The organism is Kitasatospora aureofaciens (assembly GCF_001188955.3).
GTDB classification, from domain to species: Bacteria; Actinomycetota; Actinomycetes; order Streptomycetales; family Streptomycetaceae; genus Kitasatospora; species Kitasatospora aureofaciens.
The window spans coordinates 1-57,382 of the sequence record NZ_JPRF03000044.1; the positions used below are offsets into that span (position 1 = coordinate 1).

The following is a 57,382-nucleotide window of genomic DNA, read 5'->3' on the forward strand; positions in this document are numbered from 1 at the left end:
GACAATGGCTGCCGCTGGACGTCCGGGCCCCGGCCGCCCGCGGCGCGGCACTGGTCGAGGCCGCGGGCGCCGCCGTCCTGCTGCACGGCGAGGACCAGCAGCCGTACGTCGACACCCTGCTCGGCGCACTGTCCGAGGGCCACCCCGCCGTCCTGGTCCTCGACGACGCCCGGGACGAGGAACTGCTGCCGGCCGCCGGGGGCCCCGCCGAGCTGGCGTACGTCATCTACACCTCGGGCTCCACCGGCCGGCCCAAGGGCGCCATGGTGCACCGCGACGGCATGGTCAACCACCTGCTCGCCAAGCACGCCGACCTGGAGCTGTCCGAGGCCGACACCGTGGTGCACAACGCCCCGGTGACCTTCGACATCTCGGTCTGGCAGATGCTGAGCCCGCTGGTCGCGGGCGGGCGGCTGCGGGTGGTCTCCCGCGAGCTCGCGGCCGACCCCGGCGCGCTGTTCGCGCTCGCCGACACCGAGGGCGTCACCGTGCTGGAGGTCGTCCCCTCGCTGCTGCGCGCCGCCCTGGACTCCTGGGAGGCCGGCGCGCCGGTGCCCCCGCTGTCCGCGCTGCGCAAGCTGGTGGTCACCGGCGAGGCGATGCCCGCCGACCTGGCCCGCCGCTGGTTCGCACTGCGGCCCGGCATCCCGCTGGTCAACGCCTTCGGGCCGACCGAGTGCTCGGACGACGTCGCCCACGCCCTGATCGGCTCCCCGGCGGAGCTGGACTCGGTGCGCGCCCCGATCGGCCGCCCGGTCCGCGACACCCGGCTGTACGTCCTCGGGGACTCGCTGCAGCCCGTACCGGCCGGGCAGCCCGGCGAGCTGTACGTCGGCGGGCGCGGCGTCGGCCGCGGCTACCTGAACGACCCGCGGCGCACCGCCGGAGCGTTCGTCGCCGACCCGTACTCGGACGAGCCCGGCGCCCGGATGTACCGCACCGGCGACCGGGTGGTGCACCGGACGGACGGGCAGCTGGAGTTCCTCGAGCGGGTCGACCACCAGGTCAAGATCCGCGGCCACCGGATCGAGCCCGGCGAGGTCGAGGCCGCGCTGCGCGCCGTCCCCGGCGTGGCCGACGCGGTGGTCACCGTCGCCCGGGACCCTTCCGGCGGCGCCCGGCTGGTCGCCCACCTCGCCGGCGGCGCCGACCCGGCCGCCGTCCGCGCCGAACTGGCCCGGACGCTGCCCGACTACATGGTCCCGGCCGTGCTGGTACCGATGGCGGCGCTGCCGCTGACCCCCAACGGCAAGGTGGACCGCAAGGCCCTGCCGGTGCCGGACTTCGGCGCGCTGCGCCGCGAGCGGCGGGCCCCGGCCACCGAGCGCGAGGCGCTGCTGTGCGCGCTGTTCGCCGAGGTGCTGGAACTCGACGAGGTCGGCGCCGACGAGGACTTCTTCGCGCTCGGCGGGCACTCGCTGCTGGCCGGCCGGGTGGTCACCGCGCTGCGCGCCCGGCTCGGCGTCGAGCTGCCGATCCGCACCCTGTTCGAGGCGCCCACCCCGTTCGCCCTGGCGCTCGCCCTGGACGGCGCCGAACCGGCCCGGGAGGAGCTGGTGGCCGGCCCGCGGCCGGAGCGGATCCCGCTCTCCCCCGGGCAGCAACGACTGTGGTTCCTCTCCCAGTTGGACGCTGCCGGCGCCACCTACCACCTCTCCCACGCGGTCCGGCTGACCGGCGCCCTGGAACGGGCGGCGCTCGCCGAGGCGCTGGCCGACGTGGTCGCCCGGCACGAGAGCCTGCGCACCGTCTTCCCCGCCGAGGACGGACGCCCGCACCAGCGGGTGCTGCCGGTCGGCGAGGCCGGCCCGGAGCTGCCGGTCGTCCCGTTCACCGGCCGCACGGCCGAGGAGCTGGACGCCGAACTGGCCGCCCGGGCCGGCACGCCCTTCGACCTGGCCGCCGAACCGCCGCTGCGCGCGGTGCTGTTCGAGACCGGCGTCGAGGAGCACGTGCTGCTGCTGGTGCAGCACCACATCGCGGCCGACGGCTGGTCGGTGCGCCCGCTGGTCGACGACCTCCAGGCCGCCTACCGCGCCCGGCTGGCCGGCGGCGCCCCGGAGTGGGCCGAGCTGCCCGTCCAGTACGCCGACTACACCCTCTGGCACCGTCGACTGCTCGGCGATCAGGACGACCCGGGTTCGCTGATGTCCCGCCAGCTCGACTACTGGGCCGGACAGTTGTCGGACCTCCCGGAGGAGCTGTCGCTGCCCGTCGACTTCCCGCGCCCGGCGGTGCCCAGCTACCGGGGCGCCACCGTGCCGCTGCGGCTGGACGCGCAGGCGCACCGCGCCCTGGCCGAGCTGGCCCGGGAGTCCGGCGCCAGCCCGTTCATGGTGGTGCAGGCGGCACTCGCCGTGCTGCTCGGCAAGCTCGGCGCCGGTACGGACATCCCGGTCGGCACCCCGGTGGCCGGGCGCACCGCCGAGGCCCTGGACAGCCTGGTCGGCTTCTTCGTCAACACCCTGGTGCTGCGCACCGACCTCTCCGGCGACCCGACCTTCCGCACCCTGGTCGGCCGGGCCCGGGAGACCGTCCTGGCCGCCCTGGCCCACCAGGACGTGCCCTTCGAGAAGCTGGTCGACCGGCTCGGCGCCGGCCGCTCGCTGGCCCGCCAGCCGCTCTTCCAGGTGATGCTGGCCTTCCAGAACAACGCCGGGGCCCGCCCCGAGCTGCCCGGCCTGACCGCCGAGGTCAGCCCGGTCGGCACCGGGACGGCCAAGTTCGACCTGGCCTTCGAACTCGTCGAGCAGTACGACGGGTCGGGCGAGCCGGACGGCCTCACCGGCACCCTGGAGTACAGCACCGACCTGTTCACCGAGCGGACCGCCCGCGGCCTAGCCGACCGGCTGGCCCACCTGATCGGCCTGCTCACCGGCGAGCCCGACCGGCCGCTCAGCGGACTGGACGCCCTACTGCCCGAGGAGCGCGAGCTGCTGCTCGGCTCCTGGAGCGGGGCCTCGATCCCGACCACCGTCGGTGCCGTCCACCTGCCCGCGCTGTTCCAGGCGCAGGCGCACCGCGCGCCCGAGCGGCCCGCGCTGCGCTGGTTCGAGGACGGCGCGGTGCGCGCCGAGGTCGGCTACGGCGAGCTGAACGAGCGCGCCAACCGGCTCGCCCACCACCTGATCGCCCTGGGCGCGGGCCCCGGACGGATCGTCGCCCTGGCGCTGCCGCGCACGGTCGACGCGGTCGTCGCGGTGCTCGCGGTCCTCAAGACGGGCGCGGCCTACCTGCCCGTCGACCCGGCGTACCCGCGAGAGCGGATCGCCTACCTGCTCGAGGACTCCGCCCCGCTGGCGGTGCTCAGCCACGGCTCGGTGGCCGGACGGCTGCCCGAGCAGCAGGCCGCACCCGTGCTGCTGCTGGACGACCCGGCGACCGCCGCCGCGATCGCCGGAGCCCCCGCGCACGACCCGGAGGACGCCGAGCGGGTCGCCCCGCTGGGCCCGGACCACCCGGCGTACGTGATCTACACCTCCGGCTCCACCGGCCGCCCCAAGGGCGTGCTGGTGCCGCACCGGGCGGTGGCCGCGCTGGCCGCCGAGCACGACCGCTTCGGCGTCGGCGAGGGCACCCGGCTGCTGCAGTTCGCCTCGTTCAGCTTCGACGCCGCCGCCTGGGAGCTGCTCACCGCGCTGCTCACCGGCGCCGTCCTGGTGCTGGCCGCGGAGGCCGACCGGGCGCCCGGCGAGCCGCTCGCCGAGCTGGTCGCGAAGGCCGGCATCGAGGTGGTCTGCCTGCCGCCGACGGTGCTCGCCGCCTGGCCGGTCGGGCTGCCGATGCCCGACGGCCTGACCCTCATCACGGCCGGCGAGGCCTGCCCGCCCGAGCTGGTGGAGCGCTGGTCCGCGGGCCGGCGGATGCTCAACGCGTACGGCCCGACCGAGACCACGGTCTGCGCCACCGTCAGCGAGCCGCTGGCCGGAGCGGTCAAGCCGCCGATCGGCCGCCCGCTGGCCGGCGCCCGGGTGTACGTGCTGGACGAGGCCCTGCGGCCCACCCCGCCCGGCGTGATCGGCGAGCTGTACGTGGCCGGCGCCGGGGTGGCCCTCGGCTACCTGCACCGGCCCGAACTCACCGCCCAGCGCTTCACCGCCGACCCGTACGGCGGCCGGGATGACCGGATGTACCGCACCGGCGACCTGGTGCGCTGGACGGCCGACGGCCAGCTGGACTACGTGGGCCGGGTCGACGAGCAGGTCAAGCTGCGCGGCTTCCGGATCGAGCTCGGCGAGATCGAGACCGCGCTGCTCGCCCGGCCGGGCGTGGAGCAGGCCGCCGCGGTGGTCCGCGAGGACCGCCCCGGCGACAAGCGGCTCGTCGCCTACGTGACCCCGGCCGACCTGCCGGTCGGCGAGCTGCGGGCGGCGCTCGCGGCGGAGCTGCCCGACTACCTGGTGCCCTCCGCGTTCGTCCCGCTGGAGACCCTGCCGCTGACCGGCAACGGCAAGCTGGACCGCCGGGCGCTGCCCGCGCCCGACTACGCCGCCGCCTCCACCGGCCGCGCCCCGGCCGACGCCCGGGAGGCCGCGTTCTGCGCGGTCTTCGCCGAGGTGCTCGGACTGCCCGAGGTCGGCGCCGACGACGGGTTCTTCGACCTGGGCGGCGACAGCATCGTCTCCATCCAGCTGGTCAGCCGGGCCCGCGCGGCCGGGCTGGTGGTCACCGCGCAGGACGTCTTCACCCACCGGACCCCGGCGGCGCTGGCCGTGGTGGCCCGCGACGGCGAGGACGAGGGGGCCGTCGCCACGGTCGGCACCGATGACGGCGTCGGCCCGCTGGGGCAGCTGCCGATCGGGCACTGGCTGCGCGAACTCGGCGGACCGGTGAACGGCTTCCACCAGGCCGTCCTGGTCCGCACCCCGGCCGACGCCACCCGGGAGTCGCTCACCGCGGCCCTGCAGGCGCTGCTGGACCACCACGACGGGCTGCGGATGCGGCTGCTGCCGGACTGGTCGCTGCTGATCACCGAGCCCGGCACGGTGGACGCCGGCGCGCTGCTGCGGATCCTCGAGGGCCCGGCCGCCGACTGGCCCGCCGAGGCGGTCGCCGCCCGGCAGCGGCTGGCACCCGGCCAGGGCCTGATGGTCCAGGCGCTCTGGCACCCGGGCGCGCCCGGCGAGAGCGGCGAGCTGCTGCTCACCCTGCACCACCTGGTGGTGGACGGGGTGTCCTGGCGGGTGCTGCTGCCCGACCTGGCCCGGGCGCACGCGTCCGTCCTGGCGGGCGAGCCGGTGCGGCTGCAGCCGGTCGGCACCTCGCTGCGGCACTGGTCCGGGCTACTGGAGCGGACCGCGGGCACGCCCGAGCTGCGCGCCCAACTCGACTGGTGGCGCACCGAGTCGGCCGGCGAGGAGGCCCCGCTGGGCCACCGGCCCGCCGACCCGGCGGTGGACACCTTCGCCACCGCCCGTACGCTGCACCGCACCCTGGACGCCGACACCACGGCGGCGCTGCTCACCGAGGTCACCGGGGCGTTCCACGCCGAGGTGAACGACGTGCTGCTGACCGCCCTGGCACTCGCCGTCGCGGACTGGCGGCGACGCACCGGACGGCCACAGGGCCCGGTGCCGGTCGAGCTGGAGGGCCACGGGCGCGAGGAGTTCGCCCCCGGCGTGGACCTGTCCCGCACGGTCGGCTGGTTCACCACCGCCTACCCGCTGCGGCTGCACCCCGGCCCGGTGGACCTGGCCGAGGCGCTGTCCGGCGGCCCGGCCGCCGGACACAGCCTCAAGCTGGTCAAGGAACACCTGCGGATGGTGCCCGGACACGGGCTCGGCTGGGGCCAACTGCGCTATCTGGACCGCGCCGAGGCGCTGTCGGGAGCGGCCCGGCCGCAGCTCGGCTTCAACTACCTGGGCCGGATGCCCGCGCCCACCGGCGAGGACTGGTCGCTGACCGAGCAGTCCGCCGCCCTGGCCGCCGGGGCCGACCCGGAGATGCCGCTGCCGCACGTCCTGGACGTCAACGCGGTGACCGAGGACGGCCCGGACGGCCCGCGGCTCAGCGCCCGCTGGACCTGGGCCGGCCAGGCCCTGCCGCAGGCCGACGCCGAGGACCTGGCCGAGAGCTGGTTCCAGGCCCTGCGCGCCCTGGTGCGGCACACCCGGGAGCCCGGTGCCGGCGGCTGGACGCCGTCCGATCTCGACCTGGTGGCACTCAGCCAGGACGAGATCGACGAATTCGAGGACGAGATGGACGACTGGGGGGACGAGCTGTGACCACGGCCTCGGCCGAGCCCCGCGCCGGGCGACGACCCGGGCGGAGCTCCAATCTGAGCGACATCCTGCCGGTGGCACCGCTGCAGGAAGGGCTGATGTTCCACGCGCAGTACCACCGCGAGGGACTCGACGTCTACACCGTGCAGTTGGTGATGGACCTGGCCGGCGAGCTGGACCCGGCGCGGCTGCGTGCCGCGGTCACCGCCCTGCTGGAGCGCCACCCCAACCTGCGGGCGGCCTTCCGCTACCGCAAGAACGGGGACCCGGTGCAGGTCGTGCCGCGCGAGGTCGCGCTCGACTGGCGGGAGGTCGACCTCCGGGGCGACGAGGACGCCGAGCAGCAGAGCGAGGGGATCGCCGAGCGCGACCGGCTGCGCCCCTTCGACCTGGCGCGCCCGCCGCTGCTGCGCTTCAGCCTGCTGCGGCTCGGCGATCTGGAGCACCGCCTGGTGCTGACCGCCCACCAGATCCTGTTCGACGGCTGGTCGATGCCGATCGTGGTGCGCGAGCTGTTCGCCTGCTACGCCGATCGCGGCCTCTCCCTGCCGCGCCCCGCCCCGTACAAGTCCTACCTGGCCCACCTGGCCCGGCAGGACAGGGCGGCGGCCGAGGCGGCCTGGACGGCCGCGCTCGACGGCTTCACCGAGCCCACCCGGCTGTCCGGCGCGACCGCCGGCACCGGGTCCACCCGGCGCGGCATGCCCGGCGAGCACGCCGTCGAGCTGGACGAGCGGGAGTTCGCCGCGCTCACCGGCTGGGCCCGCAGCCGCGGCCTGACCGTCAACACCGTGGTGCAGGGCGCCTGGGCCACCGTGCTGGGCACCCTCACCGGGCTGCGCGACATCGTCTTCGGCGGCACCGTCTCCGGCCGCCCCCCGGAGCTGCCCGGGGTCGAGGGCATGGTCGGGCTGTTCATCAACACCCTGCCGGTGCGCGTCGACCTGGACCCGGCGCAGAGCTTCACCGAGCTGCTGTCCGCCCTCCAGGACCGCCAGTCCGCCCTGCTGCCGCACCAGCACCTGGGCCTCAACGCCATCCAGCGCCTGGCCGGGGTCGGTGACCTCTTCGACAGCGTGCTGGTCTTCGAGAACTACCCGCTCGACCCGAAGGCGCTGGCCGGCGAGGTCGCCGGGCTGCGGCTGACCGGCCTGCGGGCCGGCGACGCCAACCACTACCCGCTCAGTCTGATGGCCCTTCCCGGCGAGCGGCTGCGGCTCCAGGTCGGCTACGACACCTCCCGGTTCACCCCGGCCGAGGCCGCCGTCGTCGCCGAGCGACTGCTGCACGTGCTGCGCACCGCCCAGGCCGAGCCGGACCGCCCGCTCGGGCAGCTGGACCTGCTGCTGCCCGGCGAGCGCGCCCGGCTGGCCGTCACCGCCCCGGAGCCGGCCGGGGCCGACCCGTGGACGGACGTGGTGGCGCGGGTCCAGGAGTTCGCCCGCACCACCCCGGCCGCCGTCGCCGTCTCCGACGGCACCGAGCAGCTGACCTACCGCGAGCTGGCCGGCCGGGCCGGCGCCCTGTCCCGGGCGCTGCTCGACGCGGGCGCCGCGACCGGACCGGTCGGCGTGCTGGCCCAGCCCGGCTGCGGCTTCGTCACCGCCGTCCTGGGCGTGCTCGGCGCGGGCGCGGCCTGGCTGCCGCTGGACGTCGCCGCGCCGGTCAGGCGCGGCGCCGTGCTGGCCGCCGAGGCGCACGTGAGCGCGCTGGTGGTCGGCCCCGACGAGCATGCCATGGCCGCCGAACTGCTGGCCGGGGCCGGGCTGGACGTCCCGGTGCTGGAGCCGGGCCCGGCCGTCGCCGAGGAGCCGCCGGCCCCGCGCGGCGCCGGCGACGACCTGGCGTACGTCATCTTCACCTCGGGCTCCACCGGACGCCCCAAGGGCGCCATGGTGCACCGGGCGGGCATGGTCAACCACCTGTTCGCCAAGATCGACGACCTGGAGCTGGACGGGCACACCGTGCTGGTCCACAACGCCCCGGTCACCTTCGACATCTCGGTCTGGCAGATGCTCGCCGCGCTGGTCGTCGGCGGGCGCCTGCGGGTCACCGGCCGGGAACTCGCCGCCGACCCGCAGGCGCTGTTCGGGCTGGTCGCCCCCGAGGGCGTCACCGTGCTGGAGGTCGTCCCCTCGCTGCTGCGCGCCGCCCTGGACAGCTGGGACGACGGCGCCCAGCCGCCCGTCCTGGACGGCCTGCGCAAGCTGGTGGTCACCGGCGAGGCGCTGCCCGCCGACCTGGCGCACCGCTGGTTCGCCCGCTACCCGGCGATCCCGCTGGTCAACGCGTACGGGCCGACCGAGTGCTCGGACGACGTGACGCACGCCGTGATCGGCTCCCCCGCGGAGCTGGACTCGGTGCGCGCCCCGATCGGCCGGGCGGTGCGCGGCACCGGCCTGTACGTCCTGGACCACGCGCTGCGCCCGGTGCCGGACGGCGTCCCCGGCGAGCTGTACGTCGGCGGGCGCGGCGTCGGCCGCGGCTACCTGGACCAGCCCGGCCGCACCGCATCGGTGTTCGTCGCCGACCCGTTCAGCCCGCTGCCGGGCGCGCGGATGTACCGCACCGGCGACCGGGTGATCCGCCGGACGGACGGGCAGCTGGAGTTCCTGGAGCGGGTCGACCACCAGGTCAAGATCCGCGGCCACCGGATCGAGCCCGGCGAGGTCGAGGCCGCGCTGCGCTCGATCGAGCGGATCGGCGACGCCGTGGTGGTGGTCCGCCGCGGCGGGGCCGGCGACGCCCGGCTGGTCGGCTACGTCACCGGCGACCTCGACCCGGCCTGGGGTCGGGCGGCGGCCGCCGCGATCCTGCCCGAGTACATGGTGCCCTCCGCCCTGGTGGTGCTGGACGCCCTGCCGCTGACCCCCAACGGCAAGGTGGACCGCAAGGCGCTGCCCGAGGTCGACCTCTCCTCGGCCACCGGCCGCGGCCCGCGCACCCCGCAGGAGGAGGTGCTGTGCGCCGCCTTCGCCGAGGTCCTGGACCTGCCGAAGGTCGGCATCGACGAGGACTTCTTCCAGCTCGGCGGCCACTCGCTGCTCGCCACCCGGCTGGTCAGCCGGGTACGCACGCTGCTCGGTGCCGAACTGCCGATCCGCACCCTGTTCGACGCGCCCACGGTGGCCGCGCTGGCCGGGCGGCTCACCCAGGACGCCGACCGCCCCGCGCTGACCGCCGGGGAGCGACCGGAGCTGCTGCCGCTGTCCTACGCCCAGCAGCGGCTCTGGTTCCTGGACCGGCTGGAGGGCCCCTCCGCCACCTACAACCTGCCGTGGACGCTGCGGCTGCGCGGCCCGCTGGACCGCGCGGCGCTGACCGCCGCGCTGACCGACGTGGTCGAGCGGCACGAGAGCCTGCGCACCGTCTTCCCGGACCGCGACGGGCTGCCCTACCAGCGGGTCCTGTCCGTCCGGCAGGCCGCCGTCGAGCTGCCGGTCCGTGAGCTGGACGAGACCGAACTCTCCTCGGTCGCCGAGGAGTTCGCCACCCGAACCTTCGACCTGGCGAATCGCCCGCCGATCCGGGCCACGCTGCTCGCGGCCGGGCCCGAGGACCACCTGCTGGTCGTGGTGATCCACCACATCGCCGGTGACGGCTGGTCCAACGGCCCGCTCGCCCGCGACCTCTCCACCGCCTACGCGGCCCGGCTGGCCGGCCGCGCGCCCGCCTGGACGCCGCTGCCGGTGCAGTACGCCGACTACGCGCTCTGGCAGCGTGAACTGCTCGGCGAGGAGGGCGACCAGGAGTCCCTCATCGCGCGCCAGACCGCCTACTGGAAGGAGCAGCTGGCCGGGCTGCCGGAGGAGCTGCAGCTGCCGGTGGAGACCGCCCGGCGGGCCACCGCCGGCTACCGCGGCGCCAGCGTCCGCTTCGCCGTCCCGGCCGAACTGCACCACCGGGCGGCCGCGCTGGCCCGGCAGAGCGGGGCGAGCCTGTTCATGGTGCTCCAGGCCGCGCTGGCCACCCTGTACGGCAAGCTCGGCGCGGGCGAGGACATCCCGCTCGGCACCCCGATCGCCGGCCGCACCGACGACGCGCTGGACGACCTGGTCGGCATGTTCGTCAACACCCTGGTGCTGCGCACCGACCTGTCCGGCGCGCCGACCTTCCGCGAACTGCTGGAGCGGGTCAAGGCCACCGACCTGGCCGCCTACGCCCACCAGGACCTGCCCTTCGAGAAGCTGGTCGACGCGCTCGGCCCCGAGCGCGCCCCGGCCCGCAACCCGCTGTTCCAGACCCTGCTGGCCCTGCACAACAACGCCGCCGCCCGGCTGGAGCTGCCCGGCATCACCGCCGAGGCGGGCGCGGCCGAACTCGGCGTGGCCCGGCTCGACCTCTGCTTCGAACTCGCCGAGGTCTCCGGACCGGACGGCCCCGGCGGGCTGGAGGGGCGGCTGGAGTACAGCACCGACCTGTTCAGCGCGGCCGGCGCCCGGCGCCTGGCCGACCGCCTGGTGCACCTGCTGGGCGTCCTGGTCGACCAGCCGGACCGGTCGATCGGCGCAGCCCCGGTGCTGCTGCCCGGCGAGCAGGAGGAGCTGCTGGCCCTCGGGACCGGCGCCGCCGCCCGGGGCGACGGGCAGCCGCTCGCCACCCTGCTGGAGGCCACCGCGGACGCCCACCCGGACGCGATCGCGCTCGAACACGCCGACCAGCGGCTCGGCTTCGCCGAGCTGCACCGCCGGGCCAACCGGCTCGCCCGCACCCTGGTCGCCCAGGGCGCCGCGCCGGACCGGCTCGTGGCGATCGCGCTGCCGCGCTCGGTCGACCTGGTGGTGGCCGCGCTCGCGGCGGTCAAGACCGGGGCCGCCTACCTGCCGATCGACCCGTCCTACCCGGCCGACCGGATCGCCGGGATGGCCAAGGACGCCCGGCCGGTGCTGACCGTGACCCTGACCGGGGTGGCCGCGGCCGTCCCCGGCCTGGACAACGGCCGGCTCCTGCTGCTGGACGACCCGGCCACCCGCGCGCTGGTCGACGGCCAGGACGCGGACCACCTGCGCCCCGCCGAACTCGCCGGGCCGGTACGGCCCGAGCACGCCGGGTACGTCATCTACACCTCGGGCTCCACCGGCCGCCCCAAGGGCGTCGTGGTGCCGCGCGGGGCCCTGGTCAACCACCTGTACGACCTCACCGAGCGGGTCGGCCTGGCCCCCGGGCGCACCCTGCTGGCCGTCACCACCTTCGGCTTCGACATCGCCAACCTGGAGCTGTTCGGCCCACTGCTCAGCGGCGCCCGGCTGGTCCTCGCCCCGCACGACACGGTCCGCGACCCGGAGCTGCTGGCCGAGCTGACCCTCGCCACCGGGGCGGACGTCATGCAGGCCACCCCGACGCTGTGGCACGCGCTGGTCACCGCCCGGCCCGACGCGCTGGCCGGGGTGCACGTGATGACCGGCGGCGAGGCCCTCAGCCCGGCCCTGGCGGCGGCGCTGACCGGCGCCGCGGCGAAGGTCAGCAACCTGTACGGCCCGACCGAGACCACCATCTACTCGGTCGGCGTCGACCTGGCGCCCGACCACACCGGCACCCCGCCGATCGGCCGCCCGCTGGCCGGCAACCGGGCCCTGCTGCTGGACCCCGCGCTGCGCCCGGTACCGCCGGGCGTGGTCGGCGAGCTCTACCTGGCCGGTGCCGGCCTCGCCCGGGGCTACCTGGACCGGCCCGGCCTGACCGCCGAGCGCTTCACCGCCGACCCGTACGGGCCGCCCGGCTCGCGGATGTACCGCACCGGGGACCTCGCCCGCTGGCGGCCGGACGGCTCGATCGACTACCTCGGCCGGATCGACCACCAGGTGAAGATCCGCGGCTTCCGGATCGAACTCGGCGAGATCGAGGCGGTGCTGACGGATCATCCGCTGGTTGAGCGGGCCTCCGTGACCGACCGGGAGGACTCCCCGGGCGAACGCCGGCTGATCGCCTACCTGGTGCCCGCCGGCCCCGAGCGGCCCGAACCCGCCGCGCTGCGCGCCCACTTGGCGGCCGTACTGCCGGAGTACATGCTCCCGGCCGCGTACGTCCCGCTGGAGGCGCTGCCGCTCACCCCGAACGGCAAGGTGGACCGCAAGGCGCTGCCCGCACCCGGGGCCGGGGACCGGGCGGTGGCCCGCTCGGACGGCCGCGCACCCAGCGGACCGGTGGAGCTCGCGCTCGGCCGGGTGTTCGCCGAGGTGCTCGGACTGGACCGGGTCGGCGCCGAGGACGGCTTCTTCGATCTGGGCGGCGACAGCCTGAAGTCCATCCAGCTGGTCAGCCGGGCCCGCGCGGCCGGGCTGGAGCTCACCCCGGCCGACGTCTTCGCGCACCGCACGGTGGCCGGGCTGGCCCTGGTGGCCGGCGCCGTCGAGGGCACCGGTGCGCCGGAGGACCCGTTCGCGCCCGTCCTGGCGATCCGGCCGACCGGCACCGCCCGTCCGGTGTTCTGCGTGCACGGCGCGGTCGGACTCGGCTGGCCCTTCCTGACCCTCGCCGCGGAAATTGACGCGGACATTCCCGTGTACGCTTTCCAGACCGGTGGGGTGCGCTCCCCGGAAAAGGCCCCGGAGTCCGTCCGGGAAATCGCCGGAAAATATCTCGGCGAAATGCTGGAAATCCAACCGCAGGGGCCCTATCGTATTCTCGGCTGGTCGTTCGGGGGGCTTGTCGCCCACGAGATCGCGGTCCAGCTGCAGGCCCGCGGCGAACAGGTCGAACTGCTCGCCGACCTGGACGGCTACCCCGGCAGCGGCTCGCCCGCCGAGGACGTGCCGGACGACCGGGCCGTCCTGGCCGAACTGCTCCAGCGGGCCGGCCTCCCCGGCGAGGGCCCGGTCGACCCGGGCACCGCCCGCGAGCGCCTCGCCGAGGCCGGCAACGCGCTCGCGGAGCTGGACGAGACCGAACTGACCAGGCTGCTCGGGGTGATCCGCACCCACAGCCTGCTGGGCGACGCCCACCGCCCCGGCCGCTACCAGGGCGACCTGCTCCTGTTCGCGGCCACCCGCGGCGTCGCCCCCGGCGACCCGGACGAGGAGTCCTGGCGGGAGCACGTGACCGGCCGGATCCTGCGGCACCCGGTCGACAGCGACCACGACTCGATGCTCGAGCCGACCCCGGCCGCATTCATCGGAAAGACCCTGTCGGCCGCCCTGCGGAAGTCGGACTGAAAACAGACGGCAACCGCCCCGGACAATTCCGCCCCGGGGCCGCCGCGCCCGGGCAGAAGACGTTCCCGGGAATTCCGAAAGGACCAGAATCATGAGCAACCCGTTCGACGACGAGCAGGGCACCTTCCTCGTACTCGCCAACCACGAGAACCAGCACAGCCTGTGGCCCGCCTTCGCCGAGGTCCCGGCCGGCTGGCGGACCGTCAAGGGCGCGAGCACCCGGCAGGAGGCGCTCGACCACATCGAGCGCACCTGGACCGACCTGCGCCCGCAGAGCCTGATCGACGCAACCGCCTGAGCACCACCCAACCGACACCCCTGAGGAGCACACCATGAGCGCTGTCGCCATCGACGAGGCCAAGGTCCGCGAGATCGTCGCCGACTGCCTGGACCTCGAAGTCGAGGAGCTGACCCTGACCGACCACTTCATCGACCACTACGGCGCCGACTCGCTGAACGCCATCGAGGTCCTCGCCCGCCTCGAGAAGGAGTTCCACGTCACCATCCCGCAGGAGGAGCTGGCCAACATGGTCAACCTGTCCGCCGTGCTGGAGGTCCTGTCCCGGGCGAACGCGCGATGAACGAACCCCAGCGCGTGGTGGTGACCGGCATCGGCGTCCTGTCGAGCATCGGCAACGGGGTCGAGGAGTTCACCTCGGCCCTGCGCGAGGGCCGCTGCGGCGCCGGTCCGATCACCAGCTTCGACACCACCGGCTTCCTCCGGACCTTCGGCCACGAGGTCGACGGCTTCCGGCCGGAGCAGTGGATCCACCGCCTCCCGGTCGAACAGCTCGGCCGCGCCACCCAGTTCGCCGTCGCGGCGGCCCGGATGGCCGTCCAGGACGCAGGCCTCGACGAGCAGGAGCTCGCCGGACTGCGCGCCCAGATCACCGTCGGCACCACCGACGGCGAGGCCGCCGAACTCGACAAGATGATGGCCGAGTCGGTGGCGAAGGGCCCGGAGCACCCGGCGGACCAGCTGGTGGCCGGCCGGCTGCCGTCCCACCAGCTGGCCCTGGCCATCGCCCGGGAGCTGCGGCTCCCCCGGGCGGTCCCGGCCGTCCTCGGCACCGCCTGCGCGGCCGGCAACTACGCGATCGGCGACGGCTTCGACGCCGTCCGCAGCGGCGAGGCGGACATCGCCGTCGTCGGCGGCGCGGACGCGATCTGCCGCCGCACCTTCGCCGGGTTCAGCCGGCTCGGCCTGGTCTCCTCGGACTTCTGCCGTCCGTTCGACGCCGACCGGGAGGGGCTGCTCACGGCCGAGGGCGCGGGGGTCCTCGTCCTGGAGACGCTCGAATCCGCCCGGCACCGCGGCGCCCGGATCTACGCCGAACTGCTCGGCTACGGGCTCAACTGCGACGCCCACCACCCGACCGCACCCGACCAGGCCAGCGTCGCCCGCTGCATGGAGCTCGCGCTCGCCGACGCCGGGGTCAAGGCGAACGAGGTGGACCTGGTCTCCGCCCACGGAACCGGCACCCCCACCAACGACATCACCGAGACCCGTGCGATCCGCGAGGTCTTCGGCGACAACCCGCCGCGCACCGTCGCCCTCAAGGCGATGCTCGGCCACTCCATGGGCGCGGCGAGCGCGCTCGGCGCGGCCGCCTCGGCGCTCGCGCTGGCCCACGGGTTCGTCCCGCCCACGGTCAACCACCGCACCACCGACCCCCAGTGCCAGATCGACTGCGTGCCCAACCACTCCGTCCCCGCGGACCTCCGGGTGGTGGTCAACAACGGCCTGGCCTTCGGCGGCAACAACGCCTCCGTCGTCCTGGGGCGCCACGACGAGGAACTTGTTCGATGAGCGAGCGCAGCGAGCGAACCATCAAGAGGAGCGCGTGGGCGAATGCCCCCGCCGAGCACAGCGAGGTGGGCGCATGAGCGAGCGCAGCGAGCGAACCATCAAGAGGAGCGCGTGGGCGAATGCCCCCGCCGAGCACAGCGAGGTGGGCGCATGAGCCCCAGCACCATCCACCGGGATGCGCCGCTGATCACCGCGTGGTCCGCCGTCTCCCCGTTCGGCCTCGGCCGCGAAGCGTTCGCGGCCGGGGTCGGCCGGGGGGAACCGGCCCACGAGGTGCCCGACTTCGACACCCGCAAGGTGCTCGGCAAGGCCGGCACCCGCACCTTCGACCGGGCCACCGGCCTGGCCGTCACCGCCGTCCGCGAACTGCTCGACGAGGCCGAGGCCGCACAGAGCCCGATCGCCACCGGCGGCGGCACCGCCCTCGTCCTCGGCACCACCCTCGGCAGCGCCCACAGCTCCGCCGGGTTCAGCCGGGCCTCCTTCGAGGGCGACAAGCCCTACGACGTGCCGGCCCAGCTGATGCCGAACGTGCTGATGAACGGACCGGCCGCGGCCACCGCCATCCGCTTCGACCTCAAGGGCCCCAACACCACCCTGGCCGGCGGCGCCGCGGGCGGCCTGCTCGCCCTCGGCTACGCCCGCCGCCTGCTGGCCGCCGACCGCGCCGAACGCGCCGTGGTCGGCGCGGTGGAGGAGCAGTCGACCACCCGCGAGTGGCTGGCCGGCCTCGCCGAGCAGCCGCTCGGCGAGGGCAGCGTCGTCCTGCTGATGGAGACCGCCAGGACACTGCCGCCCGGCCGCCGGGTGCTGGCCGAACTGCTCGCCCTGGACGTCCGGCTGGACATCGACGACGACCCCGCACGGGCCCTCGCCGACGTCGTCCGCGAGGCCCTCGACCAGGCCGGCGCGACCCCCGACGAGGTCTGGGCCGCGGCCGTCACCGGGCAGCCGGCCCGCGACCAGCTCGCCGCACTGGTGGGCGCCGAGGCCGTCGACCGGGTCCCCGCACTGTTCGGTGACACCGGCTCCGCCGGCACTGTCTTCTCCCTCACCACCGTGCTGTCCCTGGCCGAGCACGACCCCACGGCCACCGGCCGCGTCGCCGTGATCGCCTCGCTGGACCACCAGGGCCTGGCCGCCTGCGCCGTCCTGCGCCTCACCGGCGGTGACCGATGAGCACCTCCGGCACCGCCCTGATCAGCGGCGGCTCCCGCGGCATCGGCAAGGCCGCCGCCCTGCGGCTGGCCGCCGAGGGCCACCCGATCAGCTTCTGCTACCAGTCCGACCAGCAGGCCGCCGACCTCCTCACCAAGGAGCTCGACGCCCTCGGCGTGGGCGTCCTGGCCGAACGGGTGGACGTCACCGACGCCGCCGCCGTCCGCGCCTGGGTCACCCGCACCGAACAGGAACTCGGCCCGATCACCGTCGCCGTCGCCAGCGCCGGCATCACCCGCGACAAGCCGCTCCTCCTGATGGCCGACGAGGACTGGCAGGCCGTCACCGACACCAACCTCACCGGAACCGCCAACCTCTGCCGCGCGGTGGCCTTCCCGATGGTCAAGCGCCGCGGCGGCTCCATCATCACGCTCTCCTCGGTCTCCGGCCTCTACGGGAACCCCGGCCAGAGCAACTACGCGGCCTCCAAGGCCGGCATCATCGCGCTCACCCGCGCGCTGGCCAAGGAGGTCGGCCGCTACGGCGTCCGGGTCAACGCGGTGGCCCCCGGCATGATCGAGACCGACATGACCTCGGTGCTCACCGACGCCCAGCGCGGCGAGGCCCTCAAGAACATCCCGCTCGGCCGCTTCGGCACGGCGGACGAGGTGGCCGAATCGGTCGCCTTCCTGGCGGGCCCGCAGTCCGCCTACTTCACCGGCTCGGTCCTGCAGATCGACGGCGGAATCGTCCTGTGACCACCAGACGCACCGTCAACCTCTACTAGGAGCAACGACCATGACCATTCCCGCCGTGCGCACCTTCGACAACCACACCCCGCTGGTCGACACCGAGCTGCTCCCCGGCCGCGGCACCGGCGTCAACGCCGCCCACCGGATGTACGAGCACCTCATCGGCATCTGGGCCACCGGCGTCATCGAGGCCGCCCACGACCTCGGCGCCTTCACCGCGCTGATCAGCGGCCCGGCCACGGCCAGCGAGCTGTCCAGCAAGCTCGGCACCGACCTGCGCGCCACCCGCGTCCTGCTCGACGGCCTGGCCGCCTACGACGTGGTCGAGCGCAGCCGCGCGGCGGACGGCCAGGCCGTCTACACCCTGCCACCGGAGATGCACGACATCTTCGCCCCCGAGGGCCTGTACAGCCTGGTCGGCAAGATCCGGCACGACCGCAACGTCGCCTGGAGCGCCTGGCGCAACCTCGCCACCAACGTCCGCACCGGCGCCCGCAACTCCGACGGCTCCCAGCAGCTCAACCAGATCTCCGAGGAGGACTACACCTCCCTCGTCCGCGGCATCAACTTCTGGGCCCCGCCGATCGCCGCCACCCTCGCCACCGCCCTGCGCGAGCAGGGCTGGACCGACGGCACCGGCCGCACCCTGCTCGACGTCGGCTGCGGCACCGGCATCTACAGCCAGCTCCTCCTCCAGGAGTTCAGCGGCCTCAACGCCCGCGCCCTGGACGCCGAACGGATCATCCCGATCGCCAACGCCCAGGCCCACCGCCTCGGCGTGGCCGACCGCTTCAACCCCGAGATCGTCGACTTCTGGGCCGACGACTGGGGCACCGGCGTCGACGTCGCCCTCTTCGTCAACATCTTCCACCTGCAGACCCCGGAGTCCGCCCGCGAGCTCCTGCTCCGGTCCGCCAAGGCCCTCACCGAGGACGGCGTGATAGCCATCGCCGACCACATCGTCGACGAGGACAGCACCGACGGCAACACCCAGAACCGCTTCTTCCGCCTCTTCGCCGCCTCCATGCTCGCCACCGGCGGCGGCGACGCCTTCACCGTCCACGACTACGACCAGTGGCTCGCCGACGCCGGCCTGCGCCGCGTCGCCCTGCTCGACACCCCCATGCACCGCCTCCTGCTGGTCAAGCGCGCCTGACCCACCCCTCACCACCCCTCGACGGCCCCGACGCCCCGCGTCGGGGCCGTCGGGGTTCCCACACCCGGAGGCCCGGAATGACCGACCGAACCCCCCTCTTCCGCACCGACCGCACCGACCTCACCCCCGAGGAGATCGCCACCCTCACCGTCCTCCTCCTCCAACGCCACAGAACCCAGGCCGCCACCACCGGACACCACCCCGCCCCCCGCAGAGTCCGCTGGCACGACGTCTCCCTCAGACCCCCGACGCCCACCACCTCCTGGCAGATCGTCGCCTGACCCCGTCCCCCTTCGGTGGCCCGCCGCGCACGCCGGGGCCATCCCCCTGGGCGCCCACCCCACCCCCTCCCCTCCGTGGGCGCGCGGGCCACGCCCCGCGCGCCCACGCCGCACCTCCCCCACCCGACCGAGGCGGGAGGGACCCGCCCCGGCGTCACCCACCCTCCCGAGCCCCCCCACCCCGACAACAACCCCACCCCCCACCCGGAAAGAACCCACCCGGAAAAAGGCCCGAAAGGCCCGGAGCCTCCCCGGCCCCGGGCCTCCCTCCCCCGCCCCTCACCCGATCAGATCCAACGACCCCGCCATCTGCCCTGTCCCGATCAGGTCATATCCCCCCGCCAGCACCAGGAACACCAGCGCCGCCACCGTCACCCCCGTGTAGTGCAGCCGCCCGAACACCCCCCACCAGCCCCGCCGCCAGGCGACCACCGCACAGATCACCATCAGCAGGGTGAGCACCGCCGCCCCCAGGTACATCGCCGGTACCACCTTCAGCAGCGGAGAGTCCCCCAGGAACAGCGTCTGGTTCAGCGCGTTGGAGTCCGAGGTCAGCAGGGCGAACCCCGCCGTGGCCACCACGAGCACCGCCCCCGTCAGCCACCCCAGCAGCCGGGCCGCCGGCTGCCCGGCCCGCCCCTTGCCCCGCGCCGCCCGCACGACCGCCGCCAGCCCCCACCCGAGCACGGTCAGCACCAGCACCACCAGGCTCCCCAGGGCGATCCGCTGGTGCAGCTCCGGAGCCTGGTACCACGCCAGCGGCTCGTACGCGATGGTCGGGTCGCTGTCCGTCAGCATCGAGGTGACGTCTCCGTCCCCGTCCAGCTCGAAGGCGATCCGACCGCTGCCGCCCACCTGCTGGAAGAGTCCCGGCTGCACCTGCTCCCACTGGGTCTCCCCCACCGAGGGATCCCGGGTGACCGGCCCGCTCACGACGAGCCGCCCGTCACGGGCGGCGATGTGCACCGACCCCGTCAGCGCCGCCGCCTTGGTCAGGTTCGACTGGCTGACCCGAGTCGACCGGAAGTCCCCGGTGAACTTCGAAAGGTCCCCACCCACCACACCAGCAGCACCCGCACCAACCGCACCCGCCCGCGCACCCCCAGCGGACGCACCCCCCACCGGGTAGAAGCGATCGACGAAGTCGTTCAGCACCTGCTGGGTCATCCACCCCCCGGTGGCCCCCTCCCCGTCCCCGTTGACGGTCACGTACAGCCCGACCCCCTGTGCCGGCAGCAGCGCCAGGTTGCTGTGGAACCCGGGCACGTCCCCGTCCTTGACCAGGAGCTGCTGCCCGTTCCGGGTGCGCTGTTCGAGCAGGTACGCCATCCCGGGCATCCGCTGGTCCGGCCCGAAGTGCCGGGCGAGCAGCAGGGCGTCGCCCTCCCGGTCCAGGATCGACCGGCCGTCGAAGGTCCCGTCGTGCAGCTGGGCGAGCATCAGCCGCCCCATGTCGCCCGCCGTGGTGACGGCGGCCGCCCCGGTCGGGGTCAGCGGCCCGTACAGCCCCTTGGTCTCGGTCTGCCCGCCGCCCTCCGGCCGGTACCCGTGGGCGAGGTCGGCGTCGATGGGGGCGGGGTGCGGCTGGGTGAAGGTGGTGTGGTCCATGCCGAGCGGCTGCAGCACGTGCTGGGCGACGTACTGGTCGAACGGCTGGCCGGAGACCACCTCGACGAGGTAACCGGCGAGCGCGACACCGTAGTTGTCGTACGCGGCGGTCGTCCCGGGGGCCCGGACCCGGTCCGGCTGGTGGGCGGCCAGCGCGGGCCCGAGGCCGCCGCTGTTCCGGGGCTCGGCCTCGGCGAGTCCCATGAAGGTGTCGTCGAAGCCGCCGGTGTGGGTCAGCAGGTTCTCGACGGTGACCGGGCGCCCCGGGTAGCTGTCCCGGATCTTGAAGGCGGTCAGGTAGGTGTTGACGTCCGCGTGGAGGTCCAACTTGCCCGCCCGGACCTGCTGGAGGACGGCGACGGCGGTGAACACCTTGGCGTCGGAGCCCATGAAGAAGGCCGTCCGGGCCGGGTCGACGGGCTTGCGGTTCGGCACGTCGGAGACCCCGTACCCGCCGGCGAAGACCTGCTGCCCGCCGGCCACCACGCTCACCGCCGCGCCGGGGATCTTGTGCTCGGCGAGCAGTTTCGGCACGATCTCGTCGAACAGCCGCTTCACCGACCCGGGGTCGGGTGGTGCCGTCGAACCGCCCGCCGCCGAACTCCCGCTGCCCGCCGTCGTGGTGGCCGCGTGGGCACCGTCCGGCGTGAGCCCGTAGAGGAACAGGCCGATGGCCGCCAGCACCATCACGAGTCGGACCCAACCCCGCTCGGCCAGCGGCCGGTTCGCCTCTGCACGTCGCTCGCTCATGATGAACTCCCCTTCGGGAAAGATTGATTGTGGAGGCTCCGGCGCTCTGTGGCGGGTCGCCTCCCGACACCGACAACACTAGGAGGGACGCCCTTCCCGGGGACATGGCCTCTGGTCGTCGATCGGGGGGTGTACCCAGGTACCACCAAGAGGGGTCCAGGGCCCAGTGATCGGAATCGCGGCGGACGGCAGTCTGGATGTCGTCAGCAAGCAACGGGTAGGGATACCGGCCGCGAGGCCGTCACGGGAAGGGCCGAGCGGTCATGACCAGCAGCATCACCACGGGAGTTGTGAACAACGTGCAGAACACCGACACCACCGGCCGCTCCGGGCGGAACCCGCTCCGGGCGCTGGGCAACGCCATCCGGTCCTGCCTGCGCGGCCCGGTCCTGGCCGCCCTCGCGGTGCCGCAGCTGCTGCTGCTCACCGCGGCCACGGTCGCCGCCTCCCTGCTGGGCCTCGGCGTCGGCGCGCTGCTCGTTCCGCCCACGATCGTCGCGATCCGCGGCCTGGCCGGCCTGCGGCGCCGGCTCGCCGCCGACTGGACCGGCGTGGAGATCCGCGACCCCTACCAGCCGCTGCCGGACGCCGAAGCGGGCTTCAAGGGAGCCTGGAAGCGCTGCCAGGCGATGCTGTCCGACCAGGCCACCTGGCGCGACCTGCTCTGGCTGCTGGTCGATCCGATGGTCGGCTTCACGCTGGCGATCCTCCCGCTCACGGTGGTCGCGTACGGCGTCCTCGGCCTGGTGCTGCCCCAGTTCTGGCAGTCGATCGCCGACAACGGCGGCAACACCTGGTACCTGTGGATCCACGTCACCAGCTCGGGTGCGGCCGGCACCGCCGCCCTGTTCGGCGTCCCGGTGATGCTGGCCGGCCTGGCCGTCGCCCCCGCCGTCATGCGGGCCCACACCGCCCTCGCCAAGTCGCTGCTCGGCCCGACCGCCCGTGCCGAGGCGCTGGCCGCCGAGCGCAAGGTCGCCCACCTCACCGAGACCCGGCGCGACGCGCTGACCACCCAGGCCGCCGAACTGCGCCGGATCGAGCGGGACCTGCACGACGGGGCGCAGGCCCGGCTGGTGGCCATGGGCATGAACCTGGGCGTGGCCGAGCGCCTGGTCGAGCGGGACCCGGAGGCCGCGAAGCAGCTGCTCGCCGAGACCCGTCAGGCCTCCGCCTCCGCCCTCAACGAGCTGCGCGACCTGGTCCGCGGCATCCACCCCCCGGTGCTGGCCGACCGCGGCCTCGCCGACGCCGTCCGGGCCCTGTGCATGGACAGCCCGCTGAACGTGACCGTCTCCGCCGAGCTGCCCGGCCGCCCCGAGGCCCCGGTCGAGTCCGCCCTCTACTTCGCCGTCTCCGAGGCGCTCACCAACGCCGCCAAGCACTCCGGCGCCAGCCACGTCGACGTCCAACTGTGGTACGAGAACGGCACGCTGAAGGCCCAGATCACGGACGACGGCACCGGCGGCGCCGACCCCTCCCGCGGCACCGGCCTGCGCGGACTCGAGCGCCGGCTTGCTACCTTCGACGGAGTCCTGGCCGTCCGCAGCCCGCTCGGCGGCCCCACGACCCTGACGATGGAGCTGCCGTGCGAGTTGTACTCGCGGAGGACCTCTTCCTCCTGAGGGACGGTCTGATCCGGATGCTGCAGGCCTACGACTTCGAGGTCGTGGCCGCGGTGGACACCGGACCGGACCTCCTCCAGGCCCTCCTCACCGAACGTCCGGACGTGGCAGTCGTCGACGTACGACTGCCGCCGACGTTCACCGACGAGGGCCTCCAGGCGGCTCTGGAGGCGCGCCGGCAGATCCCCGGTCTGCCGGTGCTCGTGCTTTCCCAGTACGTGGAGCAGCTCTACGCCAAGGAGTTGCTGGCCGACGGCAGCGGCGCGATCGGCTACCTGCTCAAGGACCGGGTCTTCGACCCCGACGAGTTCGTGGCCACGGTCCACCGGGTGGCCGCGGGCGGCACCGCGCTGGACCCCCAGGTGATCGCGATGCTGGTCAGCAACACCGAACGCACCAAGCCGCTGGAGCGGCTGACGCCTCGTGAGCGCGAGGTGCTGGAGCTGATGGCCGAGGGGCGCTCGAACGGGGCGATCGCCGAGCGGATGGTGATCACCGAGCGGGCGGTGAAGAAGCACACCGCCAACATCTTCCTGAAGCTCGACCTGCCGCCCTCCGAGGAGGACCACCGCCGGGTGCTGGCGGTGCTGGCCTTCCTCCAGGTCGCGCCCTGACCGGCTACGACGCGGTCTCCCCGGCCACCCAGCGCAGGTAGCCGGGGCTGCCGGACACCACCGGCACGGCGATGACCTCGGGCGTCTCGTACGGGTGCCGCGCGGCGACGAACCCGGCCAGCCGGTCAGCCAGTTCGGCCCGGGTCTTGAGGTCGATCCGCCACTCCTCGGCGTCCTGCACCTCGCCCTCCCACCAGTACACCGAGCGGACGGGGTACACCTGCGCACAGGCCGCCAGCCGCTCCCGCACCACGGCGGCCGCCAGGTCCCGGGCCTGCTCCTCCGACTCGTGGGTGGTGGTCACCACGACGAAACCCTGCTCGTTCGCTGTCATGCAAGGACTCTAGGGCCGCGCCGCGCCACGCCACGGGCCCCGCGCCCGTCGGGGCCTCGGAAGCGACGGGCGGGGGCGGTTCTCAGTCCCGGCGGGCGGTGTGGACGGTCATCGCCGAGAGGTAGAAGGCGTCCGGGCGGTGCAGGACGCCGGTCGGGGCGTCCTGCTCGATCAGTGCCTCCAGAGTCGCCCGGTCCTCCGGGTCGAGCACCTCGGCGAGCTGGTCGTGGCGCCGTGCGAGCTGGGTGCGCAGGTACTCGCGGACCGGCCGGGCCAGCGGCGCCGGGTGGTCGACCAGGAAGGTGCGGGTGCCGCTGGGGACCAGTCCGGCCCGCCGCAGCATGGCCGGCCAGTCCTCGATCTCCTCGGTGGTGCCGGGCAGTTCGGCGCGCATCGCGGCGAAGCCGTCCTCGTGCACCGCGTCCAGCCGGGCCTGGAAGCCGGGTCGGCCCAGGCCGAAGTCACGGGGCAGGTAGCGCGCGGGCAGGCCGCTCTCGGCGACGGCGAGCAGGCCGCCGGGCCGCAGCCGGCCGGCCAGGGCGGTGAGCGCGGCCTGCTGGTCGCCGAGGTGGTGGATGGCGTTGCCGGACCAGATCAGGTCGGCCTCGCCGAGCTTGTCGAACTCGGCCGGCAGGTCGGCCTGTTGGGTGCCGAGGCGGCCGCCCGCGCGGGCCCGGGCGCGTTCCAGCAGGGCGGCCGACTGGTCGACGGCGACCACCTCGGCCGCCGGGAAGACCTCGGCGAGCAGCCCGGCGATCACCCCGGGCCCGGCGCCGACGTCGAGCACCCGGCGCACCGCGCCGTCCCCGGCGAGGCCGGACAGCCACCGCCCGGCCTCGGTGACGGCCTCGGCGCGCAGGTCGGCCTCCAGCTCCAGGTGCGCCGCGAGGGCGTCCCAGTCGAGGTCGGCGGCGGGCACGTGGCCGTGGCCGTGGTGCTGGTGCCCGTGGTGCTGGTGGCCGTGCTGCTGTGCGGACATGGTGTTCCCTCTCCGTGGTGGGGGTTCGGTGGTGGGTCCGGTGGTGGGTCCGGTGGTCAGCTTCACCGCTCAGGCGGCGACGGCCGGGCCGGACGCGCGGCGCAGTGCGACCGCCCGTCCGATCTCCTCGTCCACCAGGTCGTGGTTGAGGGCGAAGGCGGCCGCCGCGCCCGTCCCGGCGGAGGTGACCACCTGGGCGCGCGGGTCGGCGACGTTGCCGACGGCCCAGACGCCGGGCACGCTGGTGCGGCCGGTCCGGTCGGTGGTGACCCAGCCGTTGTCGTCCCGGGCGCAGTTCAGCCCGAAGAGCAGGGCGTCCCGGGGCACCGGCTGCGGGAAGACGAACACCGCCTCGCGGTTGACCACCCGCCCGGTGTCGAGCTCGACTCCGCGCAGCCGCCCGTCGTCGGCCACCAGCCGGACGATCCGGCCCCCGACCACCCGGACGCCGCGAGCCGCGAGCCGCTCGCGGTCGGCCGCGGTCAGTTCCAGGGTGTGGGCCAGCAGCACCACGTCCGCCGACCACTGCCGCAGCAGCAGTGCCTGGTCGACGGACCCGGGTGCGGTGCCGAGCACCCCGAGCGGGCGGTCGCGGACCTCCCAGCCGTGGCAGTACGGGCAGTGCAGCACGTCCCGGCCCCAGCGCTCGGCGAGCCCGGGCAGTTCCGGCAGCCCGTCCCGCAGTCCGGTGGCGACGACCACCCGGCGCGCCTGCAGCACCGGTCCGCCCGCCAGGTGGACGAGGAAGCCGAGTCCGGTGGGCTCGGCGTTCTCGACGTGCTCGACCCGCCCGTCGATCAGGTCCACCCCGTACCGGGCGACCTCCTCCCGTCCGACCGCCAGCAGTGCGGCCGGCGGCATGCCGTCCCGGCTCAGGAAGCCCTGCATGTGGGCGGCGGGGGCGTTGCGCGGCTCACCCGCGTCCACCACCGCGACCCGCCTCCGGGCCCGGCCCAGCACCAGGGCGGCGCTCAGTCCCGCCGCGCCCGCGCCGATCACCACCGCGTCGTGGCGCTCCGCCGTGTCGTAGTACTCCGCCGTTTTCGTTGCGCTCATCGTCGCTCACCTCCACCGCCAGGCTGCGACCGACCATCCGGTATCGGCAAGGATTGTTGCCATCTCAGCAAACCTTCGGAGAAGCCCGGCCGCCGCCGGTCCGCCGCCAGTACGAGCGGGTGGCCACCGCCAGCGCCACCCCGTACCCCGCGAAGGCGCAGGCCCCGACCCAGGCCACCTCCAGGGCCTGCTCGGGCGTGGCCCATTCGCCCTGGCGGATCCCGATCACCCCGGACGAGCACAGCGACAGGTAGCCGATCCCGACCACCCCGTACGGCACCAGCGTGACGGCGCCGATCAGCGCCGGGGTGAGCGGCAGCCAGCGCGGGACGGCCCGGCCGCGCAGCGGCAGGGTCCAGCGCGGGAACACCTGTCCCCACGGCCGCACCAGCCCCCACAGCAGGAACACCCCGATCGCCGCCAGCAGCACGGTGCCGTCCAGCCCCCGGCGCTCCAGCGCGAGCCACAGCCCGGAGGAGCCGTTGTGCACGTAGCTCGCGTACATCTCGTCCCCGCTGACCCCGGCGAAGCTGCCCCCGAACGCCCAGATCAGCTTCATCACCACGTAGGGCAGGAAGGCCAGGCTCCCGGCCCAGGCGGCCAGTTGGACGGCCGCCGGGGCCGGCGAGGGCGCCGGGCGGCCGGTCGCCGGCCGCTCCGCGAGCGGCCGTCGGGCCCGGGCGGTCCCGGCCAGCAGCAGCGCCCCGGCCGCCGCCAGCGCCTTGTGCACCGCGTCCGGGACGCTGTCCACGGCCTGCCCGAACAGCAGCGTCACCACGTCCATCAGCAGGCTCCAGGACGCCACCACGGCCAGTCCGCACAACACCCGGAGCACCCACGTCAGCCACCGCCCCGGCTGCCCCCGGGCCGCCGCCCACCCGGCCCCGACCGCCGCCAACCCCACCCCGGCGACCACCCATCCCAGCCAGGCGGCACTCCACAGGGCCGTCCCGCTCAGCCCACAGCCCAGCCCGAACCCGGCGTAGCCCACGCCCCAGCCGGCCACTGCCCGGCCGTCCCGCACCCACTCGCGCTCTCCCATGGCCCCAGGCTCGCCCGCGCCACCCCGCCCCGGCCTCCGCCCGGCTGCTGATCCGGCTCCCCCATCAGGGGGATCCACGCCGGCCCTTGCGCTGGAGCGCACTCCAACTCCTAGCCTCTGAGCCGACACCGCAGCACCGACCCACCAACCTGGGGAGTACCACCATGCGTTACCGCGTCCTCGGCGGCACCGGCATCGAGGTGAGCACCTACTGCCTCGGCACGATGATGTTCGGCGCCATCGGCAACCCCGACCACGACGACTGCGCCCGGATCATCAACACCGCGCTCGACCGGGGCGTCAACTTCGTCGACACCGCCGACATCTACTCGGCCGGAGAATCCGAGGAGATCGTCGGCAAGACGCTGGCAGCCCGCGGTGACCGGGACGAGATCGTGCTGGCCACCAAGGCGCACTTCCCGATGGGCGAGGGCCGGGCCCGCGGCGGCAACTCGCGGCGCTGGATCGTGCGCGAGGTGGAGGAGAGCCTGCGCCGGCTGCGCACCGACCGGATCGACCTCTACCAGATCCACCGGCCGGACCACACCACGGACATCGAGGAGACCCTCGCCGTCCTGGGCGACCTGGTCCGGGCCGGCAAGATCCTCGCCTTCGGCTGCTCCACCTTCCCCGCCGAGCAGATCGTGGACGCCCACCACGTCGCCGAACGCCGCGCCCTGCCGCGCTTCCGCACCGAGCAGCCGCCGTACTCGCTGCTCGCCCGCGGCATCGAGCGGGACGTCCTGCCGGTGGTGCAGCGGCTCGGCATGGGCGCGCTGACCTGGGGCCCGCTGGCCGGCGGCTTCCTCACCGGCCGCTACCGCAAGGGCCGCCCGGTCGACCTGACCACCGGGCGCGCCGCCATCAACCCGGGCCGCTTCGACCCGACGCTGCCCACCACCGCCGCCAAGCTGGACGCGGTCGAGGCCTTCACCGAGCTCGCCGAGGACCTCGGCCGCACCCTGCCCGAGCTGGCCACCGCCTTCCCGCTGGCCCACCCCGCCGTCACCTCGGTGATCATCGGCCCGCGCACCATGGAGCAGCTCGAATCCGCCCTCGAGGCGGCCGACCTGGTCCTGGACGACGCCACCCTGGACCGGATCGACGCCATCGTCCCGCCCGGCACCGACCTCTACCGGGCCGACGGCGCCTGGCAGCCCCCGTCCCTCACCACCCCCGCCCTCCGCCGCCGCCCCGCCGCCGACCGCTCCGCGGCCTGATCGAGGCCGGCCGTCGAAGGACTGCTGCACGGCGCATGACGGCGCGACACATCGGCGGCATGAAGACCGTCACGCAGCGCGAACTCGCAGCGCGGTCCAAGGCCGTACTCGACGATGTCGAAGCCGGCGAGGTCCACCACATCACCCGCAACGGCACCGAGATCGCCGAGGTCCGTCCGATCAGCAGTCGCCGTCGCTTCGTTCCACACCCGGAACGGCGCTGACTTCGCCGGCCTCGAACAGGGCGTCGAAGTCATCCTGGTCCAGGACCGGCCCTGGACCGACCGCCCGGCGACACGCCGGGCGGTCGCGCCGCGTCCGGCTCACCCCCTCGGCGCGGCGAAGCAGTGGACCACAACCGTACGGCCGGAGGCCCACCGCTGTTCGCCGCTGCCGAGCGGGGTCCAGCCGAGGCGGCGGTAGAGGGCCAGGGCGGCGGTGTCGGTGGAGAGCACGTCGAGCACGGGGTGCAGCCCGAGCACCCGCGCGTGCGCCACGGCGCTGGCCAGCAGCAGTGCGCCGGCGGCCCGTCCGCGCGCCGCCGGGGCGACGAACAACCGGCCGATCACCGCCGTGAGTTCCGGGCGTCCGCCGGCCCGCCGGCTCCACAGTCCGGGGGCCATGTCCCCCGGGGCGCTGCGGGCCAGGCCGACGTGGCCGGCGGTCCGGCCGTCCGCCTCGGCGATCCAGGCCGCCAGCAGGCCGTCCGGGGTGAGCCAGGCGGCGGGCCGTTCGGGCCACTCGGCGGGGTAGCCGTCGGCGGCATGGACATCGGCCAGGGCCCGGACGCAGTCGGCGAGGTCGGCGGCGCGGCGCCGACGGACGCCCACCCCCGCCCCGGTCCGCCGTGAGCCGGACGCGACGACATTGGCGCGTTCTTCAAGGTCAGCCATGCCGGTACGTTACCGGCCGGCCCTCACCGCCGCAGCAGGTCGACCACCCCGGTCACGTCCTCGGCGCCGCTGCCGAGCGCCAGCCGGTGCTCCATCAACCGGAAGAACGGGGACAGCAGTTCGACGCTGACCCGCTGCTCCTCGGCGGTGCGCAGCAGCGTCTCCTTGCCCGCCACCTGCATCGCCAGGTTGGAGACCACGCCCGTGGTGTAGTCCCCGCTCTCCAACTGCGCCGCCGTCCGCTCGACCGACCCGGCCATCGCGGTGAGCCAACCCCCCAGCAGCGGCGCCAGATCGCCCGGCTTCACCGCCTCGCCCCGCACCAGCGCGAAGGCGTGCGCGACCCCGGCGAACATCCCGTACATCGCGCTCAGCAGCGCCACGTCGTGCAGCGCCGCGTGCCCGGCGTCCGCGCCGACGTACCGGACGGCGGCCGGGGCGGCCAGCGCCTCCCGGTGCTCCTCGAACAGCTCCGCCGAGCCGCTGTAGAACACGTACGCCCCGGCCTCCGGGACGCCGATCATCGGCGGGACGGCCATGATGCCGCCGTCCAGGTAGCGGGCGCCCCGGGCCCCGGCCCAGGCGGCCCGGGCGCGGGCCTGGCCCGGGGTGCTGGTGACCAGGTTGACCAGGTCCCGGCCGGCCAGGTCGGCCCCCGCCAGCGCCTCCTCGACCGAGGCGTCGTCCAGCAGGCAGACCACCACCAGCCGGCCGGCCGCGACGGCCTCGGCGGCGGTGGCCGCCACCACGGCGCCCTCGGCGGCGAGCGCCTCGGCGCGGGCGACGGAGCGGTTCCAGACGGTCAGCGGGTGTCCGGCGGCGAGCCAGGCGCGGGCCAGCGCGGTGCCCATCGCACCGAGGCCGAGCAGGGTGACGGGGCTCTTCGTGACGTTCTCAACTGTGTTCTGTGCCATGCCGACCAGCCTCGGCGCGACCCCGACCGTGATCAAGTACGCACTTCGGAGTGGGTGGTTACCCTGGGGTGAGCGACGAGGTCGGAAGGGGTGGGCCGTGGCGACCGTGCCGAGGCCGGGGGCGCACGTCTGCGGGATCGACGCCGCGATGGACGTGATCGGCGGCAAGTGGAAGGTGCTGATCCTGTGGGCGCTCGGCGAGCGCCCACACTGCCGCTTCGGCGAACTGCGCCGCCTGGTACCGGGGATCACCGAGAAGGTGCTGGCCGCCCACCTGCGCGAGCTGGAGGCCGACGGCATCGTGCACCGGGAGGCCCACCAGGAGGTGCCGCCCCGGGTCGAGTACGCGCTGACCGAGGCGGGACGGCACCTGAACGCGGCGCTGGCCCCGCTGGGCGTCTGGGGCCGGGACCACGTCCTGAACCGCTGACCCTCAGTGCTCCTCCGCCGCCAGGTGGTCGACGCAGGCCGCGACCGCGAGCAGCAGCCCGGTGTCCGCCCCGTCCGCGATCTCCACCCCGTAGGTGTCCCGGACCCGGAACCACTTGCGGGAGATCCGGGCGAGCCGGTCCCCGTGCTGGTTCTCGATCCGGTAGTCCTTGTCGATCAGGTCGCCGTGGATCCGCAGCTCGCCGCCGGAGGCCAGTTCCACCAGGTACTTGTCCCGGAACGGGGTGAACAGCTTCTCCCGGACGGTCGCGACCACCTCGCCGTCGGCGTCCTCGATCTTCATCGCGTCGCGGACGGCGAGCATCTTCTCCTTCACCACCGCGACCACCCGCCCGTGCGCGTCCTTCAGCTCGAAGGTGTGCCGCAGCCGCAGCACCTTGCCGTCCACCAGGTAGGCCTTGTGCCCCCGGTCGTCCTCGATCCAGTAGTCGTCGCCGACCGCGAACAGCTTCTCCCTGACCAGGTACCGCACCACAGCCTCCTCCGTCGTCGGACTCGAACCACCCATTCGACCCGCACCCGCACCCGCCGCGCGGCACCGCCGCGCCGCAGCGCTTCAATGTCGCCATGCTGATCACCCCGCTGCGCACCGAGCGCCTCGACCTCCTCCCCCTCACCCCCGAGCACGCCGACGAACTCGCCGCCGCCCTGGCCGATCCCGCCCTGCACGCCTTCACCGGCGGCCGCCCGGCCACCCCCGAGGAGATGCGCGCCCGCTGCACGCGGCTCGCCGCCGGCTCCCCGGACCCGGCCGTGGCCTGGGGCAACTGGGCCCTGCGGCTGCGCGCCGACGGCGCCCTGACCGGCTACGTCCAGGCCACCGTCCGCCCGCAGGCCGCCGAAGCCGAACTCGCCTGGGCGGTCGGCACCCCCTGGCAGCGCCGCGGCATGGCCACCGAGGCCGCCCGCGCCCTGCTCGACCACCTCGCCGCCACCGGCGTCACCACCGCCCTGGCCCACATCCACCCCGACCACGAGGCCTCCGCCCGCATCGCCCGAGCCCTCGGCCTCCGCCCGACCCCGCACACCCAGGACGGCGAGATCCGCTGGCGGGCCGATCTTCCGCACCCGTAGCATCCGAGGCCCGAAGAACCCGGACGGAGGAAGCCACCATGTCCGCCCGCCCGGAATGCCCCCGACCCCCCATGGGGTTGGATACAGCCATGGCATCTCGTGCACGTGTACGCGCCCCCGAACTGGTCGGGGCAGGCGGTTGGCTGAACACCGGCGGCAAGGACCTCACCCTCGCCGACTTCCGGGGAAAGATCACCGTCCTGGACTTCTGGAAGTCCTACACAATGTAGGGAACTCCAGAGGGGGCGTACGTGCACCACCACACCCTGAGTGACCTGTACCTTCGGCTGTCCTTGGACCGGGACGGCAAGACGGCGATCGAGCGGCAGGAAGCCGACTGTCGCGCTTGGGCTGAGCGCCACGGGCTGACGGTCCGCAAGGTCCACATCGACCGAGGGCGCTCCGGATTCAAGGACGTTGAGCGTAAGGGGTTCGACTCGGCCCTCGCCGCCGTCACAGCGGGCGTCGTCGGGACGCTGATCGTATGGAAGCTGGACCGCCTGTCCCGCAAGGGCATTGGGCAGGTCGGCAAGGTCCTGGACGACATCGAGAAGGCGGGCGGCCGTCTGGTCTCCGTCGTGGACGGTCTCGACACCTCGAACGACTCGGCCCGCATGGTCGTCGCCATGCTCGCCGAACTCGCCCGATCCGAGTCGAAGAACCTCGGGACCCGGGTCGCCCACGCGAAGCGCCACCTGCGCCGACAGGGCCAGTGGATCGGCGGACAGCCCCCGTACGGGCTGCTGGTCGACCCGACCACGAAGAAGCTGACGCACGACCCCGACACGGCCGTCTACGCCCGGCTGATCGCGGATGGCGCGCTGGCTGGCAAGTCCCTCGTGCAGATCGCCCGGCTGCTCAACGAGTACGACATCCCCTCGGCCCGGGGCGGCCAGTGGAACGCCGCGAGCATCATGAACCTGGTCAAGTCGCCTGCCTTCGCCGGACTCATGCCCGAGACCGAAACCATCGAAGCCGAGGACGGCAGCCGGAAGTTCACCAGCCGCGTGTTCCCCTACCGCGATCCCGAGACACTGGACACGGTCAGCATCGGCGAGGGGATCATCACGGTCGGCGAGCGCGAACGGATCATCCGGCAGCTCGAATCCAGGACCCGCGTCCATGCTGGGAAGCGGATGCCGAAGCCGAACGGCACGGCGCTGCTCACCAGCCTGGTGTTCTGCGACGTACCCGGGTGCGGTCGCCGGATGCACAAGGTCGGCAACAGCTACCAGTGCATGGCCCGCCGAGCGGGCAACCAGTGCCCCGGAGCGAGCGCCATGGCCGACCGGGTGGACGAGTACGTGTCCGAGCGCTTCCTCTCCATGCTTCCTGCTCTGGAGTTGGACGACCCCATGTTGGTCGCTATCGCCGACCGTTGGGTGAAGCGGGCAGACCCGGAGACCTTCGCCAAGCGGGGCGCCATAGCCGACGAAATCGCTGACCAGGAAGCCCGGTTGGCCGACCTGGAAGACGCACGCTACGTCCGTGGCGAGTTCGACCGCCCCGGCGCACTCGACCGCTACGACCGCCTCGCCGCCCGACTCCAGAGCCGCATCGACGGCCTGCGCGCCGATCTCACCGCCCTGCCGCTCCCGGCCGTCGACATCACTCCGCTGCTGGACGGCGAGTTGCTGCGGGCCGCCTGGGCGGCCGCGACACAGGATCAGAAGCGGGATCGCCTTTCCCTGGCCATAGACGGCGTGTTCATCAGCAAGGGTCAGCGCGGCAAGCGCTTCATCCCGGAGCAGCGAGTCCGCATCAAGTGGGCTGAGATCAAGGAGTAGCAACCCGTGCCCGTCCATGGCCCCCACTGGCCACCGTGCCTGGGTGCCTGCCGGGGGCTTTCTCGTGCAACGCAGGACAGCGCCCGGCGGGGTGACGAGGTGACGGTTCTGGGGCTTGTTCTGGTTCTCTCAGAAATGTCTAGAGAGAACTGAAATCAGGCTCTCAACCGTCACTACGTCACCTCACCGCGCCGGGGGCAGTGCGGTGGACCGCCAGGGGTGACGTGGTGACGTTCGAGGCGGTGGTTCTGGTTTCTCTTAGATCCCGCGCACAGAAGAGAAACCGGAATCACCCTGCTGAACGTCACCACGTCCCCCGCGCTGGTCGAGACGCACACGGGCGCACGCCGCCGTGGTGGGTGTGCATGAAGGGAAGGTTTGCTCTCCCTAACAAGCGAGGGGCAGGAAGCGGCGAGTAGGAAATTTCTGGTCCCCCACCATGGTGAGCCTGCGCCGTACCGTCTGCGGGGCACATCTGGCCTCCCCGGAATCTTGGAGGCCACGACGCAGAGCGTCCGCCGGGCCGCTTCGACCGTTACCCGTCATGCCGCAGAGTGAGACGCAGATCACATGTCTGAGATTACCTGAACGCCCCGATATACGGGCCATCTGCCCGCTCTCCCCAACGGTAGGAGAGGAAATCGTCCGTCCCTACAAGTCCGGGGAGGGGAATTCGTCCCCCTCTTCCACTTCGGGGCCCAAGGAATCCCTCCCCGTCCACTACAGGATGAACGGGGAATCGTCCCTCTCTACGTGGGAACCCCTCGCCCTCCACTTACGAGGGATTGACCGTCCCACCGAAAACACCGACAGCAATGGAGGCTTCGAAATGAACACTGACCACGCCCGCACGCTGGAGCTGATCCGCAGCGCCGAAGCGGCAACACTGAGGGCCCTGTCCGGAGAGGGCGCGGCAGCCGGCGAAGCGCACCGGCTGACCGCTGAGGCGGCGCGGCTGTTGGAGCCCATCACCGAGGCGGGCCCGTGCCAGCGCAAGGGCTGCACCAACACGGTCATGCAGCGCGCCACGGGTCGCCCCCGGCTCTACTGCGGCGCGGTGTGCCAGCAGGCCGCCTACTGGGCCCGCAAGGCGGACGCTGCGTAGCGAGAGCAGTCGCCGTAAGCCGACCCCTCCCGGTTCCGGGCAGGGGCTTTTTCATGCCGCCGAGGCGGCCAACCAGAGGAACATCGTGATCACCCGCAGCAGTTTCAACTACTCGAACGAGGACCGCGAGACGAAGCGGCTCCGTCTTCGCGCAGACGCTTTCCAGCACAGCGCTGCCATGGAGCGGCTTGCCGAGATGAAGCGCGACCGCCCCGAGCAGTACGACCAGATGGGCGCTGTCGCTCACCTGTCGCTCGGCCACTACGAGGCCGCGAAGGCTGCCGCCGTGCAGCTCGGCCGCAACGTTTCCGCCCCTACCGATCGTGAGGTCTGACCATGAGCAACGACGTTTCCCGAGCCGCTGACAAGCTCGCCAAGCTGCGCGCCCAGGCGGACCGCCTCGCGGGTCCGATGGCGGACGCCGAGGCCGCCCTAGTGGCCGCCGAGGAGGCTGAGCAGGCCCGTCGTGCCGAGAGGGCCGCCGAATACGACCGCACGTTCCTCACGACGTGGACGGCGCAGGCCGCTGAGAGGTCCGACCGAGCCAATGAACTGCACGCGGAGTTCATCGAGCTTCTGTCTGCCGAGCCGTGGTTTCAGGCGTACGTGGCGCACCGTGCCGAGCGGTACAAGCGCGAGAAGATCCTGACGGCCGCGCAGAACGCACAGGCCCACCTTGGCGAGGCGCGGACTCTCCCCGAGCAGCGTTGGTACGACCTGCGCATCATCGAGGACATCACCAGCGCTGTGGACAACGCCGCTGCGGCCCTCGGTGTGGCCTACGCCGAAGAGCTGGACGCCCAGCGAAACGCCTACATCGAAGCGGCGGACTGACATGGCTGTTGACGCGCTCGACCCCGGCCCGGACGGGACCTATCCGTACTTCCCTCGGGATGCGAAGGGGCGGCCCGTTTGGTCCGATTCCCCAACTGGTCTGCCGCTAGTCAACGGTGGTGCACCGATGCCCCGCGGAGTCCAGCCGATGCGCGACCCGATGAACTCTGGCCGGCTGCTGGCCGTGGACGTGACGCCGAGGCACCGAAACGGCGAACCGATCAATCCACCGGTCATTCCTCCGGCTCCGGAATGACCAAACAGGCTCAGCAGCGTGCGGGCTGTGCGGCGGGATATTCCCCGCCGAGCTGGTCGACGTGGACCACCCAACACCGCTCGCCCTCGGCGGCGAGGACACGGACGACAACGTGTGGCGGTTGTGCCGCACCTGCCACCGAGGGAAGACCGTGCGGGAGTTCACCGCCGGGTGAGCAGTGCCGCGAGGGTTCCGGCGCCTGCTGTGGCTGCGGTGATGAGCCACGCTGGGATGCGCTGAATGGTCAAGTGAAGTCCACCCCAGCGGAGTTCGAACTGCGGGGCTCGGGCCTTGCTGCCTGGCTGTTGAGTCATGTTCTCCACCTCATCAGATGCGAGGGAACGGCGCGGCACCTTGCCTCCTCAAATTGGTCTGCCCAACCGGTCGACGCCATACCACGGCGCGTGAAGGCCCCAGAATTCACCCGTTCTACGGTCGCGCACTTCGCCATGGCGCACGACGAAGCGCGGCGACAGAACAGAAGACACCATTGGAGGCGCCCCATGCCGCGAAGCCCGTGCTCGATCCCGGGGTGCCCCGAGCTGACCGCCCGCGGTGCCTGTCGGCCTACGACTTCCGAGCCCACCAGGCCGTGAGGACGGTGCCGCCGGTCGACGCTGTGGTGATGAGCCACACGGGGATGCGCTGGATGGTCAAGTTAAGCCCACCCCATCGAAGTTCGAACTACGGAGTTTGGGCCCCGCGGCGTTTGGTTCGCGTCATGGCTGTATTCCAGCAGATCTGACGCCGAGTTAGGGGATTGCCGAACGCCCTCAGGCCTCAGAAGTGCGTCTCATCAGGGCGTTCCTGATGAGAAATCACCCGTTCAGCGGTCGCGCACTGCGCATGACTGTGCAGCCTGGGGTCAAAACGGGATGAACCCTCCCATGCTGCGGGGCCTCGCCCCGCGTTCGGTCGCCCGATGCTTGGGGCTCGTCGTACGAGATTGCACCTTTCCCGCTACCCCGCAGTGGTTCCCAGGTCTGTGTGCCTTGATCATCCCGCGGTAGAGGAGGCCCCCCATGCTCCGAAGACCCCGCCCACCCTGTTCGGTTCCCGGGTGCCCCGAGCTGACTGCCCGTGGCGGTCGCTGTCCGCAGCACCAGCGCGAGGCAGAGCAGCAGCGAGGCAGTGCGGCAGAGCGCGGGTACGACGCTCGGCGTTGGGCTCGCATCCGTCGGGCCTACCTGTATGCCCACCCGTGGTGTGTGCTGTGCGGTCGCTCGGCCGTGGTCGCTGACCACTTCCCCGAGTCGCGTCGCTCGCTGGTCGCCCGTGGCGTTGCTGACCCGGACGCTTGGCATCGGCTACGGCCGTTGTGCACTCAGTGTCACAGCCGCGAGACCGCGCAGCACCAGCCCGGCGGTTGGGCTGCTGAGAGGGTCAAGCCGACAAGGCTCTGACCTGGGCTTTTACCAGGGGGGTACCCCCTGCCCCTCCCGACCCTGACCGGCAGGGAGGGAAAAGACTCGCGCCGGAGCTGAGGCCATTTTTGGCAGTCCGGCGCGTCCGCCACAAAACGAAAGGAGACCATGGCTGACCGATACCGGCCTAAGCCGGCAGCAGCGCGGGCCCGAGAGGGAAACCCCTCCAAGTCCGAAATCAAAGAGGGTGTGATAGTCCCGCGCGCCATCCTCGCGGAACCGAATTGGCGAGACATTTTCAAAGACTCGCCGACCGCCCAGACGCAGGAGGCGAACATCCGGTGCAGGAAAGTCGCGTCCGCGGAGTGGCGCCGCATCGTTCCCATCCTCGAATTTGCCGCAGGGCTCGGCGAAGTCGACCATACGACCGTCAAGGACCTGTGCGTCTGCGTTGCCAGGATCGACCAGGCCGAGCGAGACCTGTCCGAACGTGGGCTCATGGTCACCGCCGAGCGCGGCACCGTGAAAAATGGCGCTGCCACTATTGCCACTCAGTACCGGTCACAGCTCTCCCGTTACATCAGAGAGTTGGGGCTATCGCCCAGCGCACGAGTCGCTATCGCCCCGACCGAATCCGAAGATGACTCCGACATCTGGGACTGATCCGCCCAAGCACCACAACGGCCCCACCCTGTCCGCCCTTTGTGGTGGCAGGGGTGGGGCCCTTTGTCGTCTGTGCCCTACCCCAGGTACGGAGTCGCCCGGTGTTCAAGGAAGTGCCGGAGCCGCAGTTGCTGCGTGTGATGCATGGGCAGTTCTCCGATGTCGCTCGGGGCCACGAACTGCAGATCGGTCGACTCGTTGGAGATCCGGAGTTCTCCGCCGGTGATGCGCGCGGTGAAGCAGACGTTGAACTGTTGCCGTACCTCGCCGTCCGAGTAGGCGATCACGTGCCGAGGATCGGTGTACGTGCCGACGAGTCCCGTGATCTCCACGTCAAGGCCGGTTTCCTCACGCACCTCCCGGACGGCCGTTCCTGGGAGTGACTCGCCAAGATCCATCGTGCCGCCCGGCAGCGCGTACAGACCGTTGTCGGTGCGTCGTTGCAGCAGGATGCGCCCTTCCTCATCGGTCACCACTGCGGACGCTGCCACCACCAGCCGATTCGGCTTGGGCGCGTTGGGGTCGTCGTAGAACTCGGTGCGTGCCACGTGATCAGCTCTCCTCCACCGGTCGGGCGGTGTTCCACACTGCATCGAAGCTCGCAGCATAGGTGTCGAACAGCGTCCCTGCGCCGGTCCTCCGCAGGTGCCAGACGGGGGCTCCGAAAGCGTTGACTCCCCAGACGTGCGCGTTCACCAACAGCTGGTCATCGGCCCGGTAGAGGCTGTTGTAGAGCGTGGTCCCGTGGGTTCGGATCTCGATGCCTGGTGTGCCGAGCAGCGGACGGTAGTGCAGGAGGGCGAGCCTGCACCGGGACTCGATGCCGTGCCCGAACCGCTCCTCCTCTCCTCGTTGCTTGACGTTCTCGCTGGCGGCGTCACCAAGGGCGATCCGGACCGCGCACCCCTCGGCGGCGCGCTCGCGAAGGAGTTCGTTCAGCCGGGGATACGCCTCGTGCAGGAACACGGCCGCGTAGACCAACACGTCGATCCGCTCAGTGGCCTTTCCAAGCAAGTCCACGAAGACGGAGACGGGAAGGTCGGCTCGCTGCTCGTACAGGGCGACCAGTTCGGGGCTTATCGCGCGTGCGGCGCGCGGCTGCCGCAGGCTCGGCCACAGTGCGAACATGTCTTCTCCGAGGGCTTCGGCAGCCAAACGGGCTGTGCCTAACCGGGGCGTGCGGTTCTGGTTGGCCCACCGCTCGACCGACTTGGTGTCCACGCCGGCTTTCTCAGCCAGGGCTGAGCACGTCCAACCTCTCGACGCCATAACGTCTTTCAGTCTCTCGTTCGGCATCCCGCTTGTCTCCCCGCACATCACGGACCTTTGTCAGGGACGTTCTACCCCACGAGGGACGTTCGGAAGTGTCCCTTGCACGAGGTTCCACCGTCCCGGGTAACTGCCAGATCTTGGTGGCAAGTCGGCGGAGAGGAGCGGGGGCAGTGGCACCGCGCAAGGCAACCCGGACGATCTACAAGCCCAAGATCGGTGAGATCGTCAGGGACCGTGCCCACAAGGGCGTGGAAGGCACCTACATGGGCATCCAAGGCGGCATGGTCTACCTTCGCCCCAGAGGCGGCGGGCAGGAGTGGGAGACCTATCCGAGCGAGATCGAAGCCTTGCCGAACGGCCCGGAGCTGATCGCCGTCATGCGGCCGAGTACTCCGCGCTGCGCTTCGGAGCGGACCGAGCGGTGAGCACCCCACGTCTCGTCGTCCTGGGACGTGTCCTTCGTGCACTGGCGACGGAGCCCCGCCACACGATTGCGTGGATGTGGGGCGCCTACATCCAATTCGCATGGCCTGTAACGATGTTCAGCCCCTATCGCAGGCATCTTGCCAGGCGAATGAAGCTCCGCCGAAAGCTCGACCAGCAGGCCCGGCGCATAAGGCCGACCACCCGCGGCAGCAATGCCTGACCCGTACCGTTCCCGTGTTCGGCCTCGGAGGCCTCTGGGCGGGTCAGCGGCGTGCGCGCGACGGCTTACCGGCCCCGGCGCCCTGGTGGGCGCAGAACCGGCCCTCTTGGGCCACCACAGACCCCCGTCCCGGCTGCCTGGGGAAGGATTCAGCCGGGACGGGTCAGCAAGGTGCACACCGGGTCGGAGGAACCCCCTCGACCCGAAGCAGCGACGGAGGGACACCCATGCCCGCGTGGATTCTGTACGCCGACGGCAAGCACGGCGGGGGCTCCGGCTCCGGCACCGGTGGCGGCCAGCAGGACGACTCCAGCAGCGGCAACAAGCACGGTGGTGGCGGGTCGGACGAGGGTGGCAACACCAGCGACGGCCAGGGCCCGGCTGGCGGTAAGTAGCCGGTGAGCGACAAGCACGAAGCGGAGGCCGGTCGAACCCGGCTGGCCTCCGCGCTCATCGCGAACGGATCTCTCACCTCTGACTGGTTGGCGTCGTACAACGCCGTACCCCGGCACTGGTTCGTCCCTGACACGACCTGGCCGGGCCAGGCGGACGGCGTGCGCCAGGGCGAGGCTGTGAGCCGCCAAGCCGACCCGGCGGCCTGGTGGAGCGCCGTCTACTCCGATGTGCCACTCACGACGCAGTGGGACGACGGTACCCACACCGGCGACAGCCGGGGGACCATGCCCACGTCGTCCAACTCCATGCCCACCATGGTGTTCTCCATGCTCGACGCCCTCGACGTGGCGGAGGACAACCGGGTGCTGGAGATCGGCACTGGGACCGGGTGGAATGCCGCTCTCCTGGCCCACCGGGTCGGCCCGGGGAACGTCGTCACCGTCGAGGTGGACGAGGGCAGCGCCACGGACGCCCAAGGCCGACTCGCGCGGGCTGGGTATTCCCCGACACTCGTGGTCGCCGACGGAGCCGAGGGCTACGCCAAGGCGGCTCCGTACGATCGGGTGATCGCCACGTGTTCGGTGGGCAGGGTGCCGTACGCGTGGGTGGAGCAGTCCCGACCCGGCGGGGTGATCGTCGCGCCGTGGGGGCCGGAGTACGGCGGGGAAGCCGTGGCCCGGCTCACGGTCGGCGACGACGGCACGGCCACCGGCCGGTTCATCGGGTCGTCCGCGTTCATGCGGCTCCGCCAGCAACGCACACCCCGGCCGGACAGCCTGACGTACCTCTCCGCCCCATGGCCGGCTGGTGGAGCCAGGTTCCGAAGCTCCCTGTCTCCGGACGATGTCGGCGGCTGGCTGGAGATGTTCTCCATCGGCGTGCAGGTACCTGGAGCGTTCCCGCTGACGGAGCGATACCCCGATGGGACCTACACGCTGTGGCTGCACGACACGGCCGTCACCTCGTGGGCTACCGCCGATTGGGAACCCGACCGGACCGACTACGAGGTGGTGCAGTCCGGCCCGCGGAATCTGTGGGACGAGGTCGAGGCGGCCTGGCGCTGGTGGGACGACCAGGGCCGCCCCGGCTTCGACCGGTTCGGACTCACGGTCACGGCGGACAGCCACGCGGTGTGGCTCGACAGCCCGGACAACCCCGTGCCGCGTCGTAGCTGACCAGACCGGTCCGGCTGCCCTACATCCCAACAGGGCAGCCGGGCCACGGCCAGTCCGGAGCACCCGGAATGCGGACACCGCTCGTGAGGTTTGATTGGGGCATGGCTTCTCGTGCACGTGTCCGCGCCCCCGAGCTGGTCGGCGCCGGTGGATGGCTCAACACAGGCGGCAAGGAACTCAAGCTTGCCGACCTGCGAGGTAAGTGTGTCGTACTAGACTTCTGGACCTTCTGCTGCATCAACTGTCTGCACGTCCTCGACGAGCTCCGCAAGCTGGAGGAGGAGCACCGCGACACCGTGGTGATCGTGGGCGTGCACTCGCCCAAGTTCGTGCACGAGGCCGACCACCAGGCCGTCGTGGACGCCGTCGCGCGGTACGAGGTGCACCACCCGGTGCTGGACGACCCGGCGCTCGCGACCTGGAAGCAGTACGCCGTACGGGCCTGGCCGACGCTCGTGGTGATCGACCCCGAGGGCTACGTGGTGGCCCAGCACGCCGGTGAGGGCCACGCCCACGCGATCGCCAAGCTGGTGGCGGAGCTGGAGGCGGAGCACGAGGCCAAGGGCACCCTGCGGCGCGGGGACGGCCCGTACGTGGCGCCGGAGCCAGCCGCCGGGGACCTCAAGTTCCCCGGCAAGGCGGTGCGGCTGCCGAACGGGCACTTCCTGGTCGCCGACTCCGGCCACCACTCGCTGGTCGAGCTGGCCCAGGACGGCGAGACGGTGGTGCGCCGGATCGGCGACGGGCAGCGCGGCCTGGTGGACGGCACCAGCCCCCGGTTCAGCGAGCCGCAGGGCCTGGCGCTGCTGCCGGAGGGGCACGAGTACGACGTGGTCGTCGCCGACACCGTGAACCACGCGCTGCGCGGCGTGCGCCTCGCCGACGGCAGCGTCACCACCCTGGCCGGCACCGGCCGCCAGTGGTGGCAGGGCTCGGCCACCGAGGGGCCGGCCAGCGAGGTGGACCTCTCCTCGCCCTGGGACGTCGCCTGGTTCGACGGCCGGGTGTGGGTCGCGATGGCCGGCGTGCACCAGCTGTGGGCGTACGACCCCGAGGCCGGCACGGTCGGCGTCGCGGCCGGCACCACCAACGAGGGCCTGGTGGACGGCCCGGCCGCCGAGGCCTGGTTCGCCCAGCCGTCCGGCCTGGCCGTCTCCGCGGACGGCGGGAAGCTCTGGGTGGCCGACTCCGAGACCTCCGCGCTGCGCTTCGTTTCACGTGAAACCATGACGGTCGAAACCGCCGTCGGCACCGGCCTGTTCGACTTCGGCCACCGCGACGGCGCCGCCGACCAGGCCCTGTTCCAGCACCCGCTGGGCGTGACCGTGCTGCCGGACGGCTCGGTCGCCGTCAGCGACACCTACAACCACGCGCTGCGCCGCTTCGACCCGGCGAGCGGCGAGGTCACCACCCTGGCCACCGACCTGCGCGAGCCCTCCGGGGCGGTGCTGGTGGACGGCGACATCGTGGTGGTCGAGTCGGCCCGGCACCGGCTGACCCGGCTGCGGCTGCCGGAGGAGGCCGTGCGGGTCGAGTCGGTGGCGCACCGCACGCAGCGCGCGGCGACCGAGGTCGCACCCGGCGCCCTCCGGCTGGACGTGGTCTTCGAGGCACCGAGCGGCCAGAAGCTGGACGAGCGCTACGGCCCGTCCACCCGGCTGCTGGTCAGCGCCACCCCGCCCGAGCTGCTGGTCTCCGGCGCGGGCGCGGACACCGCCCTCTCCCGCGAGCTGGTGCTGTCCGACCGGGTCACCGAGGGCGTGCTGCACGTCTCGGCGATGGCCGCCTCCTGCGACGACGACCCGGAGATCGAGTTCCCGGCCTGCCACGTGCACCAGCAGGACTGGGGCGTGCCGGTGAAGCTGGTCGCCGACGGCGTCCGCCGGCTCCCGCTGGTCCTCGCGGGCATGGAGTAGCCGGGCAACGCGCAGGGGGCCTGCCGGAACACCGGCGGGCCCCCTGCGCATCAGCGTGCTCAGCCCTCCAGGAAGGCCTTGATCGCGCTCGCCAGCAGGTACGGGTCCTCCGCCCCGCACAGCTCGCGCGCCGAGTGCATGGACAGCGCCGCGATGCCGCAGTCCACCGTCTTGATGCCCAGCCGCGCCGCCGTGATCGGGCCGATCGTCGTACCGCAGGGCATCGCGTTGTTGGACACGAAGGTCTGCCACGGCACGCCGGCCTTCTCGCAGGCCGCCGCGAACACCGCCCGGCCGACGCCGTCGGTCGCGTAGCGGTTGTTGACGTTGACCTTGAGGATCGGCCCGTCGTTCGGCAGCGGGTGGTGGCCCGGCTCGTGCCGCTCGGAGTAGTTCGGGTGGACGGCGTGGCCCATGTCCGAGGACAGGCAGACGGTGCCGGCCAGTGCCCGGGCGCGGTCCTCCGGGGAGCCGCCGCGGGCGTGGACCGTCCGGTCGAGCACGTTGCCGAGCAGCGGGCTCTGCGCGCCGGTGTCGGACTCGCTGCCGGTCTCCTCGTGGTCGAAGGCGGCCAGCACCGGGATGTACGGCAGCACGGCCTCGCCCTCGGCGGCGGCGACCGCGACGGCGGCCAGCGCGGCGGTGGCCGCGTGCACCGAGAGCAGGTTGTCCAGGCGCGGGCCGGCCAGCAGCTCGCGGTCCCGGCCCAGGTAGGAGGCGGGCTGGACGTCGTGGGTCATGAGGTCCCAGCCGGCCACGTCCTCGGCGGCCAGCCCGGCCCGCTCCGCGACGTAGGCGATCAGCGAGCCCTCGTCGACCGGGCCGAGGCCCCAGATCGGGGTGAGGTGGCGCTGCCGGTCGAGCTTCATGCCGTCGTTGACCTGGCGGTCCAGGTGGATGGCGAGCTGGGGCACGCGCAGCAGCGGCTCGTCCAGCTGGACGAGCCGCGCACTGCCGTTCTTCAGCGCGAGTCTGCCGGACAGGCCGAGGTCACGGTCGAGCCAGGTGTTCAGCGGCACCCCGCCGTAGATCTCCACCGCGACCTGCCGCCACCCGGCCGAGCCGGTGTCCGGCACCGGCTTCACCCGCAGGTTCGGCGAGTCGGTGTGGGTGCCGACGATCCGGAACGGCGTCTCCGGCCCTGCTCCCTCCGGCACGTACCAGGCGATCAGCGCGCCACCGCGGATCAGGTAGCGCCCGCCGACCGACCCGTCCCAGGCGTCCGTCTCCGCGACCTGACGGAACCCCGCCTTCTCCAGGCGCTGGGCGGCACTCGCGACCGCGTGGTACGGGGACGGCGAGGTGCCGAGGAACGTGATCAGATCGTCGGTGTGCGTCCGGTCGAAGAATGCCCGGCGGGCGGCGGTCGACATGCTGCTCCAGGGTCGAGGGAGGGCCGAAGCCGGATGGGGGTCGGCTTCGCCCCTTGAGCATATGCCCGTACACGGACATGGCATTCGATACCTGGCAACCGTTGTTGAACACGGACACAACGTGAACCCGCACTTCACCGGGCCTCCTTCACCCCGCGGTCCACCCCGGTCGCAGACTGTCAACGGGCTGCCGCTCGCGAACGGACCACGGGCAGCGCCCGACAGTCGGATGATGGCCCTGGTCCACAGTGAAGTCACCGGGGAGGGGAAGCAGTTGACCACCACGACGCCCGCCGACGAGACCGTCGAGCCCGGCCCCGAAACGCCGTCACCGCCGCCCGCCCGGTCCGGGGCCGCACGGCGCAGGCGGGCGCTGCTGGGGGTGGCGCTGGCCGCCGGACTGGTGGCGGTGGGCGGAGTGGGGGCGGCGACGCTGGTGAAGTCCCCCGCCGAACGGGCCGCGCGGACCGCGCCGCCGCCGAGCAGCCTGCTCACGGCACCGGTGGTCAGCCAGGTACTGACCCCCTCGACAGCCGCCCGAGCGGTGGTGTACCCGCCGGTCCAGTACAACGTCGTCCCGACCGCGGCCTCGGCCGAGGTGACCGCACTGTACGTCTCCGAACTGGGCGTGAAGCCCGGCGACACCGTCTCCGCCGGGCAGCTGCTGGCAGAGGTGTCCGGGCAGCCGCTGTTCGCCCTCCCCGGGCCGGTGCCCGCGTACCGCGACCTCAAGCCGGGCAGCACCGGCCCCGACGTGGCCGAACTCCAGGACGCCCTGGCCGGGTTGGGGCACGGCAGCGGCGAGGACGACAAGGGCTCGTACGGGCCGGGCACCGCCGCGGCGGTGTCGGCCTTCTACCGCGGGCTCGGCCGTCCGGTGCCGACCACTGGCGCCACCACCCAGCAGGCCGTCGACACCGCGCAGAAGGCGGTCGACTCCGACCGGCAGACGGTGGACAACCTCACCGCACAGAAGAGGGCGGGCGCCGCCGCGCCCCAGAACCCGCCACCGCCCCAGCCGGCCCGACCGGATCGGCAAAGCCGGCCGACCCAGCAGAGCCAGCAGCAGCCCGCCGGCGAGCTCGATCAGCAACTGGCCACCGCCCGGAAGCAGTTGGCTGCCGACGAGGCCGCCCTCGCCAGGGCCGGGGCCGTCAACGGCCCGATGGTCCCGGCCGCCCACGTGCTCTTCCTGCCCACCCTCCCCGCGACCGTCACCGCCGTCAACGGCGCCGTCGGCTCACCCGTCTCCGGCACTCTGCTGTCGCTCACCAGCGGCGGCCTGACCGTCACCGGTCAGCTGGTGCCAGGTCAGGCAGCCGGCGTCACTCCGGGTATGGCCGTCGAGCTGCTCGCCGAGGACACCGGCACCACCGTCCACGGCACCGTCGCCGAGGTCGGCACCCCGACCACCGCTCCCCCGGCCGGCAGAGTGATCACCCTCGGCGGCGCCGGGGCCGCAGCAGCCGGGGCCGCACCAGCCGGCGGGGCCCCCGGGGCAGCCCTCGGTGGAGCCCCCGCCGCCCAGCCCGCCGCGGGCCAGGTCGCCGGAGCGCCCAACAGCCAGTCCGGCAGCCCGAGTTACCTACCGGTGACGATCACCCCGGACACCCCCCTGCCCGCCACCATGAACGGCAGGAACGTCCGGCTCACCGTCCTGAAGGCCAGGGCGGGCGCCCCTGTCACCGTCGTGCCGATCGCCGCGATCTCCACCAACACGGCCGGCCGGACCTCCGTCACCCGGGTGGACCCCGCCGGAAACCGCAGCACGGTGCCGGTCACCACCGGCGTCACCGCGGACGGCCTGGTGGCCGTCACCCCCGCCGAGGGCGCCCAACTCCGCGCCGGCGACCAGGTGGTGGTCGGCAAATGACGGCAGGGACCAACCCCCCCGTGATCGCCCTGTACGGCGTCGGCCGCACCCACCCGGGTCGCCCACCCGTGGTCGCGCTGCGCCCCACCGACCTGACCGTCCGCCGCGGCGAGTACCTGGCCGTCACCGGCCCGTCCGGCTCCGGCAAGTCCACCCTGCTGCACCTGCTCGGCCTGCTCGACACCCCCACCGCCGGCCGCTACGAACTCGACGGCATCGACACCGGCGGCCTGCGCGACAAGGACCGCTCGACGCTGCGCGGGCGCCGGATCGGCTTCGTCTTCCAGTCCTTCCACCTGCTCCCGCACCGCACCGCCGAGGAGAACGTCGCCCTCGCCCAGGTCTACAACCGCACCCCGCGCCGCACCCGCGACGCCGCCGCCGTGGACGCGCTGCGCCTGGTCGGCCTCGGCCACCGCACGGACGCCCTGCCCGGCACCATGTCCGGCGGCGAGCGCCAGCGGGTGGCGATCGCCCGCGCCCTGGTGAACCGGCCCAGCCTGCTGCTCTGCGACGAACCGACCGGCAACCTGGACTCGGCCAACGCCGAGGCGGTGCTCGCCCAGTTCGACGCGCTGCACGCCCAGGGCTACACCCTGGTCGTCATCACCCACGACCCTGCCGTGGCCGCCCGTGCCGAACGCCGGGTCACCATCCGCGACGGCCGCCTGACCGTGCCCGAGGTGGTCTGAATGCCCCGCCCCGACCGCACCGCCGCGATCCCCGAGCCGCCCTCCCACCTCAGCCCCCACGACCTGCTTACCGAGGCCCTGTCCGGCATCCTCCAGCGCCCCGGCCGCTCGTTGCTCACCATGCTCGGCACCGTGCTGGGCATCGGCGCCTTCGTCGCCGTCCTCGGCCTCACCGCAACCGCCACCGGCCAGATCGGCGAGCGGTTCAGCCTCACCAGGGCCACCACCGTCACCGTCACCGACCGGCCGCGCACCGACGGCACCGCCCCCGGCACCAACCCGCCCAGCGACTTCCCCACCGACACCGACCACCGGATCGCCGCGATCGACGGCGTACGGGCCGGCGGCGTCTGGTGGCCGGTACCCGGCGCCCCGACGCTCTCCCGCCGCCCGGACGGCCCCGACGAGGGCACCGGACTGTCCGTCCTCGCCGCCACCCCGGGCGCGGTCGCCGCGATGGAACCGGCCCTGACCGCCGGGACCACCCTGGACGAGTACGTCCAGAAGACCGCCCAGCCGGTGGCGCTGCTCAGCGAGGCCGCCGCCGAACGCCTCGGGGTCAGCCGCCTGGACGCCCAGCCCGCCGTCTTCATCGACCGGCTCCCCTACACCGTCGTCGGCATCTACGCGGACGTCCAGCGCCAGCCGGCCGCCCTGCTGAGCCTGCTGATCCCGGCGAGCACGGCGCTCGAACGCTACGGCAACCCCGCCCCCCAGCCCGACCGCGGCGCCCAGGCACTGGTCGCCACCCGGATCGGCGCCGCGCCGGTGGTGGCGGCCCAACTCCCGCTCGCACTGCGACCGGACACCCCGAACGCGTTCACCGTCGTCCCGCCCCCGGACCCGCACACCCTCCAGGACACCGTGACGTCCGACCTGACCGGGCTGTTCCTCGCCCTGGCCGGGATCTGCCTGCTGGCCGGCGCGGTCGGCATCGCCAACACCACCCTGGTCGCCGTCCTGGAACGGACCCCGGAGATCGGCCTGCGCCGCTCACTGGGCGCCCGCACCGGCCACATCGCGGCCCAGTTCCTCACCGAGTCCACCGCCCTCGGCACCCTCGGCGGCCTGATCGGCACCGCCCTCGGCGTGCTCACGGTCCTCGGCGTCGCCGCCGCCCGCGACTGGACCGCCGTCCTCCAACCCGCCACCACCCTGCCCGCCCCGCTCATCGGCACCGTCGTCGGCCTCCTGGCCGGCCTCTACCCGGCCCTGCGCGCCGCCCGCACGGACCCGCTCCGGGCCCTGCGCAGCGCATGATCACCGACCGGAAACACCGAAGGGCCCGGTGGCAGCCGGGCCCTTCGGTGTGAGGGTTTCGTCAGGCGGTCAGAAGGGGGGTGCGGGCCTTAGAAGGCCTCCTCCGCCAGCTCCATGATCTCGTTGTCGATGCCCTCGGCGATCGCCCGCTGCGGGGCGACGGTCGGGAGGATGTTCTTGGCGAAGAAGCGGGCCGCCGCGACCTTGCCCTGGTAGAACGGCACGTCCTTCTCCGAGGCGCCGGCCTCCAGCTTGGCCAGGGCCACCGCGGCCTGGCGCAGCAGCAGCCAGCCGACGACGACGTCGCCGGAGACCATCAGCAGGCGGGTGGTGTTGAGGCCCACCTTGTACATGTTCTTGACGTCCTGCTCGACCGAGGTCAGGTCGGCGATCAGCTTGCCGACGATGGCCTCCAGGTCGCCGGCGGCCTTGGCGAGCAGCTCGCGCTCGGCGGCCAGGGCGTCGCCGCCCTCGGCGGAGGCGAGGAACTTCTGGATCTGCTCGGACAGCGCGGCCAGCGCCTGGCCGCCGTCCTTGACGATCTTGCGGAAGAAGAAGTCCTGGCCCTGGATCGCCGTGGTGCCCTCGTACAGGGTGTCGATCTTGGCGTCGCGGATGTACTGCTCGATCGGGTACTCCTGCAGGTAGCCGGAGCCACCGAAGGTCTGCAGGGACTGGGCGAGCTGCTCGTAGGACTTCTCCGAGCCGTAGCCCTTGACGATCGGCAGGAGCAGGTCGTTGAGGCGCTCGGCGGCCTCGTCGCGCTCGCCGCGCAGCTTGGCGGCCAGCATGTCGTCCTGGGTGGACGCGGTGAACAGGACCAGCGCGCGCATGCCCTCGGCGTAGGCCTTCTGGGTCAGCAGCGAGCGGCGCACGTCCGGGTGGTGGGTGATGGTGACGCGCGGGGCGGTCTTGTCCAGGAACTGCGAGATGTCGGCACCCTGCACGCGCTCCTTGGCGTACTCCAGGGCGTTCAGGTAGCCGGTGGAGAGGGTGGCGATGGCCTTCGTGCCGACCATCATGCGGGCGAACTCGATGATCTTGAACATCTGGCGGATGCCGTCGACGGTCTCGCCGAGCAGCCAGCCCTTGGCCGGGTGCTTGGCGCCGAAGGTCATCTCGCAGGTGTTCGAGGCCTTGAGGCCCATCTTGTGCTCGACGTTGGTGGCGTAGACGCCGTTGCGCTCGCCGAGCTCGCCGGTCTCCCAGTCGAAGTCGAACTTCGGGACGATGAAGAGGCCCAGGCCCTTGGTGCCCGGCTTACCGCCCTCGGGGCGGGCCAGCACCATGTGGATGATGTTCTCGGACATGTCGTGCTCGCCCGAGGTGATGAAGCGCTTCACGCCCTCGATGTGCCAGGAGCCGTCCTCCTGCTTGATCGCCTTGGTGCGGCCGGCGCCCACGTCGGAGCCCGCGTCGGGCTCGGTGAGGACCATGGTCGAGCCCCACAGGCGGTCGGTCATCCGCTGGGCTATCTTCAGCTGCTCCTCGGTGCCCTCCTCGGCGATGACGCCGGCGAAGGCCGGGCCGGAGGAGTACATCCAGATGGCCGGGTTCGAGCCCAGGATCTGCTCGGCGAAGGCCCAGATCAGCGAGTTCGGGGTGACCTGGCCGCCGATCGACTCCGGGATGCCCAGGCGCCACCACTCGGCGTCCATGAAGGTCTGGTAGCTCTTCTTGAAGGCGGCCGGGATCGGCGCGGTGTTGGTCTCCGGGTCGAAGACCGGCGGGTTGCGGTCGGTGTCGGCGAAGGACGCGGCGAGGTCGTTCTCGGCGAGGCGGGCGATCTCGCTGAGGATGTTCTTCGCGGTCTCGACGTCCATGTCCGCGAACGGCCCGGTGCCGTACACCTGATCGCGACCGAACACCTCGAAGAGGTTGAACTCCACGTCCCGCAGGTTGGACTTGTAGTGACCCATGGCCTGTTTTCTCCGGTTCGTCGCTTTCCGGGTGACCGCCGCGTTTCGGGCGCCCCGTACCCACCAGTAGGCATCATGATGCTACCCAGCGGTAACTTGGGCAAGCCCCCGGCGGTGAATCCGCTATGAACGTGGTCACGTCCCACAAGCCGGGAGGACCACTCCTTGTCAGGATCGACGCCAGCGCGGGCGGGTGCGCTCCCGCTAGCCTGTCCGTGTGTACGGATATGACCAGAACGCATACCCGGGTGGCCCCTACCAGCAGCAGGCGGGTCCGCAGCCGGGCATGAACGGCATGCCCGGACCGGACGCCTACGGCGCGCAGGGGCAGGCGTCCCAGCAGTCGCTCTACCCGGAGCCCTCCCCGCCGTCCCTGGCGGACGCGGTCCGGGCCTTCACCACGGGCTCGATGGCGGTCGAGGACTTCCAGGCCATCTTCATCACCTCGAAGGTGCACTGCCCGCGCGGCGAGCGCCCCGGCTTCCTGGCACTGCACAACACCCCGACGCCGGTGATCCCGATGTTCAGCTCGCTCAAGGAGCTGCGCCGCTACGCCGGCAAGGACTCCAAGCACTTCACCGTGACCGGGGCCGAGGTGCTGGACCTGCTGCCCACCGGCTACGGCTTCGCCCTGGACATGGAGGGCGAGCACCGGATGGTGTTCGACGCCAAGGCGGTCGAGCAGATGGTCGACTTCACCATGCGCCGGATGTACGGATAGCCACCCCGGCGGGAGGAGCCCCGCTCCTCCATGCCCTCATAGTTCAATTTTCAACTTGCCTGTTGTTGATGATTGAACTAATCTGGTGGACGTAGGCCAGAGAACCCCCCTCGAAGGAGGCCGACATGCCCGCCGTGACCGTCGACAACCCGCTGACCCTTCCGCGCGTGACCACGCCGGACCAGGCCGTCGCGAACGCCCGGCCGGTACTGACCGTCGCCACCGCCCCCGAGGGCTACGAGGGCGAGGGCTTCCCCGTCCGCCGCGCCTTCGCCAAGATCAACCAGAAGTACCTCGACCCGTTCATCATGATGGACCAGATGGGCGAGGTGGACTATGCGGCCGGTGAGCCGAAGGGAACCCCCTGGCACCCGCACCGCGGCTTCGAGACGGTCACCTACATCATCGACGGAACGTTCATCCACCGGGACTCGCACGGCGGTGGCGGCACCATCACCGACGGCGACACCCAGTGGATGACGGCCGGCTCGGGCCTGCTGCACATCGAGACCCCGCCGGAGTCGCTGGTGAGGTCCGGCGGCCTCTTCCACGGCCTCCAGCTGTGGGTCAACCTGCCCGCCTCGGACAAGATGATCGCCCCGAAGTACCAGGACATCCGCGGAGGCAGCGTCAAGCTGCTCAGCTCCGAGGACGGCGGCGCGCTCCTGCGCGTCATCGCTGGTGAGCTGGACGGCCACCAGGGCCCGGGCACCACCTTCACCCCGATCACCATGATCCACGCCTCGATCAGCCCCGGTGCCCAGATCACCCTGCCCTGGCGCGCCGACTTCAACGCCCTCGCCTACGGCCTCGCCGGCAACGGCTCGGCCGGCACCGAGCACCGCCCCTTCCACCGGGGCCAGGCCGTCGTCTTCGGGGACGGCGACTCGATCACCCTGCGCGCCGACGAGAAGCAGGACTCCCGTGACAACAACTTCGAGGTCGTCCTCCTCGGCGGCCTCCCGATCCGCGAACCCGTCGCCCACTACGGCCCGTTCGTGATGAACAGCCACCGCGAACTCCAGCAGGCCATGGAGGACTTCCAGGCCGGCCGCCTCGGCACCATCCCCGCCGACGCCCGCTGACCGCTCCCGTCACGAAGGGCCCGGACCGTACGGTCCGGGCCCTTTCGCACACGTCGTACCGCAAGTCGACCGGATCCCCATCTCTCCCCTGGCGCACAGGCGTTGACAACGGATCCGGGCCCGTCGGGATCCCGTCCAGCTTCGTCTGGGGCCAGAAGCGCTGATCCCACGGCCCTGCGGCCGGCCGTCGCCTCCGTCGCCTACAGCAACGCGTAGACGGCGGAGGCGTCGTCGTGGGTCTTGCCGCGCGGCCAGCGTTCGCAGGTGGCGTCCGCCCGCTCCACCTCGCGGACCCGGGCGATGAGCTCGCCCGGGCCGGACTCGGCGAGCAGCCGCAGCACGTCGCCCCAACTGCCCAGCCCGAAGCGCTCGGTGTAGCGCGAGGCGCCGTCGGTGAGGGCGGCCAGCGCGTGCAGCCGGTCCAGCGGTACGAAGCCCGTCTCAGCGTGCTCGGCCGCCCGCGGGCTGGCGGCGGCGATCCACGGACCGGTGCCCCGGTTGCGGGCGGCGCGCACCGCCAGCGCGTACTCCAGGTGCAGCGTGGCCCGCTCGGCCGAGCCGGGGACGGTCGCCCAGACCTGGCGGCGCAACCCCTCCCCGCCGGGGAAGCGCTGGTTGTCGCCGATCACCTTGGGCGGGCCGTCCGTGAACTCCAGCACCAGCAGCGAGTCGCCGAGCACCAGGTACTCCAGCGAATCCCCGTGCCGCCGGGCGGCGACCACCATCGCCGCGGGCGTGTTGGCGTGGCCGAGGTCGCAGCGGCCGCCGTGCAGCGCCGCCGTCTCCACGATGGCGTCGGCCAGGCACTCGGCGATCGAGCGGTCCGCCCGGTCGGTGAGCCGGGCGAGCAGGTGCACGCCCAGACGCCGGACGTACCAGGCCGTTCCGTGCCGGCATCCGGACTCCAGGCCGGCCGGCGAGCTGGCGCCGTCCAGCAGGACCAGCGCCTCCGGCGAGGCCGCCGCGAAGTCCTCGCTCTCACGGTCCGGCCGCCGTGCTTCCCCTGCGAGCTGTAGCTGCATCCCGACAGTGTGGCCGCCCGTCCCGGCCCGCGCCCAGACCCGTGCGCCGGTGCGGCGGGGGCCGGGGCGCGGTGTGCGGTGGCAGCGGCGGTGATTCGGCCATACCGTCGGATAGCGACTGGCCGATTCGGCCAATCGGGGCCGGTCGGGTTTGGGCGCACCTTCGGGTGTCCGAACGGCCCGGGACTGACGAGGAGCGGATGATGACGATGTTCTGGCAGTTCATCGTGTTGCTGGCCGCCTCGCTCGGCTTTCCGACCGCCGCGCTGTTCTACCTGATCGGCGGACCGCGCTTCCCGGACGAGCGGCGCGACCGTTAGGGCCTGGCCTTCCAGGCCGGATCGCGGCCGAGCAGCGCCAGGGCGCGGTCGAACCGGCCGGCACCGCCGCCGGGTTCGAGGCCCGGGCGGAAGGCCCGGCCGGGCGCCCGCGCCTCCGGCGTGTTCGGGACGGCCTCGCTCACCGCCAGCAGCGCGGTGACCAGGGCGTCGTCGCCGTCCACCGCCGCGACCAGCCGGTCCGCGGCGCCGAGCGCGGCGGCGACGTCCCAGCCGTGCACCAGGGTGTCCACCAGGTGGAAGCCGACCGCCTGGGCGAGCGGAAAGGGGCCGCCGTCGCGGATCTCGGGCAGCCAGAGCGCCCGGTCGGTGACGGCCGCCTCCCGGAACGCGGCGACGAGGTCGGCGCCGGTGCGGCGGAAGTCCTCCGCCGGGTCCGCCCCGAGCGTGGCGTCCGCGAACAGCGCGAGGTCCGGCCCGGCGCCGCGGGCGGCCGCGGCGAAGCCCCGGTGCTGGCCGACGCAGTGCTCCAGCAGTCGGCGCAGCGTCCACCCCGCGCACGGGGTGGGCCGGTCCAGCCGGTCCGGCCGGACGTCGTCCACCACCTCGACGGTCAGTTCCATCGCCCGTGCGTGCAGTTCGACGAGCTTCATGCGGCAGTGACCCCCAGTCCCGCGGAAATGAACCCGATCACCTGATCAACGACGGTCGGTTCCCCGATGATCCTCCGGTGGCCGAGCCCGCGAGTGACCACCAGGTCCAGCTGCTCCCCGTACGCCCGCTTCAGCCGGTGCGCCTGCCCCAGCGGCACCACGTCGTCGCCCTCGTCGTGCAGCACCAGGATCGGCAGCCCGACCGCACCGGCCCGACCCGCCGCGTCGTAGCGGTCCCAGGCCCCGGCGTCCCCGGCGAACAGGTCCTGCTCGATCCGGCCCCGCAGCGCCCGCTCGACGGCGGCGTCGAGGCCGAGCCCGGCGCAGAAGGCGGCCGGGAAGAAGCCGACCTCGGACACCCCGGAGACGGCCGCCAAGCGGCCCGCCCGCAGCCCGTCGCCCAGTGCGCCGAAGGCCGCGCAGACGCCCAGCGAGTGCGCGATCACGGCCTCGAACGGCCCGTACCGGTCCTGGAGCCGGAGCACGAGTTCGCGGTACTCCAGCACGCTGGTGCTGCGGCCGCCGGAGTCGCCGTGGCCCGGCGCGTCGAAGGCCACGGCGCTGAGGCCGAGGGCGCGCAGCCGGGGGACGAAGGGCGCGAAGCGGGAGGCCCGGGAACGCCAGCCGTGCAGCAGCAGCACCGGCCGCTCGCCGCTGCCCCAGCGGTAGCCGACGACGGACTTGCCGTGCACGGTCAGCCGCTCGAGGGCCGCCCGTCGGTGGACCTCCCGCTCGGCGGGGCGGACCCGGCTGCGCCGCAGCGGGCGCCGGAACAGCTCGAAGGCCGCCCGCCCGGCCAGGCCGGGGGCGATCCGGGCGGTGGGGTTGAGGGTGGTGCGGATCAGTGCCTGGGCCGGGTCCATCGGGTCTCCCTGCTCTCTGCGCTCCCTGGCCTTGCCTTGCTCGGGGCGAGATATTAGCACGACCGTTCGTGCAGTTTTAGGTCTCTCGGGTGGCCCGGGCACTACCCTGGGCCGCACCCACCGCGACATCCACCAAGGCGAGGAACGAGGGCGCACGATGGCCGGACCGACCACCGACGGACGGGTCCTGCGCGGCGAGGAGACCCGCCGGGCCGTCCTGCGCCGCGCCGTCGCGATCGCCTCCGTCGAAGGCCTGGACGCGCTGTCCATCGGCCGCCTCGCCACCGACCTCGGACTCAGCAAGAGCGGCGTCTTCGCCGGCTTCGGCTCCAAGGAGGAGCTGCAGCTCGCCACCGTCCGCGCCGCCCGCCGGATCTTCGCCGACGCCGTCGTCGCCCCGGTCGCCGACGCCCTGCCCGGCCTCGCCAGGGCCCGCGCGCTCTGCGAGAACTGGCTCGCCTACTCACGGGCCCGGGTCTTCCCCGGCGGCTGCTTCTTCTACGAGGTCACCGCCGAGTTCGACGCCCGGCCCGGCGCCGTCCGGGACGCCCTGGCCGGCTGCGCCCGGGAGTGGCACGGAACGATCGTCGAAGCCCTCACCGACGCCCGCACGGCCGGCGCCCTGTGCCCCGACACCGACCTCGGCGACCTCGCCTTCGCACTGATCGCGGTCCTGGAGACGGCCAACTCACAGGCCGTGCTGCACGAGGAGGACGTCCCCTACGAACGGGCCGGCCGCCTCCTGCTCCGCCTGCTGCGCGCCGAGGCCACCGACCCGGCCGACCCGGCGCTCGCCTGACCCCCGGGCGGACCCAGGGCCTGTCCTCGAACTCCCGTCGTCCGCCCGGACGGCGGGCCGCAGACGCGAGTTCGAAGACAGGTCCTAGCCCAACAGCCCTTCCAGCAGGGCGGCCCGGGCCAGCAGCCGTTCGTCCTCCCCCGCCGCGCCGACCACCTGGAGACCGAGCGGCAGCCCGTCCGGGGTCCGCCCGGCGGGCAGGCTCAGCGCGGGCAGGCCGAGACAGCTCCACGGCAGCGACATCACCGCGTCCCCGGTGCTGTGCAGCCCCTCCGGCGCCCCGCCCGGCGCGGACGGGGCCAGCCACAGGTCCACCCCGGCCGCCGCGGCCGCTCCGGCCACCCGCTCGCGCAACCGCTCCCGGAACCCCAGCGCGGCCTCGCGGTCCTCCGCCGCGACGCCCTGGCCCACCCGGATGCTCGCCGCCGTCTCCGGCCGGTACAGGCCGCCGAACCGGGCGAACCAGTCGGCGTGGCTGCGGGCCAGCTCGAACCGGTTGACGATCTGCAACTGCCGGGTGACCTCGGCGAAGTCGGGGAACAGCGGCACCCTGCGCACCGCCAGTCCGGCCCGTTCGAACCGCGCCACCTGCTCCTCGAAGGCGCGCAGCGCGGCCGGTTCGGCCCGCTCCAGGTACGGCCCGTCCGGCACCCCCAGCACGGGCTCCGGGCCGGGCTCCACCACCCGCCACCCGTCGCACAGCAGCGGGGCCGCCAGCGCCGCGCCCGCCAGGTCCGCGGTGAACAGGCCCAGGGTGTCGAAGCTCGGCGCGTTCGGGATCACCCCCGCGAACGGGATCCGACCGTGCGTGGGCCGGAAGCCCACCACCCCGCAGTACGCGGCCGGGCGGATCACCGAACCGACCGTCTGGGTGCCGATCGCCAGGGGCACCAGTCCGGCCGCGACCGCCGCCGCCGACCCGCTGCTGGAGCCGCCCGGGGTGTGCCCCGGATGGTGCGGATTGCGGGTCGGGCCCGGGGCGCTCGCGGCGAACTCGGCGGTCACCGTCTTGCCCGCGACCATCGCCCCCGCCGCCAGCAGCCGGTCCACCACCACGGCCTGCGGACCCGCCAGCACGCCCGGCGGCAGGGCGGAGCCGCCGTGCGTGGGCAGCCCGTCCACGTGCACGATGTCCTTGACCCCGACCGCAACCCCGTACAGCGGCGGCCGCCCGGCCGACTCCGGGTACCGCGCGGCCAACTCCCGCGCCCGCGCCTGCAGTCGGTCATGCCGCCCGGGCTCCGCCACGAAGGCGTGCAGCAGCGGATCCACCCGATCGACCAGCGCGCAGAAGCGCTCGACGTGCTCGGGCAGCCCGGGCACACCGACCCGCAGTCCGGCGGCCTCGCGGGTCAACGACCGCGGCCGCACCAGGGGTTCGTCCATACCGAGCACCGTAGCGCCCGGCCGCTCACTGGTGCTCGGCCGACAGGTACGGCGTCTCGCGCAGGAAGTACGCCCCACAGGTGTGGCAGCACAGCTCCGGGGTCTTCCCCCAGTCCACCGCCTCCCGCACCCGCGCCCCCGGATCGAGCTCCCGGCCGCACATCGCCACGCTCTGCGCCCCCCGGACCATGTGCCACAACCGCACCCCGCCGGCCTCCCCACCGGACCCGTACTCGGCTCGCATCTGGTGCATCATGCCCCCCATCGTCCGACCACCCGGCCCACCGGGCAACCGGGGCGCCCGCGTACCCGCGGCCCTGCCGGAGACCGGGCACGGAACCCCCCGTACACCAACGACACAAGGCGCACCCCGGCGCCGGTCGAACCGCTCCGCCCCGGCGGAATCCGGCCGCCACGGCTCGATAGGGTGCGCGATCGCGGCCCGCCCTGCGCTCCGCGCCCGGGCCCGCGTCGCCCACACAACCTTCCTTCGTAGCTGGAGCACCGATCGTGCGCTCTTCCCGCCTCCTGGCCAGTGCAGCCCTGGGCGCCCTCACCTTCGGCGCCACCGCCGGCGCCGCCACCGCCGGCGCCGTCGGGGTCCCCGCGACCCCGTCCGCCACCGCGGCCCCGAGCACCCCCACCGGTGGCCCCACCACCGTGCCGACCCACGTGCCGACCCCGCCGATGCCCTCCCCCAGCGGGCCCTGCCCGGGCGGGTACCACCTGGAGAACCTCAAGGCCACCGGCAGCGGCCTGTCCGGCGTCACCCTGACCAGGGGCGGCGCCGCACAGGAGGCGACCGTGACCTTCGAGAACGACGCCCCGGTCGACTTCAAGAAGTTCAGCACCCACTTCTTCGTCACCAACATCGGCGAAGAAGGCGCGCCCAACCAGCCCGTCTGGGGCAAGGACGCCTTCACCGTCCAGGTGAAGCTCCCCGGCGCCGAGTGGAA

Annotated in this window: 50 protein-coding genes (1 of these 50 cut by a window edge); 33 read left to right on the forward strand and 17 right to left on the reverse strand. The window is 73.1% G+C overall.

Going from position 1 to position 57,382, the window contains the following annotated elements; translation table 11 throughout:
- The 9 genes from HS99_RS27940 to HS99_RS27980 form a co-directional block, all read left to right on the forward strand.
- Nucleotides 1-6,224 (forward strand): non-ribosomal peptide synthetase (locus tag HS99_RS27940; RefSeq protein ID WP_063737945.1); only part of this gene is annotated, 6,224 nt, incomplete at its 5' end.
- Nucleotides 6,225-6,295: 71 nt separating this feature from the next.
- Nucleotides 6,296-13,372 (forward strand): non-ribosomal peptide synthetase, encoded by a 7,077-nt coding sequence (locus HS99_RS27945; protein ID WP_267885583.1) that lies wholly within the window; start codon nt 6,296-6,298, stop codon nt 13,370-13,372.
- Between the two features lie 91 nt (nt 13,373-13,463).
- Nucleotides 13,464-13,670, forward strand: a complete 207-nt coding sequence (locus tag HS99_RS27950) for an MbtH family protein (RefSeq protein ID WP_030289532.1) — start codon at nt 13,464-13,466, stop codon at nt 13,668-13,670.
- A 34-nt stretch (nt 13,671-13,704) separates the two neighbouring features.
- The gene (locus HS99_RS27955; RefSeq protein WP_030289534.1) at nt 13,705-13,953 is read left to right on the forward strand and encodes an acyl carrier protein; all 249 of its coding nucleotides are present in this window, start codon (nt 13,705-13,707) and stop codon (nt 13,951-13,953) included.
- Entirely contained in the window at nt 13,950-15,182 is a 1,233-nt protein-coding gene (locus tag HS99_RS27960) for a beta-ketoacyl-[acyl-carrier-protein] synthase family protein (protein ID WP_030289536.1), read from the forward strand. The genes HS99_RS27955 and HS99_RS27960 overlap by 4 nt, the downstream gene beginning before the upstream one ends.
- A 150-nt stretch (nt 15,183-15,332) precedes the next feature.
- A complete protein-coding gene (locus HS99_RS27965) occupies nt 15,333-16,361 on the forward strand; it encodes a beta-ketoacyl synthase N-terminal-like domain-containing protein (protein WP_030556679.1) in 1,029 nt (342 codons plus the stop codon).
- Nucleotides 16,358-17,098, forward strand: coding sequence for a 3-oxoacyl-ACP reductase FabG (fabG, locus tag HS99_RS27970; protein ID WP_030289545.1), 741 nt, complete (start codon nt 16,358-16,360; stop codon nt 17,096-17,098). Before HS99_RS27965 ends, fabG begins: the two co-directional genes overlap by 4 nt.
- Before the next feature lie 40 nt (nt 17,099-17,138).
- On the forward strand, nt 17,139-18,248 hold the full coding sequence (locus tag HS99_RS27975; RefSeq protein ID WP_030289547.1) for a class I SAM-dependent methyltransferase: 1,110 nt from the start codon (nt 17,139-17,141) through the stop codon (nt 18,246-18,248).
- Nucleotides 18,249-18,325: 77 nt separating this feature from the next.
- Entirely contained in the window at nt 18,326-18,529 is a 204-nt protein-coding gene (locus HS99_RS27980; protein ID WP_030289549.1) for an acyl-CoA carboxylase epsilon subunit, read from the forward strand.
- A 279-nt stretch (nt 18,530-18,808) separates the two neighbouring features.
- On the opposite strand, the gene HS99_RS27985 is transcribed toward HS99_RS27980, so the two are convergent.
- On the reverse strand, nt 18,809-20,887 hold the full coding sequence (locus HS99_RS27985) for a serine hydrolase domain-containing protein (protein ID WP_051835524.1): 2,079 nt from the start codon (nt 20,885-20,887) through the stop codon (nt 18,809-18,811).
- 263 nt (nt 20,888-21,150) lie between these two features.
- Between HS99_RS27985 and HS99_RS27990 the strand changes: the two genes are divergently transcribed.
- Both HS99_RS27990 and HS99_RS27995 read left to right on the forward strand, forming a co-directional pair.
- The gene (locus tag HS99_RS27990; protein WP_078656412.1) at nt 21,151-22,512 is read left to right on the forward strand and encodes a sensor histidine kinase; all 1,362 of its coding nucleotides are present in this window, start codon (nt 21,151-21,153) and stop codon (nt 22,510-22,512) included.
- Nucleotides 22,476-23,126: a LuxR C-terminal-related transcriptional regulator gene (locus HS99_RS27995; protein WP_030290358.1), complete on the forward strand. Its 651-nt coding sequence runs from the start codon at nt 22,476-22,478 to the stop codon at nt 23,124-23,126. The genes HS99_RS27990 and HS99_RS27995 overlap by 37 nt, the downstream gene beginning before the upstream one ends.
- 4 nt (nt 23,127-23,130) lie before the next feature.
- Here the strand turns inward: HS99_RS27995 and cutA are convergent, their stop codons facing one another.
- From cutA to HS99_RS47110, 4 genes are all read right to left on the reverse strand, one after another.
- Nucleotides 23,131-23,460 (reverse strand): divalent-cation tolerance protein CutA, encoded by a 330-nt coding sequence (gene cutA, locus HS99_RS28000; RefSeq protein ID WP_030552835.1) that lies wholly within the window; start codon nt 23,458-23,460, stop codon nt 23,131-23,133.
- Nucleotides 23,461-23,542: 82 nt separating this feature from the next.
- A complete protein-coding gene (locus HS99_RS28005; RefSeq protein WP_030552833.1) occupies nt 23,543-24,439 on the reverse strand; it encodes a class I SAM-dependent methyltransferase in 897 nt (298 codons plus the stop codon).
- Nucleotides 24,440-24,508: 69 nt separating this feature from the next.
- The gene (locus tag HS99_RS28010) at nt 24,509-25,495 is read right to left on the reverse strand and encodes an NAD(P)/FAD-dependent oxidoreductase (protein WP_046386365.1); all 987 of its coding nucleotides are present in this window, start codon (nt 25,493-25,495) and stop codon (nt 24,509-24,511) included.
- Nucleotides 25,496-25,559: 64 nt separating this feature from the next.
- Entirely contained in the window at nt 25,560-26,537 is a 978-nt protein-coding gene (locus HS99_RS47110; RefSeq protein WP_030290362.1) for a hypothetical protein, read from the reverse strand.
- Between the two features lie 164 nt (nt 26,538-26,701).
- Between HS99_RS47110 and HS99_RS28020 the strand changes: the two genes are divergently transcribed.
- Both HS99_RS28020 and HS99_RS28025 read left to right on the forward strand, forming a co-directional pair.
- Nucleotides 26,702-27,757 (forward strand): aldo/keto reductase, encoded by a 1,056-nt coding sequence (locus HS99_RS28020; protein ID WP_030552829.1) that lies wholly within the window; start codon nt 26,702-26,704, stop codon nt 27,755-27,757.
- Between the two features lie 35 nt (nt 27,758-27,792).
- On the forward strand, nt 27,793-27,981 hold the full coding sequence (locus tag HS99_RS28025) for a type II toxin-antitoxin system Phd/YefM family antitoxin (protein WP_232543058.1): 189 nt from the start codon (nt 27,793-27,795) through the stop codon (nt 27,979-27,981).
- 99 nt (nt 27,982-28,080) lie between these two features.
- Here HS99_RS28025 and HS99_RS28030 read toward each other — a convergent pair whose 3' ends face one another.
- Both HS99_RS28030 and HS99_RS28035 read right to left on the reverse strand, forming a co-directional pair.
- Entirely contained in the window at nt 28,081-28,650 is a 570-nt protein-coding gene (locus HS99_RS28030; protein ID WP_078938756.1) for a GNAT family N-acetyltransferase, read from the reverse strand.
- A 23-nt stretch (nt 28,651-28,673) separates the two neighbouring features.
- Nucleotides 28,674-29,564, reverse strand: a complete 891-nt coding sequence (locus HS99_RS28035; protein WP_030552823.1) for an NAD(P)-dependent oxidoreductase — start codon at nt 29,562-29,564, stop codon at nt 28,674-28,676.
- Nucleotides 29,565-29,712: 148 nt separating this feature from the next.
- Between HS99_RS28035 and HS99_RS28040 the strand changes: the two genes are divergently transcribed.
- The gene (locus tag HS99_RS28040) at nt 29,713-29,994 is read left to right on the forward strand and encodes a winged helix-turn-helix transcriptional regulator (RefSeq protein ID WP_046386197.1); all 282 of its coding nucleotides are present in this window, start codon (nt 29,713-29,715) and stop codon (nt 29,992-29,994) included.
- Nucleotides 29,995-29,997: 3 nt separating this feature from the next.
- Here HS99_RS28040 and HS99_RS28045 read toward each other — a convergent pair whose 3' ends face one another.
- Entirely contained in the window at nt 29,998-30,486 is a 489-nt protein-coding gene (locus tag HS99_RS28045) for an LURP-one-related/scramblase family protein (RefSeq protein WP_030290368.1), read from the reverse strand.
- Between the two features lie 95 nt (nt 30,487-30,581).
- Between HS99_RS28045 and HS99_RS28050 the strand changes: the two genes are divergently transcribed.
- The 8 genes from HS99_RS28050 (at nt 30,582) to HS99_RS28075 (ending at nt 37,097) form a co-directional block, all read left to right on the forward strand.
- Entirely contained in the window at nt 30,582-31,088 is a 507-nt protein-coding gene (locus HS99_RS28050; protein ID WP_030552821.1) for a GNAT family N-acetyltransferase, read from the forward strand.
- An 89-nt stretch (nt 31,089-31,177) separates the two neighbouring features.
- Entirely contained in the window at nt 31,178-31,318 is a 141-nt protein-coding gene (locus HS99_RS45320) for a thioredoxin domain-containing protein (RefSeq protein ID WP_157846567.1), read from the forward strand.
- A gap of 21 nt (nt 31,319-31,339) precedes the next feature.
- A complete protein-coding gene (locus HS99_RS28055; protein WP_030552819.1) occupies nt 31,340-32,875 on the forward strand; it encodes a recombinase family protein in 1,536 nt (511 codons plus the stop codon).
- A gap of 829 nt (nt 32,876-33,704) precedes the next feature.
- The gene (locus tag HS99_RS28060; RefSeq protein ID WP_030552817.1) at nt 33,705-33,980 is read left to right on the forward strand and encodes a hypothetical protein; all 276 of its coding nucleotides are present in this window, start codon (nt 33,705-33,707) and stop codon (nt 33,978-33,980) included.
- A gap of 85 nt (nt 33,981-34,065) precedes the next feature.
- Complete coding sequence (locus tag HS99_RS28065; RefSeq protein WP_050366659.1) at nt 34,066-34,314, forward strand: hypothetical protein; 249 nt, start codon at nt 34,066-34,068, stop codon at nt 34,312-34,314.
- A gap of 2 nt (nt 34,315-34,316) precedes the next feature.
- On the forward strand, nt 34,317-34,814 hold the full coding sequence (locus tag HS99_RS28070; protein WP_030552815.1) for a hypothetical protein: 498 nt from the start codon (nt 34,317-34,319) through the stop codon (nt 34,812-34,814).
- Nucleotides 34,815-35,095: 281 nt separating this feature from the next.
- Nucleotides 35,096-35,245 carry an HNH endonuclease gene (locus HS99_RS47115; RefSeq protein WP_223886280.1) on the forward strand — a complete coding sequence of 50 codons (150 nt, stop codon included), beginning with the start codon at nt 35,096-35,098 and terminating at the stop codon, nt 35,243-35,245.
- A gap of 1,357 nt (nt 35,246-36,602) precedes the next feature.
- A complete protein-coding gene (locus HS99_RS28075; RefSeq protein ID WP_078938759.1) occupies nt 36,603-37,097 on the forward strand; it encodes a phage terminase small subunit P27 family in 495 nt (164 codons plus the stop codon).
- A gap of 77 nt (nt 37,098-37,174) precedes the next feature.
- On the opposite strand, the gene HS99_RS28080 is transcribed toward HS99_RS28075, so the two are convergent.
- Both HS99_RS28080 and HS99_RS28085 read right to left on the reverse strand, forming a co-directional pair.
- Nucleotides 37,175-37,645, reverse strand: a complete 471-nt coding sequence (locus HS99_RS28080; RefSeq protein WP_030552813.1) for an NUDIX domain-containing protein — start codon at nt 37,643-37,645, stop codon at nt 37,175-37,177.
- Nucleotides 37,646-37,649: 4 nt separating this feature from the next.
- Nucleotides 37,650-38,393: a DUF5919 domain-containing protein gene (locus tag HS99_RS28085; protein ID WP_030552812.1), complete on the reverse strand. Its 744-nt coding sequence runs from the start codon at nt 38,391-38,393 to the stop codon at nt 37,650-37,652.
- A 146-nt stretch (nt 38,394-38,539) separates the two neighbouring features.
- Between HS99_RS28085 and HS99_RS28090 the strand changes: the two genes are divergently transcribed.
- The 4 genes from HS99_RS28090 (at nt 38,540) to HS99_RS28100 (ending at nt 42,502) form a co-directional block, all read left to right on the forward strand.
- Nucleotides 38,540-38,794 carry a hypothetical protein gene (locus HS99_RS28090; protein ID WP_030552811.1) on the forward strand — a complete coding sequence of 85 codons (255 nt, stop codon included), beginning with the start codon at nt 38,540-38,542 and terminating at the stop codon, nt 38,792-38,794.
- Between the two features lie 448 nt (nt 38,795-39,242).
- Nucleotides 39,243-39,410 (forward strand): hypothetical protein, encoded by a 168-nt coding sequence (locus HS99_RS45325; protein WP_167344929.1) that lies wholly within the window; start codon nt 39,243-39,245, stop codon nt 39,408-39,410.
- Nucleotides 39,411-39,413: 3 nt separating this feature from the next.
- On the forward strand, nt 39,414-40,586 hold the full coding sequence (locus HS99_RS28095; protein WP_167344928.1) for a methyltransferase domain-containing protein: 1,173 nt from the start codon (nt 39,414-39,416) through the stop codon (nt 40,584-40,586).
- A gap of 101 nt (nt 40,587-40,687) precedes the next feature.
- Nucleotides 40,688-42,502: an NHL domain-containing thioredoxin family protein gene (locus tag HS99_RS28100; RefSeq protein ID WP_030552809.1), complete on the forward strand. Its 1,815-nt coding sequence runs from the start codon at nt 40,688-40,690 to the stop codon at nt 42,500-42,502.
- 59 nt (nt 42,503-42,561) lie between these two features.
- Here HS99_RS28100 and HS99_RS28105 read toward each other — a convergent pair whose 3' ends face one another.
- Entirely contained in the window at nt 42,562-43,875 is a 1,314-nt protein-coding gene (locus HS99_RS28105) for a M18 family aminopeptidase (protein WP_030290371.1), read from the reverse strand.
- Nucleotides 43,876-44,149: 274 nt separating this feature from the next.
- On the opposite strand from HS99_RS28105, the gene HS99_RS47925 reads away from it, so the two are divergent.
- The 3 genes from HS99_RS47925 to HS99_RS28120 are packed head-to-tail and all read left to right on the forward strand — an operon-like array spanning nt 44,150 to nt 47,700.
- On the forward strand, nt 44,150-45,748 hold the full coding sequence (locus HS99_RS47925) for a peptidoglycan-binding domain-containing protein (RefSeq protein ID WP_030552808.1): 1,599 nt from the start codon (nt 44,150-44,152) through the stop codon (nt 45,746-45,748).
- Nucleotides 45,745-46,440: an ABC transporter ATP-binding protein gene (locus HS99_RS28115; RefSeq protein WP_030290373.1), complete on the forward strand. Its 696-nt coding sequence runs from the start codon at nt 45,745-45,747 to the stop codon at nt 46,438-46,440. Before HS99_RS47925 ends, HS99_RS28115 begins: the two co-directional genes overlap by 4 nt.
- Nucleotides 46,441-47,700: an ABC transporter permease gene (locus HS99_RS28120; RefSeq protein ID WP_030552807.1), complete on the forward strand. Its 1,260-nt coding sequence runs from the start codon at nt 46,441-46,443 to the stop codon at nt 47,698-47,700.
- Nucleotides 47,701-47,789: 89 nt separating this feature from the next.
- Here HS99_RS28120 and HS99_RS28125 read toward each other — a convergent pair whose 3' ends face one another.
- A complete protein-coding gene (locus tag HS99_RS28125; protein ID WP_030290375.1) occupies nt 47,790-49,619 on the reverse strand; it encodes an acyl-CoA dehydrogenase in 1,830 nt (609 codons plus the stop codon).
- A 217-nt stretch (nt 49,620-49,836) separates the two neighbouring features.
- On the opposite strand from HS99_RS28125, the gene HS99_RS28130 reads away from it, so the two are divergent.
- Complete coding sequence (locus HS99_RS28130) at nt 49,837-50,340, forward strand: SseB family protein (protein ID WP_030290376.1); 504 nt, start codon at nt 49,837-49,839, stop codon at nt 50,338-50,340.
- A 125-nt stretch (nt 50,341-50,465) separates the two neighbouring features.
- On the forward strand, nt 50,466-51,425 hold the full coding sequence (locus tag HS99_RS28135) for a pirin family protein (protein WP_030290377.1): 960 nt from the start codon (nt 50,466-50,468) through the stop codon (nt 51,423-51,425).
- A gap of 200 nt (nt 51,426-51,625) precedes the next feature.
- Here the strand turns inward: HS99_RS28135 and HS99_RS28140 are convergent, their stop codons facing one another.
- The 3 genes from HS99_RS28140 to HS99_RS28150 form a co-directional block, all read right to left on the reverse strand.
- The gene (locus tag HS99_RS28140) at nt 51,626-52,447 is read right to left on the reverse strand and encodes a protein phosphatase 2C domain-containing protein (protein WP_030552805.1); all 822 of its coding nucleotides are present in this window, start codon (nt 52,445-52,447) and stop codon (nt 51,626-51,628) included.
- Between the two features lie 316 nt (nt 52,448-52,763).
- Nucleotides 52,764-53,378, reverse strand: coding sequence for a TIGR03086 family metal-binding protein (locus tag HS99_RS28145; RefSeq protein ID WP_030552803.1), 615 nt, complete (start codon nt 53,376-53,378; stop codon nt 52,764-52,766).
- Entirely contained in the window at nt 53,375-54,241 is an 867-nt protein-coding gene (locus HS99_RS28150; RefSeq protein WP_030552801.1) for an alpha/beta hydrolase, read from the reverse strand. The genes HS99_RS28145 and HS99_RS28150 overlap by 4 nt, the downstream gene beginning before the upstream one ends.
- 157 nt (nt 54,242-54,398) lie before the next feature.
- Between HS99_RS28150 and HS99_RS28155 the strand changes: the two genes are divergently transcribed.
- A complete protein-coding gene (locus HS99_RS28155) occupies nt 54,399-55,040 on the forward strand; it encodes a TetR/AcrR family transcriptional regulator (RefSeq protein WP_030552799.1) in 642 nt (213 codons plus the stop codon).
- A gap of 84 nt (nt 55,041-55,124) precedes the next feature.
- On the opposite strand, the gene HS99_RS28160 is transcribed toward HS99_RS28155, so the two are convergent.
- Nucleotides 55,125-56,426, reverse strand: a complete 1,302-nt coding sequence (locus HS99_RS28160; protein ID WP_030552796.1) for an amidase — start codon at nt 56,424-56,426, stop codon at nt 55,125-55,127.
- A 25-nt stretch (nt 56,427-56,451) separates the two neighbouring features.
- Entirely contained in the window at nt 56,452-56,682 is a 231-nt protein-coding gene (locus HS99_RS28165; RefSeq protein WP_030290383.1) for a hypothetical protein, read from the reverse strand.
- Nucleotides 56,683-56,936: 254 nt separating this feature from the next.
- Here HS99_RS28165 and HS99_RS47125 point away from each other — a divergent pair, with 254 nt between their 5' ends.
- A protein-coding gene (locus HS99_RS47125) for an LAETG motif-containing sortase-dependent surface protein (protein ID WP_050366662.1) crosses the window boundary here: on the forward strand, nt 56,937-57,382 show its beginning. Its footprint extends 508 nt past the window's final position; the window shows 446 of its 954 coding nt (coding positions 1-446); its start codon is at nt 56,937-56,939; the stop codon falls past the right edge of the window.

Excerpts from the sequence above, each read along its gene's own strand:
- HS99_RS27950 (WP_030289532.1), top strand. The coding sequence starts at position 13,464 with ATGAGCAACCCGTTCGACGACGAGCAGGGCACCTTCCTCGTACTCGCC.
- HS99_RS27955 (WP_030289534.1), top strand. The coding sequence starts at position 13,705 with ATGAGCGCTGTCGCCATCGACGAGGCCAAGGTCCGCGAGATCGTCGCC.
- HS99_RS27960 (WP_030289536.1), top strand. The coding sequence starts at position 13,950 with ATGAACGAACCCCAGCGCGTGGTGGTGACCGGCATCGGCGTCCTGTCG.
- HS99_RS27965 (WP_030556679.1), top strand. The coding sequence starts at position 15,333 with ATGAGCCCCAGCACCATCCACCGGGATGCGCCGCTGATCACCGCGTGG.
- fabG (WP_030289545.1), top strand. The coding sequence starts at position 16,358 with ATGAGCACCTCCGGCACCGCCCTGATCAGCGGCGGCTCCCGCGGCATC.
- HS99_RS27975 (WP_030289547.1), top strand. The coding sequence starts at position 17,139 with ATGACCATTCCCGCCGTGCGCACCTTCGACAACCACACCCCGCTGGTC.
- HS99_RS27980 (WP_030289549.1), top strand. The coding sequence starts at position 18,326 with ATGACCGACCGAACCCCCCTCTTCCGCACCGACCGCACCGACCTCACC.
- HS99_RS27985 (WP_051835524.1), bottom strand. The coding sequence starts at position 20,887 with ATGAGCGAGCGACGTGCAGAGGCGAACCGGCCGCTGGCCGAGCGGGGT.
- HS99_RS27990 (WP_078656412.1), top strand. The coding sequence starts at position 21,151 with ATGACCAGCAGCATCACCACGGGAGTTGTGAACAACGTGCAGAACACC.
- cutA (WP_030552835.1), bottom strand. The coding sequence starts at position 23,460 with ATGACAGCGAACGAGCAGGGTTTCGTCGTGGTGACCACCACCCACGAG.
- HS99_RS28005 (WP_030552833.1), bottom strand. The coding sequence starts at position 24,439 with ATGTCCGCACAGCAGCACGGCCACCAGCACCACGGGCACCAGCACCAC.
- HS99_RS28010 (WP_046386365.1), bottom strand. The coding sequence starts at position 25,495 with ATGAGCGCAACGAAAACGGCGGAGTACTACGACACGGCGGAGCGCCAC.
- HS99_RS47110 (WP_030290362.1), bottom strand. The coding sequence starts at position 26,537 with ATGGGAGAGCGCGAGTGGGTGCGGGACGGCCGGGCAGTGGCCGGCTGG.
- HS99_RS28020 (WP_030552829.1), top strand. The coding sequence starts at position 26,702 with ATGCGTTACCGCGTCCTCGGCGGCACCGGCATCGAGGTGAGCACCTAC.
- HS99_RS28025 (WP_232543058.1), top strand. The coding sequence starts at position 27,793 with ATGACGGCGCGACACATCGGCGGCATGAAGACCGTCACGCAGCGCGAA.
- HS99_RS28030 (WP_078938756.1), bottom strand. The coding sequence starts at position 28,650 with ATGGCTGACCTTGAAGAACGCGCCAATGTCGTCGCGTCCGGCTCACGG.
- HS99_RS28035 (WP_030552823.1), bottom strand. The coding sequence starts at position 29,564 with ATGGCACAGAACACAGTTGAGAACGTCACGAAGAGCCCCGTCACCCTG.
- HS99_RS28040 (WP_046386197.1), top strand. The coding sequence starts at position 29,713 with ATGGACGTGATCGGCGGCAAGTGGAAGGTGCTGATCCTGTGGGCGCTC.
- HS99_RS28050 (WP_030552821.1), top strand. The coding sequence starts at position 30,582 with ATGCTGATCACCCCGCTGCGCACCGAGCGCCTCGACCTCCTCCCCCTC.
- HS99_RS45320 (WP_157846567.1), top strand. The coding sequence starts at position 31,178 with ATGGCATCTCGTGCACGTGTACGCGCCCCCGAACTGGTCGGGGCAGGC.
- HS99_RS28060 (WP_030552817.1), top strand. The coding sequence starts at position 33,705 with ATGAACACTGACCACGCCCGCACGCTGGAGCTGATCCGCAGCGCCGAA.
- HS99_RS28070 (WP_030552815.1), top strand. The coding sequence starts at position 34,317 with ATGAGCAACGACGTTTCCCGAGCCGCTGACAAGCTCGCCAAGCTGCGC.
- HS99_RS28075 (WP_078938759.1), top strand. The coding sequence starts at position 36,603 with ATGGCTGACCGATACCGGCCTAAGCCGGCAGCAGCGCGGGCCCGAGAG.
- HS99_RS28085 (WP_030552812.1), bottom strand. The coding sequence starts at position 38,393 with ATGCCGAACGAGAGACTGAAAGACGTTATGGCGTCGAGAGGTTGGACG.
- HS99_RS45325 (WP_167344929.1), top strand. The coding sequence starts at position 39,243 with ATGCCCGCGTGGATTCTGTACGCCGACGGCAAGCACGGCGGGGGCTCC.
- HS99_RS28100 (WP_030552809.1), top strand. The coding sequence starts at position 40,688 with ATGGCTTCTCGTGCACGTGTCCGCGCCCCCGAGCTGGTCGGCGCCGGT.
- HS99_RS28105 (WP_030290371.1), bottom strand. The coding sequence starts at position 43,875 with ATGTCGACCGCCGCCCGCCGGGCATTCTTCGACCGGACGCACACCGAC.
- HS99_RS28115 (WP_030290373.1), top strand. The coding sequence starts at position 45,745 with ATGACGGCAGGGACCAACCCCCCCGTGATCGCCCTGTACGGCGTCGGC.
- HS99_RS28120 (WP_030552807.1), top strand. The coding sequence starts at position 46,441 with ATGCCCCGCCCCGACCGCACCGCCGCGATCCCCGAGCCGCCCTCCCAC.
- HS99_RS28125 (WP_030290375.1), bottom strand. The coding sequence starts at position 49,619 with ATGGGTCACTACAAGTCCAACCTGCGGGACGTGGAGTTCAACCTCTTC.
- HS99_RS28135 (WP_030290377.1), top strand. The coding sequence starts at position 50,466 with ATGCCCGCCGTGACCGTCGACAACCCGCTGACCCTTCCGCGCGTGACC.
- HS99_RS28140 (WP_030552805.1), bottom strand. The coding sequence starts at position 52,447 with ATGCAGCTACAGCTCGCAGGGGAAGCACGGCGGCCGGACCGTGAGAGC.
- HS99_RS28145 (WP_030552803.1), bottom strand. The coding sequence starts at position 53,378 with ATGAAGCTCGTCGAACTGCACGCACGGGCGATGGAACTGACCGTCGAG.
- HS99_RS28150 (WP_030552801.1), bottom strand. The coding sequence starts at position 54,241 with ATGGACCCGGCCCAGGCACTGATCCGCACCACCCTCAACCCCACCGCC.
- HS99_RS28155 (WP_030552799.1), top strand. The coding sequence starts at position 54,399 with ATGGCCGGACCGACCACCGACGGACGGGTCCTGCGCGGCGAGGAGACC.
- HS99_RS28160 (WP_030552796.1), bottom strand. The coding sequence starts at position 56,426 with ATGGACGAACCCCTGGTGCGGCCGCGGTCGTTGACCCGCGAGGCCGCC.
- HS99_RS28165 (WP_030290383.1), bottom strand. The coding sequence starts at position 56,682 with ATGATGCACCAGATGCGAGCCGAGTACGGGTCCGGTGGGGAGGCCGGC.